A 57,671-nucleotide genomic window follows, 5' to 3' on the forward strand; every position below is an offset into this window, starting at 1 on the left:
CAGCTTGAACAGTAGTGATTTTCTCTGCTTCTTCATCAGGAATCTCAGTATCAAATTCCTCTTCTAGAGCCATAACTAGCTCAACAGTGTCTAGAGAATCTGCACCTAGATCTTCAACGAAAGAAGATTCATTTTTCACTTCTGCTTCGTCTACACCTAGCTGTTCAACGATGATTTTCTTTACGCGTTCTTCAATGTTGCTCATGTTTTCTTTTCCTTTACAGATTTCGCCTAATGCGATGATTCCGTAGTTTATTCGAACTAGTGAAAGTTGCAAGAGGGACCTTGCTGGTCAAACCACAAATTTGCCGATTTTAACCGAAATTCACACCATTATTGATATAAATCATGCACAAATGTTGCGCAGATTAAACCTAACTGTTACGAGAAGTCGGTATAAGCTTACATTATTCCCCCAACTTCACCAAACAATCGGTATTAAACCATGTACATCCCGCCATTGACATGCAATGTTTCACCGGTGATGTAACCCGCTTCAGATGACGCTAAAAATGCGACGGCTGATGCGATTTCCCGAGGATCGCCTAAACGACCAGTAGGAACTTGTGCTAGTGTAGCAGCACGTTGCTCATCATTCAGCGCTTTTGTCATATCCGTTTCAATAAAACCTGGCGCAACTGTGTTGACAGTCACACCGCGCGATGCAACCTCACGAGCCATTGACTTAGTAAAGCCAATAACACCCGCTTTTGCTGCCGCATAGTTTGTTTGCCCAGCATTGCCCATTGTACCAACTACCGAACCCACATTTATGATACGACCATGGCGTTTTTTCATCATGCCACGTAATACCGCTTTCGATAAGCGGAAAATTGAAGTGAGGTTGGTATCGAGAATATCCGTCCACTCTTCATCTTTCATTCGCATCAATAGATTATCACGGGTAATACCCGCATTATTCACTAAAATATCGATGCCACCAAACTGCTCAGTAATTGCTTTTAATACGGCTTCAATTGAACTGGTATCGGTGACATTTAAAGCAAACCCTTGACCATTATCACCTAAATATGCACTGATAGCTTCAGCGCCACTTTCACTGGTCGCCGTACCGATAACCGTCGCACCGCGAGCCACTAACGTTTCTGCAATCGCTTTGCCTATGCCACGACTTGCGCCCGTAACCAAAGCGACTTTACCCTCAAGACTCATAAATTCAGCCATGTTTTTTCCCTACTTTATTTTGCAGCATCCAATGATGCAAGATCATTCACGGCCGCTGCATCTAAGGTTTTTACAATGCGTTTTGTTAAACCAGTTAAGACTTTACCAGGACCAACTTCAAGCAGCTTATCAATTCCAGCATCACTCATTTTCTGTACAGCTTCAGTCCAACGTACTGGGCTATACAATTGGCGAACCAATGCATCTTTAATTTTTGCTGGATCCGTTTCTGCAATCACATCAACGTTATTGATCACTGGGATATTAGGTGTATTAAATTCAAGGCTAGCTAATGCCAGTGCCAGCTTCTCTGCCGCAGGTTTCATTAATGCACAATGAGAAGGTACAGAAACGGGCAGTGGCAGCGCTCGTTTAGCCCCCGCCTCTTTACATAACACACCCGCACGCTCTACCGCTTCTTTTTGACCTGCAATCACAACTTGACCCGGTGAGTTAAAGTTAACCGGAGAAACCACCTGACCTTGGGCAGCTTGCTGACAAGCATTCGCAATTGCTTCATCGTCTAAGCCGATAATCGCATACATAGCTCCTGTTCCAGCAGGGACGGCTTCCTGCATCAATTGACCGCGCAATTCAACCAGTTTAATCGCTTGTTGAAAATCAATAACGCCCGCGCAAACCAAAGCCGAATATTCACCAAGACTGTGCCCCGCAAGAAATTCTGGTTGCTCCAAATCCAACGACTGCCAAACTCGCCAAATAGCCACAGAAGCCGCCAATAGCGCCGGTTGAGTGCGAAAAGTTTGGTTGAGATCTTCCACTGGACCATTTTGGACCAGGGCCCACAAATCATATCCGAGTACTTCAGAAGCTTGGGCAAAGGTTTGTGTAACGACATCATACTGTTGTCCAAGTTCAGCAAGCATACCAACGGCTTGTGAACCTTGGCCGGGAAATACGATAGCAAACTTGCTCATATTTTATTCCTTAACCTTAATAATGAGTAAGGAGTCGTTAAAACTCCTTAAAACCAAATCAATCACTGAGTGAGGCTCAAAAACGTACTAACGCTGAACCCCAAGTAAAGCCACCACCAAATGCTTCAAGCAATAATAGGTGGCCTCGCTGAATTCGTCCGTCACGAACCGCTTCATCTAACGCGGTTGGAACCGTTGCCGCTGAAGTATTACCGTGGCGATCTAAGGTGATGACCACCTGATCAAGAGACATAGACAATTTTTTTGCTGTCGCTGAAATAATGCGATAATTGGCTTGATGTGGGACAAGCCAATCCAGCTGCGATTTATGCATGTTATTGGCTGCTAAGGTATCTTTAACCAACTTTGACAGTTGTGTAACCGCGACTTTGAAGACTTCATTACCCGCCATATACAACCATTTATCGGTATTACCACCACGTTCTGGCACTTCAAGGCTCAATAAATCACCAAATTCTCCATCGGCATTGATATGAGTCGATAAAATACCAGGCTCTTCACTGGCTCCAATCACAACCGCCCCAGCAGCATCACCGAATAAAATGATGGTTGAACGATCGGTCGGATCACACGTTTTTGATAATGCATCTGCACCAATCACAAGCACATGCTTGCACATACCCGATTTAATATGTTGATCGGCAACCGATAAACCATACATAAAACCAGAACATGCGGCCGCTAAATCGAATGCAGGACAACCTTTAATGCCAAGTTTAGCTTGAACCTGACAAGCAGAAGAAGGAAAGGTATGGCTGCCACTGGTTGTCGCAACAATAATGAGATCAATCTCATTTTTATCAATTCCCGCCATTTCTATGGCATTTTCGGCGGCATAAAAAGCCATATCTGCCACCGTTTCGTTCTCAGCAGCAATGCGGCGCTCACGAATACCCGTGCGAGTCACAATCCACTCATCACTGGTTTCTACCATTTTCTCTAGATCTGCGTTAGTACGCACCTGAGCTGGCAGGTAGCTGCCTGTTCCTAAAATTTTGCTATACATGAAGACTAATAATGCCTCTCGAGTAAAACCGCTTCCAAACGATCGCTGATGCGGCTAGGGACCTGTCGTTTCACCTCATGAACCGCTTCACCTATCGCGTTGACGACTGCGGATACATCAGCACTTCCGTGACTTTTGATCACGATGCCGCGCAATCCTAACAAACTTGCGCCGTTATACTGGTCGGGGTTCAAGGTTTTTAATTCATTAAATAGATCAGAAAATAATTTTCTTGCTATCCAACCCTTTATGGATGAGGCTAAAAATCGAGCCTTTAGCTTATCAATAAAGAGTTGTGCTGTTCCTTCACACGTTTTTAAGCAGACATTCCCCACAAATCCATCGCATACAACGACATCCGCCGCATCCATCAATAACTGATTCCCTTCAATATAGCCAATGAAATTCACAGCCTGTGTCTGCTTTAACATTTGTGCGCATTGTTTGACAAGATCATTACCTTTTATTTCCTCGACTCCGATATTTAAAATGCCAACCCGGGGAGGATGAGGCAAATGCTGCTCAGCTAGGGCTGCCCCCATGACGGCAAATTGAAAGAGAGAATCGGCATCACTAGAGACATTAGCCCCAAGATCTAATAACCATGTTTTTTTACCAGAAGCGGTGGGTAAAGCAGAAACAAGCGCTGGTCTATCGATACCCGGTAAAAGCTTAAGACGAAAACGAGATAACGCCATCAAAGCTCCTGTATTGCCACCACTAACACAAGCATCCGCATGACGTTGAGCCACTAAATCAATCGCTCGCCCCATCGAACTGTCTTGGTTATTACGTAATGCCAATGAGGGTTTCTCTGAGTTAGAGATAATTCGGTCACTATGCACCACACTCAAACGAGCGTTTGGTTCGTAACCGAGTAAAGATAAGTGTTGGCTGATCAGCATTCGATCACCAACGAGAATCACTTTTAGCTCTGGGAAATGCGACAGTGCCTGCACGGCGGCAGGCACTGTAACGCGAGGACCGAAATCCCCGCCCATTGCATCAAGTGCAACGGTTAAATTTTGCAAAGGTCAACCTTACTTGTTGATAACCTTTTTGCCACGGTAGTAACCGTCAGCAGTCACATTGTGACGTAGGTGAGTTTCACCTGAAGTCGCGTCTACAGAAAGAGCAGCTGTAGTTAGCGCATCATGTGAACGACGCATGCCACGCTTAGAACGTGTTTTACGGTTTTGTTGTACGGCCATGGACCCTACTCCTATGTTAATGCTTAAAGATTTACTTCTTTAAACTTTTTAAAACATCGAATGGATTCGGCTTGTCTTCCAACACTTCTTCTGGAAGTTCACCAAACACCAAATTGTCTGAATTAACGCGACAATCCGCTTCATCATGCATCGCAACTTGGGGTAAGTTTAAGATGAACTCGTCTTCAACTAACTGAATGAGGTCTACCTCACCGTACTCATTAAGATCTACCAAATCGTATTCGTCCGGGGCATCTTGTTCACTTTTCTCACTATAATAGGGAGTATAAGTAAACTCGACTTCGCACTCATGTGCGAATAACTCATTACAGCGTTGACACTCTAAATCAACTTCGATGTTAGCTTTACCAGAGATAACAACCAGTTGCTGTTCATCCATCCCAAATGACAATGAGATGTGAGCGTCGCGTTTTACGCCTGCGACTGACTCTTCTAAGCGCTTTAAAAGACTCTGTTGGATGATACCATCGTAATCAAGTCGTTTTTGAGCGGCTTTAGCCGGGTCAACCGTTCGCGGTATTTTTACCTTTTGCATAGGGCGCGAATATTATCTTCCAAAATAGTTTTAGTCAAAGGAAAAGGCAAAAAAGTTGCTTTTCCCACTCTTATTTATCGTTATTGTACGGCAATGCAATACCTTAATGGGTAGGACTCACCGCCTCACTCTTGAAACAAGTGTGCTCTGCTTGAGATAGTACGAGAAAATCCGATATGCTACCCACAAAGCCGCGACAATTGTAAATTAAAATGCAGAATTACCAACTAGTTTTAGCGTCAACCTCACCGTATCGTCAGCAATTGCTGGAAAAACTCGCTATCCCGTTTATCACCACACAACCCAATTGTGATGAAACCCCATTGAACAATGAGGAGCCAGAACAATTAGTTACTCGCTTAGCGACTAATAAAGCTCTCTCCTGTTCGCTTGACAAACCCAGCTTGGTGATAGGATCCGATCAAGTTTGCGTTATTGATGGAAAAATCGTGGGAAAACCCCACCATCGAGAACAGGCCATTGAGCAATTACTCAACCAGAGTGGACGAGCCATCACTTTTTATACTGGGCTTGCGCTATACAACTCACTCACCCGAAATACTCAGGTTATCGTCGACACCTATACTGTTCATTTTCGTAGGCTAACCCATGAAGTAGCTGCACGTTATGTCGATAAAGAGCAACCCTTTTACTGCGCTGGGAGTTTTAAATGTGAAGGGCTCGGTATCGCCCTCTTTGAACGACTAGAAGGGGATGACCCCAATACTTTAATCGGTTTACCCTTAATAAAATTGGTCACATTACTCGAAAACGAAGGTGTATCTGTTCTATAGCACAAAAATGCACCATTAGTTCGACTGACGCATTTTCTCCAATGCTTGTAACAAACGTTTCTCCAATGGTGCGTTAATCTCCATTTTTTCACCCGTAGCCGGGTGCAGAAATATAATGTTTGCCGCATGTAAAAACAGCCGATCAATGCCAAATTGAGCGGTATAAGCATCAAAGCGTCGATCACCATAACGATCATCCCACGCAATAGGGTGGCCAACATATTGAGTATGAACGCGAATCTGATGCGTTCGGCCAGTAATGGGGCTGGCTTGAATTAAGGTTGCTTGCGGAAACGCCTCAATCACTTTAAACCTTGTTTCTGAAGGTTTTCCGGCTGGATTAACCCGCACAATGCTGTTGACTTCATTTTTTAATAATGGTGCATTCACAACTTTGCATTGTGTCTTCCACTGCCCCATCACTAAAGCAAAGTAATACTTTTGGACAGTTTTCTCTCGAAACTGACTCTGTAACTGACGCAAAGCCGAACGTTTCTTGGCTACCAGCAAAATTCCCGAAGTATCTCTATCAATACGATGAACTAATTCCAAAAATCTAGCCTGTGGGCGTAACGCTCTCAATGCTTCAATGGCACCAAATTTTAAACCACTGCCGCCATGCACCGCGGTTCCCGAAGGCTTATTTAAAACCAGTAAATGTTCATCTTCATACAAAATACAAGTTTCCAATTCTGCCACGCGGTTTAACTTAGTGCTAGGTACTGGGTTTGCTTGTTCTTTGATCTCCATCGTTACAGGAGGAATACGAACTACATCCCCCGCCGTCAGTTTATATTCAGCTTTGATGCGCTTTTTGTTTACTCGCACCTCACCTTTGCGCAATAATCGATATATTACACTTTTGGGTATATTTTTTAATTGGTTACGCAAGAAATTATCGATGCGCTGACCAGCCATATCATCGTTTATATCGACAAATTGGACTTCAGTTCTGATTTCGTTCATGGGACGCATTTTAGCGGTAATTTGCGGAAAATCACGCTTTTCTTAACTCACTAAAATAACTTTGTTACCGTAAATTTAAAGTTAATTTGTCGAAAATAGCATCAAATATCAATAATACGCTGTCAATGCTGCATTATTTTACTGATAATCTTGCAGTTTCATTCCGGCTTTCTGACTCTTATACTGATGAAACTGTGACATTTTTGTACAGAATATTAAAAATTTAAGCGCTTTCTAATAATGCTGATTGCTGAGTTTACCAGTCACTGCTATAGTTCATTGCTGCAACGAACCAAAAGTTTGAGCGTAATGTTCTCGCTTTTTGTTTGCAGCAAATATAGTGAGTAGTCCCGCTAAACATCAATGTGCAGCACACGGCGTAAGACACCATTGATCAAAGCTTTCTTGTTGCCCTACTCCTCGTCTTTTCATGTTGAGTACTCTCCGCCAATATGCGGATCACAGGCAAACTGTGTGCTTGTGATGACTGAAGTGCCCTCAGAGCATCCCCTCCAGCCGGGAGGCTGTAACCAATAGCCATGGGATCTGGCACCGTGAAAACGAAAAAAGCAGCAAGAATAATAATCAAAATGAAGAAAATACAACGAGATTTTAAATGAAAAGAATGTTAATTAACGCAACTCAAAAAGAAGAGTTGCGTGTCGCCTTGGTTGATGGCCAGCGACTGTTTGATCTAGATATCGAAAGTCCTGGACATGAATCAAAGAAAGCAAATATCTACAAAGGACGCATTACCCGCATTGAACCCAGTCTAGAAGCCGCATTTGTTGACTACGGCGCGGAAAGACACGGATTCCTCCCTCTCAAAGAAATTGCCCGCGAATATTTTCCAGAAGGTTATAGCTATCAAGGCCGTCCTAGCATTAAAGAGGTGCTAAAAGAAGGTCAAGAAGTGATTGTCCAAGTGGAAAAAGAAGAGCGCGGCAGCAAAGGAGCTGCATTAACGACCTTTATTTCTCTTGCTGGTAGCTACTTAGTTCTAATGCCAAATAACCCTCGTGCCGGCGGAATTTCTCGTCGTATCGAAGGGGATGAACGCACGGAACTTAAAGCCGCCTTAAGTACACTTGTCTTACCACAAGGCATGGGCTTAATTGTCCGTACTGCAGGGGTTGGCAAAAGTGCCGAAGAGTTAGAATGGGATTTAAACGTTCTGTTAAACCACTGGAGTGCGATTAAGCAAGCTTCTGAGTCTAACCCAGCCCCTTTCCTTATTCACCAGGAAAGTAACGTTATTGTTCGCGCTATTCGTGACTATTTACGCCGTGATATTGGTGAAATTCTTATCGACAGCAACACCATCTATGAACGGGCATTAGAACATATTCGTTTGGTTCGTCCAGATTTCGTCAATCGGGTGAAAAAATACGAAGGGGAGGTGCCACTTTTCAGCCACTTCCAAATTGAAAGCCAAATCGAATCAGCGTTTCAACGTGAAGTTCGCTTACCTTCTGGTGGCTCTATTGTTATTGACCCAACAGAAGCGCTAACCTCGATTGATATCAACTCCGCCCGAGCAACCAAAGGCGGTGATATCGAAGAAACCGCGCTCAACACAAACCTTGAAGCCGCAGATGAAATTGCTCGCCAATTACGCCTGCGTGACCTAGGTGGCTTAGTGGTCATTGACTTTATCGACATGACCCCAGTACGCCATCAACGTGAAGTCGAGAATCGACTACGTGAGGCAGTGCGTCTTGATCGTGCGCGAGTGCAAATTGGCCGCATTTCTCGCTTTGGTCTATTGGAAATGTCTCGTCAGCGTCTGAGCCCATCATTAGCAGAAGCCAGCCACCATATTTGCCCTCGCTGTTCAGGGACAGGAGTCATTCGTGATAATGAATCACTGGCTCTATCTGTCTTGCGCTTAATTGAAGAAGAAGCCTTAAAAGATAATACCTCTCAAGTTCTCACCATTGTACCGGTGTCCATTGCCTCTTACCTTCTTAATGAGAAACGTCGTTCCGTCAACCATATTGAACGTAATCAAGAAGTAAGAATCACGATCGTTCCAAACTCTGATATGGAGACACCTCACTTTGAGGTCATCCGTGTCCGTGAAGGTGAAGAACAAGAAATGCTTTCTTACTTGGTTCCGAAAAAACTTGAACAGTTGAAAGAAGCCGAAGGCAAAGAGCCGGTTGATGTGGATGTTAAACCCAAACGTCTTGAGGAACCTGTATTGAAAGGGTTCGCGGCTCCTGCACAAACAGCACCAGCGCCGAAACCTAAAGCCGAACAGCCGACGATAACCGAGTCTGAACCATCAACTAAACCAGGATTGATGAACCGTCTCTTTGGCGCATTGTCCGGGCTATTTACTCGCCCTAGTGAAGAAACGAAACAAGACGAAGTTGCTCAGCCTGAACAAAATCGAGCTTCTCAACCACCTCGTCGAGAGCGCAACGATCGTCGTCGTAACAATCCTCGTGACAAAAACAATCGACGCAAGACGAATAACGAAGAAATCAATCCAACCAACAAAGCAGACAAAGATAGTGCGCCTCGCAAACAGCAGCAAGAACGTAAGCCAAAGCAAGAGCGCAGTGAGCAACCACGTCGTAATAAGCGTGATAACGCACAGTCTGCCAAGTTGCAAGAGCAAGGTCGCCAATTGGCTGAAGAAGCATTAAAAGATGCCGCAACTCAGCCAGAGATCTCTGTTGATGTTGAAGTAAAAGAGCCAAAACCTGCGGCTCTCAAAGAGCGCCGTCAACGCCGTAAGCTAGAAAAATCGATTAGAGTTGTGAAAGATCAACCCGTATCGACCGCAGATGCAGATAGCGATGTGGCTACGACCACTATCCATTCTCCGATGGTAGAGCCTGTTGAACAAGATCCAGCAATTGATACACTGGCTTCGGAAATTCTACCAACAGAGAATGGGAATGGTGAGAAAGAAGAGCAGAAGCAACGTCGTAACCGTCGTTCTCCTCGTCATCTTCGTGCCAGTGGTCAACGTCGCCGCCGTGGTCGTGATCGCCGCCCTAACCCATTCCGCTTACGTAAAGGTGGTGTTGCTTCACCTGAAATGGCCATGGGTAAAGTGATGCCACGTTATGATCTGGCTAAGCCTAATCGTGAACAAGACAAAGCTTCTCTCTTAGTAACAGAGGTCGCGCCTCAAAACCTAGTAGAAGAAACAACTATACTAGGTGGCTTCGCTTGTCCAGAGATGGCCATGGGCAAAGTTATCTTGCGTCGTGAATCAACCAGTACCGAATTGTCGGAGAGCCAAGAGGCACAACCCACATCATTGCTAGCAAACGATATTCAACCACAAGTAGAACCTATCGTTGTGGACAGTGAAACGGCTGAAACTATCGATGCACTCGCAACGGATAACCGTGTTGAGTCGGTAGCTCCAGCAGTATCTGTTGCAGAAACGCAGACCGTCATCGTGGCTGAAGACGTTGAAGAAGCGCCAGAAACGGATTTGCTTCCAGAAGAAGCACCTATCGTCATCAATGAGCCTAAGGTTGCTAAAACGGTTAAACGCAAAGCAGGTCATGCATTTGCGCCGATGGCGAAAGCGCCGGGAACTCAAGATCTCAAAGAGATTTCCGTTATCGCAGCGCCATTACGTAATGAACGTTACCAGCCTAAAGGGGCCGGTAGTCAGGCAGCAAAAAACCAAGCAAGCGCTGAGATGGCAAAGCCTCAAGCTTTCTAAGATAAAATAAAACCGCTCAAGGCTGCCTCAATAGGCAGCCTTTTTTTATAGTATTCAATAAACAGAAATAACAGGCTTAACCAAACAGATTTGGTAGAATGCCCACTCTTTACCTTCACTTGGACTTCATCGGCTCATGACATGGATTTTTCTTACTCTTTTTGCGGCTTTCATGCAATCTTGGCGTAATGCACTACAGAGTCGGTTATCCGAAGAAATAAAAACAGCAGGAGTCACTTTGGCTCGTTTTCTCTGGGCAGGTCCATTAGCCGCTGTCTATCTACTTAGTTTATATTTGATTGCTCCCACAGAAGGCCCAACCTTTACTATTACCTTTATCAGCTTGGTGAGCTCAGCAGCCGTCATGCAGATCCTTGCTACCGCTTTGATGGTAAAACTATTCAAATACAATAACTATGCAGTGGGGGCAGGCTTAGCCAAAAGTGAAGCCTTGGTTGCGGCTATTTTAGGCATGCTCTTTTTTGGTACTCAGTTGAGTTTATTCGGTTGGCTTGGCGTATTTCTAGGAGGAATAGGCGTCTTTCTGATGAGTACACGCGGCCACTTACGTCAGTTATCGTTAACAACCGTAATTTTGGGGATCAGTAGTGGTAGCGCCTTTGCCTTAACGTCATTGTGGGTTCGAGAAGCGAGTTTATCGCTCGGGCTCCCCTTCCCTTATAGTGCTGCTTGGGTATTGTTGTTTGTTATCAGCTTACAGACCCTTTTACTACTCGGCTATCTTGTTATGGTTGATAAAGATACCCTGATCCAATTATTCCATAAACCTAAGATAACCTTATTAACAAGCACCAGTAGTTGTATGGGCTCTATTGGTTGGTTTAGTGCGATGTCTTTGCAAGCCGTTCCTTATGTAAAAACATTAGGCCAAGTGGAAATCTTTTTTACCTTATTAATCTCCATTTTCTGGCTAAAACAAAAGGTTCGAATCAAAGATGGGATCGGTTTAGTATTCGTCGCGTTAGCCGCTATTATGGTGATGTGGACAGAATAATGCCGACCGGCATTATTCACCATCCATTTAAACAGTGCTATTTGAAGAGATGAATCGCTTTCTCTTTATTCTAAAAGGCATAACTTAAACTCAACGTACTGTATATCTCATCATGGCTTTTTCCTTTTGCCACTGTCGTGTTATTAATGTATTCCGTGTCAAAAACCAGCGCCAATTTCTCAGCTAATTTATTCGATAGCGTCCCTTTTAAACTAGTTGTGGTATTGCTGTCACCATAATCCACTCTTGCTGATACTCCAACCGATACACTTTGGCTTACCTTACTTTTTGTTTGCAAAAAAGCATTAGCAATCCATTCGTTATCACTTCGAGAGCCTTCAACACTCGTGGAAGGTTGACGAACCGAGTGGCGAAAGCCCGGGCCAAAACCCATGTCGACTTGGGTTGCTTTTGTATTGATCAGAGTCGCGCCAAGGCCACTGACTATCAAAGCTTGATGACGATACGTTGCATATTGATCATGTTCATATTTACTGTTACCAAACACGAATAAACGTGGGCTGACATCGTGCTTAACATCATAAATAAGCCGATACTTATTCGTTCCGTCTTCATCACTATCAGACTTATAAGAATAGAAAGTCGCCAGAGCCAACTGCTGATGCCACTGCTCTTGATCGTATTTCAGGCTTGCCCCAGAATTAATCGACAAGGTTGAAGTGTTATTTTTTGAATAAATAAAACCAAGCTTAGCATCCCCACTCCATGGGCTTTTTTCCTCTTCGAGATCAGCCAGAGCAAGGCTTGACGTAGATAAACTCATCAGTAAAAGGCTCATTTTACTCAATGGGATTCGCGGTCTCATTGTTATCCTTTATCGTTTTGATAAAGAGGGGACTATAACAAACCCACTCACACGCTAAGTAAACGTCACGTAAAAATCCAGTCTCTAAAAGCATCTGCCCATAAAAAAAGCCCTTCCATAAATAGAAGGGCTTTGTGTTTTATTGAGGGGCTTCGTGCTAGCGAAAACCTCTCATCAACTCAACTTACTTTTTCTTTGCTACTTTTTGGTCTTCTTTTTTCTTGATGACGGTCGTTCCTTCGAACGTTTCACCTTCAACAAATGGCTTACCGTAGTAAGCAGCTAGAAGCACATCTTTTAGCTCAGAAATCAGTGGGTAACGAGGGTTTGCACCTGTACATTGGTCATCGAATGCTTCAACCGACAATTCGTCAACTTTTGCAAGGAAATCCGCTTCGTTCACGCCAGCCGCTTGAATCGATAGTGGAATATCAAGATCTTTCTTCAACTCTTCCAACCACGTTAGCAAGCGTTCAATTTTCTGTGCAGTACGGTCACCGGCTTGGCTTAAACCTAAATGGTCGGCAACTTCAGCATAACGACGGCGTGCTTGTGGGCGGTCATATTGAGAAAATGCCGTTTGTTTCGTTGGGTTATCATTCGCATTGTAACGAACCACATTAGAGATTAACAATGCGTTAGCAAGGCCGTGTGGTAAGTGGAACTCTGCACCAATTTTGTGAGCCATAGAGTGACATACACCCAAGAAAGCGTTCGCAAAAGCGATACCAGCGATTGTCGCTGCGTTGTGTACTTTTTCACGAGCAATTGGGTCGGCTGCACCATTCTTATAGCTTGAAGGTAAGTACTCTTTCAGCATTTTAAGCGCTTGCAGTGCTTGACCATCAGAGTATTCGTTTGCAAGAACAGACACATAAGCTTCTAGAGCGTGAGTCACGGCATCGTAGCCACCAAACGCAGTAAGAGACTTAGGCATATTCATAACAAGGTTCGCGTCAACGATAGCCATGTTAGGCGTTAATTCATAATCGGCTAGTGGGTATTTCGCACCCGTGGCATCGTCAGTAACAACGGCAAATGGGGTGACTTCTGAACCAGTACCTGAGGTAGTTGTGATACATACCAATTCTGCTTTTTGACCCATTTTAGGGAACTTGTAAATACGTTTACGGATATCCATAAAGCGCATAGCAAGCTCTTCAAAATGCGTTTCTGGGTGCTCGTACATTACCCACATAATTTTCGCTGCATCCATTGGTGAACCACCACCAAGAGCAAGAATCACATCTGGCTGGAAGCTCTTCATCGCATCTGCACCTTTCTTAACAACAGAAAGTGTTGGATCCGCTTCTACATCAAAGAAAGTTTGCACTTCCATACCTTGTGCTTTTAACAAGCTAACCACATCGTCAGAATAACCGTTATTGAATAGGAAACGGTCTGTCACTAGGAATGCGCGTTTTTTACCTTCTAGATCGCCAAGGGCAATGGGAAGGCTACCACGACGGAAATAGATAGATTTAGGAAGTTTATGCCACAACATGTTTTCAGCTCGCTTAGCCACTGTTTTCTTGTTGATTAAGTGCTTAGGACCAACGTTTTCAGAGATAGAGTTACCACCCCAAGAACCACAGCCAAGCGTCAAAGAAGGAGCAACGTTAAAGTTGTAAAGGTCACCGATACCACCGTGAGTGGTTGGGATGTTTACAAGAATACGTGCTGTTTTTAGACGGTCACCAAAATAACGGATACGATCTGCATTCACGTCTTGGTTTGTATACAAACCAGAAGTGTGGCCAATACCGCCGATTTCTACCATTTTCACTGCTTGATCAACAGCATTTTCAAAAGAAGATGCACGGAACATACCCAGTGTTGGCGACAATTTTTCATGAGCGAATTCATCATCGTAAGAGACTTCACCGATACCTTCACCCACAAGAATCTTAGTATCTGCTGGAACTTTCACGCCCGCCATTTCAGCGATAGCAGTAGCTGGTTGACCAACAATTTTCGCGTTTAGCGCACCATCAATAAGTAAAACTTTACGAACTTTATCAGCATCGGCTTTGCTTAGAACGTGTGCTTTATGTGTAGCAAAACGTTCTTTTACTTCATCATACACTTCATCCATCACGATAACGGCTTGTTCAGATGCACAAACTACACCATTATCAAATGTTTTAGACATCAGTACAGAAGCCACCGCTCGTTTGATATCGGCTGTTTCATCAATCACAACAGGTACGTTACCAGCGCCTACACCAATTGCAGGTTTACCAGAAGAGTACGCTGCTTTCACCATACCAGGACCACCCGTTGCAAGGATAAGAGCAATCCCGTCATGCTTCATCAAAGCATTAGACAGTTCAACAGAAGGCTGATCAATCCAACCAATAATATCTTTAGGTGCACCAGCGGCTACTGCTGCATCCAGAACCAATTTCGCCGCCGCGTTGGTTGAGTTTTTTGCACGTGGGTGTGGTGAGAAGATGATACCGTTACGAGTCTTCAAAGAGATAAGAGACTTAAAGATAGCCGTAGAAGTCGGGTTTGTTGTAGGAACAATACCACAGATGATACCAACCGGTTCTGCAATCGTCATCGTACCTAAGTTGTCATCTTCTTCAAGAATGCCACAGGTTTTTTCATCTTTGTATTTGTTATAAATAAACTCAGACGCAAAGTGGTTCTTGATCACTTTATCTTCAATAATCCCCATGCCAGATTCTGCTACCGCTTGTTGCGCTAGAGGAATACGAGCTTGGTTAGCGGCCAATGATGCAGCGCGGAAAATTTTATCCACTTGCTCTTGAGAGAAAGTGGCAAATTCTGCTTGTGCCGCTTTCACGCGAGCAACGAGAGCATCAAGTTCAGCCAAATTAGTTACAGGCATAATGAATCTCCTAAAATAAAAAATGTTAAAAACTCTTTATTAAATCGTCAATTGGATGCTCTTTCCTGATCTTGATGACCAACTTACCAGCAGACTTAGTAAATAGCTTTCACGACTGAGTATAATATTTCACTGTATGAAAAAAATTGACTCAGATCAGTTATCAAAAAGTAATTACCACCCAAGGGGTAGAAGGTAGGAAAAACAGAACATAACCTATTGAATTAAAATAAAAACAGAACAAAAAATCTCATATCAAAAATATACTCTTTACAAATCAAAAAAATAAAAAAACTACAACAAACTGTAAAAAAGTTTCATTTTTAAACAACATAACCACTTGTAGCCAACATTTCATGTGCTACGTTGAGTATATAAGCTCCGACTCAACTCTCCACTCTCCATCTCAATTTTTAGCTAAACTGTGGCATTGTTAACAAAGTGATCACGCAATACTGCTCGACCTTCATAAAATGCAACAATTTATTTGTATTATGAGTAAAGCATTAGTTTTCTTAATCATGAACAAATCAATGCGATAGTTTTTTTCATTCGTACTTTTATGTGGATTAACATACATTACGCTGGCTTTATTTCACCCCAATGATCGCCAAGAGAATCTTTCATGCATCTTGAACTTGCCATTTTTCTTCAGTTTTTTTTAGGGCTGGTTGCGGCCGTTAACCCGGTTGGTATTATGCCGGTGTTTGTTTCACTCACCAGCCACATGACCGTGGAAGAAAAAAACAAAACCGCAGCCACCGCCAATATTGCTGTTGCCGTTATCTTGATCACAGCGCTGCTCGGCGGTCAGGTTCTGTTGGATATGTTTAGTATTTCCCTTGACTCCTTTAGAGTGGCTGGCGGTCTGTTATTGCTCAGTATTGCTTTTTCTATGATGAGTGGAAAACTCGGAGAGGATAAGCAGAACAAACAGGAAAAATCTGAGCATATTAGCCGAGAGCAAATTGGCATCGTTCCTATCGCTATGCCCTTAATGGCCGGCCCAGGCGCAATTAGTTCAACCATTGTTTACAGTGCTCGTTACCCTGGAATGTTGGATACTTTGGGGATTGCATTAACCATTGCGGTTTTCAGTATCAGCTCTTGGTTACTGTTTCGTTCAGCCCCTTATATTGTGCGCATTCTTGGACAAACAGGAATCAACGTGATCACCCGTATTATGGGACTAATCCTAGGAGCGCTCGGTATTGAATTTATTGCTAATGGATTACGTAGCCTATTCCCAGGCCTCGCTTAACCCGTTTGTCTGCATGGAAACTCGACTCAAAGAGAGAAAGCGCCTAATGGCGCTTTCTTCGTTATCACTTGATTGATCGATACTGACTAGCGTTTTTCTGCAAGAATAATACGCAATGTTCGCCGTAATGGCTCTGCCGCTCCCCACAAAAGTTGATCGCCAACGGTAAAGGCATTAAGGAAAGTCTCCCCCATCGCCATTTTACGTAAACGTCCCACAGGAATAGAAAGTGTCCCAGTCACTTTTGCTGGGCTCAGTTCACGTGCTGTGATGTCTCGCTCATTCGGAATCACTTTAACCCAGTCATTGTGCGAAGCGATGATCTCTTCGATTTCATCCAGCGGAACATTCTGTTTGAGCTTGATAGTGAGAGCTTGAGAATGGCAACGCATCGCTCCGATACGAACGCAGGTTCCATCAATAGGAATCGGAGAATTTTGGAAACCCAAAATCTTATTAGCTTCTACGCCCGCTTTCCACTCTTCTTTACTTTGACCATTTTCACGCTTCACATCAATCCAAGGGATCAGAGAGCCCGCTAGAGGAACACCAAAGTTATCGGTTGGGAAAGATGCTGAACGCATCGTTTCAGCCACTTTCTGATCGATATCTAAAATGGAACTTGATGGATTTGCAAGCTCTGAACTCACGGAATCATTGATAACACCCATTTGTGAAATCAGCTCACGCATGTTCTGTGCACCAGCGCCTGACGCGGCTTGATAAGTCATGGCACTAGTCCATTCCACTAGCCCCTTCTCGAATAACCCCCCTAACCCCATCAACATTAAACTAACGGTACAGTTCCCACCAACAAAAGTATTCGTGCCTTGATGAATACCCTGTTGAATTTGAGTAAAGTTAACGGGATCCAAAGTAATGATGGCTTCAGAGTCCATTCGTAACGTCGATGCTGCATCAATCCAGTAACCTTTCCATCCTGCTTGACGAAGAGCAGGAAATACTTTTTCAGTATACCCTCCACCTTGGCAAGTAATCACCGCATCGAGTTGCTTTAAACTGTCAATATCAAAAGCATCTTGTAACAACCCTGCATCTTTACCAAAGTTAGGCGCAGCAATGCCAATTTGTGATGTACTGTAAAATACCGGGTCGATAAGGTCGAAATCTTTTTCTTCAACCATTCGCTGCATCAGTACTGAACCAACCATGCCACGCCAACCGACTAAACCTACTCTCATTGGACTAACTCTCCGTGTGTTCAAACAAAAAATTGTGATCACCACCTATAAGGGGTTCGATCTAAAATCTCAAGATATTCTTACCTTTTATTGAGACTTTTCTTGATCCCTACTGTGCTTTATCACTGATTCAACTTCAACCCCTTAAAAAGATTTATCTTGTGATTTTTTAGCATTAGATAATTAAATTTTTACTTAAATATCGAACTTTTGTTACACACAAATATCACACTACACACTTTTTTATTTCATACCTTCACCTAAAACAAACATTTAAGTCTAAATAACAAGCACTATATCGACATAAATCACAACAACATGCTTTAAATTCGATATATAACATTATTTAATGTAAAGTCCTGCCGAACTGATAAAAGATGTCCCTCTCTACTACCTACTACAACCATCAAACAAGAGGTTCTAAAAATGACACAGGCCCCACCACGCTTACCCAGTTTGCTGCAAGTGATTGTTGCACTGGGTCTGTTTTTATTATTGGCTTTTTCGTTTACTGCTAAGTTTGATTTACCCATCCAGCTCGCTCTTTACATCGGCTGGTTTATTATCATGGTGCTCGGCATTCGCCTTGGTCACCAGTATAAAGAATTAGAGAAAGCTGCACTCAATGGCATTTCCAATGGATTAGGTGCAGTATTAATCCTTCTTGCGGTTGGTGCCCTCGTGGGTACTTGGATCGCCGGAGGGATCGTTCCAACCATCATTTATTATGGATTAAAGGCTATCCACCCTTCTATTTTCTTGCTTGCCACGATGATCATTTGTTCTTTGACCGCGTTAGCAACAGGAACTTCTTGGGGAGCCGCCGGAACAGCAGGGATTGCGATGATGGGAATAGGCCAAGGGCTCGGCGTTCCAGCGCCCGTAACCGCTGGTGCTGTTTTATCTGGATGCTACTTTGGCGACAAGATGTCTCCTCTGTCAGACTCCGTGATTCTCGCCTCATCCATGTCCAATGTTGAAGTAATGGAACACATTAAAGGTATGCTCCCAATTGCTTTGATCAGCTACGTTATTACTGGATTAATGTTTACCTTATTTGGTTTCCACTATGCTGGTAATGTAGACATGTCACAGGTCCAATCCGTTATCAATGCGATGGAAACTCAATTTTATATCACGCCATACTCTTTTATTCCGGTATTGATTGTCTTGGGGCTTCTGGCTATGCGTATGCCCTCTTTCCCAGTCATTAGCTTTGGATCATTGCTCGGCATCATTTGGGCTATCATGATTCAAGATGTTGAATTTCTTCCTGCATTTAACACCGCATGGGCTCCGTTCAGCATTTCATCTGGTGTGGATTTTATTGACTCCATCCTAAATCGTGGCGGTATGTCTTCTATGCTTGGATCGGTTGCTGTGATCATTTTTGGTCTAGGCTTCGGAGGTCTATTGGATAGAGTTGGCGTACTCGAAACCATCGCCAAGCTGTTTGAACGTCGAGTCACCAATAGTGGTTCACTGGCAACTAGCACCATAGGTACCGCATTTATGGGTAACGTATTTGGTTCAGCCATGTACGTATCATTGATTCTCACTCCCAAAATTTGTGCCAAAAACTATGACCGCTTAGGTTACCAACGTAAAAACTTGTCCCGAAATGCAGAATTTGGTGGCACGCTGACATCGGGAATGGTGCCATGGAGTGATAATGGCATATACATGGCAAGCATCTTAGGGGTTGCGACTCTCTCTTATGCGCCTTTCATGTGGCTCAGCTTTGTCTGTATCATTGTGACGATTTTCACCTCGTACATGGGATGGTTCGTTGACAAATGTGAACCCATTGCAGAAGCCAGTGCTGAAAATATGGGCGAAGAAACCGATTTACAACGTCAATCCGTTTAATCATCTTCACTAAAGTAAAAAAGGAGCGTTTATCGCTCCTTTTCCATTTTATGTGGATTTTACTGATTTTTTCTCGTTAACTGTTCACGCAAATTGGGGGGCGTTCCCTTAATAGTCAAAGTATCGGTTTCCGGGTCATAAAATACGCGCTCACCCATTAATAAACTATCAAAACTGATGTTAAGCCCACCACCAGCGCCTACATACTTAGTCAGTGTCCTTACGGTTGAACGATCTCCTGGGAAACTTTCTTCTAACTCATAACCATGTTGACGCGTAAACTCAAAAAAACTGGTTCCTTCTTGGCTAGGGGGTAACTCTCCAGAAAGCTCTTTGACCTGAACTTCATCACCGGATTTAATTTGATCATTACAGTAGTCATACACCTGCCGTTTGTAGCTAATGGCCTCTTCTTTTTCCAATTTTGCATCACTACAAAAATCTTCCACTGCTTGCATCAATACTAGATTCTGTTGCTTAGGATCCAGTCCAATATCCGCTTGTAAGAAATCTAGGAAAAAATCAGAGACTTTACGCCCCACCCGTCCTTTTATATAAGAAAGATAACGGTTGGAATCTTTGTCTGTTTCAAAACTGGAAAGATCAACCCTTGCTGCAATATCCATCTTACTGATATCTAAGTAATCCGTCGCGCTGATATCCAACCCCTCTGTCACTTTTAGGCTTTGGTTTAAGGGTAATAAACCAATAAACAAGAAATGGGTAGAAAGCGATTGATACTCCGCCAACACAAGAATGCCTTCATCAGCGAAGGGATATTTAATCAGTTCATTTTTTAGCCGCTGCGCACTCATCTGAGAAAACGTATAAAAATCTTCCTCACCTTTGCGCAGAGCTTGTAACCAACGTTGAACCTCACTGTCGGATTTAAACGAGCCAAACCCCTTCCCTGCTTTCGCATTAAAGACGCGATGTAACTCAGCGACCAAGTTTTCGGTTGAGGTATCATTATCAAGAGATTGAGTTCGGTAATTAACCATTAACTCATCGTTATCGTTTTTACATAATTGATGCAAAATGACATTGGAAAGGTGCAAACTCATAGTGAAATAATCGTCGTACTGGTTTCAGTTGTAAGGCATAGTAGGTTATCATAAGCCGCTTTTACTATCATCTATAGAGTCTTTATGCCAATTACATCGAAATACAGTGACGAAAAAGTTGAAACTATCCTGACCGAAATCGCTGCCATTCTTGATAAACATAGTGCGTCTCCAGAATTAACGCTGATGATCGCAGGTAATATCGCCACCAATGTTCTAAATCACAATGTGGCCAGTTCACAGCGTAAAGCGATTGCAGAGAAGTTTGCTCAGGCATTAACCTCTTCTTTACAGAACTAATTTCATTGACAACACCGGATAAATAGAAAAACCCATGGTAGATAGCGGAAACACATACGGCGAGCGAGTATCACGTTTAGTGAGCTGGGGACATTGGTTTGCTTTCTTTAATATTATTGCAGCCATGCTTATCGGTACACGGTACATTACTCAAACCCCATGGCCAGATACACTCTTAGGGCAATTTTATCTTGCATTTTCTTGGGTGGGCCATTTTGGCTTCTTAGTGTTTGCGCTCTACCTATTAATCCTTTTTCCACTCACGTTCCTCATTCCATCTCGGATGTTGTTCCGCTTTATTGCGGTTTGTTTTGCCACATTAGGTTTAACCGTTCTCTTAATTGATACGCAAACCTACCAGACCATCAACTTGCATTTGACCCCTGTGGTATGGGAACTACTGTTCAGCGATGAAAGTAGCATTAGCGCCGATCTACAGCACCTATTTGTCGTTCTACCTCTAATATTCTTACTGCAATTAGGCTTATCTGAATGGGTGTGGCGAAAGCAACGACGCCTATCTCATAAACGGGTTGGACGCCCTCTCGCGGCTGTTTTTTTCATTAGCTTTATCACCAGCCATGTGATCTATGTTTGGTCTGATGCCTATTTTTATGCCCCAGTCACCAGCCAAAAATCCAATTTCCCATTGTCCTACCCAATGACGGCCAAATCTTTTATGGAAAAACATGGCCTGTTGGATAGAGATAAGTATTTAAAACGTTTGGAAGAGAATCAAAATAGCGTCGATTTGGTCAATTATCCGTTAGAGAAAATCGAATTTGGCCGCAGAGCAAACCATTTAAATATTCTCATTGCCAGTGTCGATAGCCTACGTGCAGATGTTGTCACCGAGCACCTCATGCCAAATACTTACCAGTTTGCCAACAACGCGCTGACTTTTAGTCATCATTTTAGCTCCAGCAATGATATGTATGGCATGTTTGGCTTGTTCTATGGGCTACCCAGCAGCTACGCCAGCAGCATTAAGGTTCAAGGCACACTACCCATCTTAATTGATGCACTAAAAAATCAGAAATACCAATTTGGTTTATTCAGTAGTGATAATTTTTCTGACCCTCTTTTTCAAGAAACGGTCTTTCGCGGTCTACCGCTCATCCAAACGCCATTTGAAGCAGAAACAAGTCACGATAGGCAAACTATCCAACGCTGGGGACAGTGGGTTCAAGAACAAAATTCCCCTTGGTTAAGCTTTATCGAACTTACGACCGTTAGCCGATTTAATTCCATGACGATCAGCGATCAAAAATCGACCGCGACCGACAGACTACGCAATAGCTATTACGAATCGGTCACTCAAGCCGATCATGAATTAGCGCAGCTCTATGCTCAGCTAGAATCTTTACAATTATTGGATAATACCATTGTTGTCATCACATCGAACCACGGCACAGAATTCAATGAAACCAAAACGAACAGTTGGGGAGCGAACAGTAATTACAGTCGTTACCAACTACAGGTTCCAATGATTGTTTATTGGCCAGGAAAAATGCCCGCAACATTTACACACCGTTCCAGCCATTTAGACTTTTCTGTAACGCTATTGCAGGATCTACTGGGTGTCTCTTCTAACCCTAACGATTTCAGTAGCGGAAAAAATTTATTTAATGAAAACAAACGACGCTGGATACTTGCTGGTGATTCACGCGAGTTAGCCCTTATTACCGAGCAACAAACCACAGTGATAGATAAGTTTGGCAACTTCAAACTGTATGATGAAAACTACCAGCGATTAACCGATGAGAATCCGACGCTGCCAATTTTGATGCAAGGTTTAACCGAATTGCAGCGTTTTTATTCAAAAGACAATTAAATCATGACTTTAAGCATTTTTCGGCTTGACGGTCACAATAAAAATAAGTACATTACGCCCATCGGACTGTAGCGCAGCTTGGTAGCGCACCGTCATGGGGTGTCGGGGGTCGGAGGTTCAAATCCTCTCAGTCCGACCATACACCTAAAAAAGAGAGCTTCGGCTCTCTTTTTTTTGTCAGAAAGATAAAATAGACACTCTTCAACCGTCAAATCATCCCCCCACCCTAAACACAAAGATAGTGATATGGAGAGGGAAGAAGACTTAGGCCCTATTGGGATGATTCAAAATGTGATCTTCCCAATCGATCACATCGATTTCATAGACGACTTTATTACGGACACTTTCACCAGCGGCATGCATCGCTGCTTTAGAACCAGTAATTAATGGATGCCATTCAGGAAGCGGCTTACTGTCAGCTAGTAATCGATAGGCACAGGTTTCTGGTAACCAGTTAAATTCATCAATCTTATCTCTAGTAAGCTTGAGGCACTCTTCCCCAGATTCAAAGCGATTTGGGTAATCTTTACACGCACACGTTTTACTATTCAACCAACTACAAGCCACATTTGTGTAATAAACGTCATCGCTATCTTCATCCATTAGCTTATGCAAGCAGCACTTACCACAACCATCACACAGTGACTCCCACTCTGCTTCCGTCATCTGTTCTAATGATTTGCTTTGCCAAAAGGGAATACTCATAGCACCTTACTTTTATCAACGTATTAGGGTCAGGTGTTATACCCCTCCCTTTTGGAAACTTCAAGTGATGAGCGGGAATTTCACTGTGCATCGCGGTGAGATCTGTTAGGATCACCGGCCTTATTATGACTGTCTTGATAAAGGTGAAAAAATGGACTGTCGACTGGGTTGTGGCGCTTGCTGTATTGCACCGAGTATTTCATCTCCTATTCCGGGGATGCCACACGGTAAACCTGCTGGGGTTCGCTGCATTCAACTGAATGACGAAGATTTATGCCAACTGTTTGGAAAACCAGAACGCCCAGCGGTTTGCCACCAATTCAAAGCTTGTGCAAGTGTCTGCGGAGAAAACCAACAACAAGCATTACAAAACTTAACGTTCTTGGAACATTGCACGCAGAATATACCGCCACACCAATAAAATTTGCTATCTAGATCCATATTTTTCATTCCTCTGACTTTTCCACGCTAGCAAAGCAGTAGATTTCCAGCGCTTGGGTTATACCCATGAATTTTATAAGGTTAGGAATCATGAATAAATATTATGCAGAAGCGTTTGGTACCTTTTGGTTGGTACTCGGTGGTTGTGGTAGTGCTGTGCTAGCCGCAGGTTTTCCTGAAGTGGGAATTGGTCTACTTGGTGTTGCTCTGGCTTTTGGTTTAACCGTCCTGACAATGGCTTTTGCCATTGGTCATATCTCTGGCTGCCATTTAAACCCTGCTGTGACTATTGGCCTATGGGTGGGGGGGCGATTCTCAGCGAAAGAGGTTATCCCTTACCTTCTTTCTCAAGTCTTTGGTGGCGTGATTGCGGGCGCAGTACTGTATGTGATCGCAACAGGTCAAATGGGTTTTGATGTCGCAGCCTCTGGTTTTGCCGCCAATGGTTTTGGTGAACACTCACCAGGTGGTTATTCAATGACCGCTGCACTGGTTTCTGAAGTGGTTATGACCATGATGTTTTTGATCGTTATCATGGGGGCTACGGATTCTCGCGCACCACAAGGCTTTGCCCCTATTGCTATTGGTTTATGCCTAACCCTGATCCACTTGATCTCGATTCCTGTCACCAATACATCAGTCAACCCAGCTCGTAGTACAGCTGTGGCACTTTTTGTAGGGGATTGGGCCACATCACAACTTTGGCTATTCTGGGTTGCACCGATTGTTGGTGCTGCTCTAGGTGCATTAATCTACAAGCAATTATTAGGTCGCCAATCCGCATAATGGATTGATGAAATGATAACCTCAAGGCTCCATCATTACGATGGGCCTTGAGAGAAAAGAATTAAAAACCGGAATGGAGCTTTTGTCGCCCCAGTAATGAATGAGATAGCGTAGTACCATCCACCAACTCTAACTCGCCCCCCACAGGCACACCATGTGCAATACGGCTGACCGATATTTGGTGTTCATGGCATAACTCAGCAATGTAATGCGCGGTGGCTTCCCCTTCGACCGTCGGATTTGTTGCCAGAATCACCTCGCTGATCCCCCCTTTCTGCAAACGAAAATCCAACACATCCAGACCAATATCACTAGGGCCAATCCCATCAAGTGGGGAAAGGTGACCCATTAACACAAAATAGCGGCCTGAATATTGTCCCGTTGCTTCTAAAGCGGCGATATCGGCAGGGCTTTCCACCACACAAAGTTGGCCATTTTCTTGTCGTTTCGCATTACGGCAAATATGACAGACGTCTTCCTCGGTAAAGGTTCGACACTCGCTGCAGTGGCCAATCTCAACCATCGCTTGGCTGAGGACATCAGCAAGCTGTAAGCCACCTTTTCTATCTCGCTGTAACAAATGAAAGGCCATACGCTGTGCTGACTTGGGGCCAACCCCAGGCAGACAACGTAAGGCCTCCATCAAATGCTCCAGCATATGACTGCTACGCATTATTCATACTCAGGTTTAAAATGGCATTTTCATACCCGGAGGAAGCTGCATTCCACCGGTAATGGCTGACATTTTTTCTTTCTGAGTCTCTTCAATTCGGCGAGAGGCATCATTAAAAGCGGCTGCAATCAGATCTTCCAGCATCTCTTTATCGTCTTCCATCAAGCTTTCATCAATTTCGACACGACGTACACTATGGCTTCCCGTTACGGTAACTTTAACCAAGCCAGCACCCGATTCACCGGTGATCTCCATATTCGCTACTTCTTCTTGTAGCTTTTGCATACGTTCTTGCATTTGTTGGGCTTGCTTCATTAAGTTGCCCATACCGCCTTTACCAAACATAGTTATCTCTCTGGTTTTTCTTCAATCGTTTGAAATAAATGGGGGCAAAATTAATCAATCTCAACCCCACTCGTTAAATAGGTCGAACGCTTTGTTTATCAAATTCAGCATTGAAACGACGCTCGATAAATTGCACGTTCGGATCTTGTATCAGGCTCTCTATCGCAAAAGCGAGTTTTTGTTGATACAAACGTTCTCTTAGCTCTAGTGGCGTTTCCCCCTCTTCCCCAATGGTCACGGTTAACTGACACGCTTCCCCCAATTGCTCATTAATGGCTTGTAACAGCTCACTTTGTGCTTTATCAGTATTGAGATGAGCGTGGGAAGATCGCAAAGTTAATACGATAGATGAACCCTGCTTTTGGTATGTGGAATTTAAAGCCAACTGCTCAACTAATTTTGCCGTTTCTAACCGCTGTATCAACGCAGCCCATTCATTGAGTTGAACAGATTCTGCAATCAATTTTTCCGCCATCTCAGGTGTTTTTTCATGCTCTAGCGCTTGCTTTATTTGGGTGGGCGTTAGGTCATTGTTTATCGAGGAGGCAGGCTCTATGTCGAGTGAAGGACGCCATTGATACATTTGTTCATCAGGCTGCGCTTGTTCAGTCGGTTGAAGGCTCGGCGACATCGGCATCGTTGTCGATTGGCTACGTTGAGCCAGTCGTTCTAATACTGATGGTGGTTTTGCTGATGCCGCACTAGGCTTTTTTGGCGTACTCCCTTTCGGGGTAAGCCCTTGGCGCTGAGAGCGCAGTTGGTGCCGCAACCCCACAACCGGGGAAGTAGAACTCGGTATTGAGCTCGAGACGACAGGCTCAGATTCTTGTGCCACATTATCTTCGGCTAAAGGCTTAGACGGAGATGCTTGAGTCGATGGGGCTTTGGGTTCTGATGGTACTTGAGGCTCTGACGAAACAGAAGGCACCATGTTCGTCACTGGCGATGAGGCCATGGCATCCGTGGCATGTTGAGATGCCAGTGAATTCACAACCGAAACGCGTGAAGGTCGAAAAGCCATCATTCGTAATACAATCATCTCAATACCAATTCGTGCTGTCGGCGCGAGCGGAAGATCATCCCGCCCTTTCAACACGATTTGATAATAGAGTTGAACATCCTGTGGGGCTAATGACTGTGAAAGCCCTCTGATTTTCTCTGCATCTGGCTGTAACTTATCAACACTAGATGGTAAGGCTTGGTACATCGCAATCCGGTGTAACTGCGTTGCACATTGTTGCAGTAAACCATCCCAATCCACCCCATTATGAGCAAGAGACTCAATACAACTCATGGCCAGTTGAGGTTGTTTACTGCTAATTGCCTGCAATAAAGTTAATGCTTGGTCAGTATCTAGCGTACCCAACATATGGGCCACCATGTCATACTGAATATAACCATTGCCAAGAGCAATGGCTTGATCAGTCAAACTTAATGCATCACGCATACTGCCATCGGCTGCATGAGCAATAAGTGACAGCGCTTTAGGGTCTCGCTCAACCTGTTCAGCTTGAAGAATATGCTCAAGTTGCTGTTGAATATTTTCAACCGTGATCGGTTTTAAGTGAAATTGTAAACAACGGGATAAAATCGTGACGGGCAACTTCTGTGGATCGGTCGTTGCTAGTATGAATTTCACATACTCTGGCGGCTCTTCCAGCGTTTTGAGTAACGCATTGAAACTGTGGCGAGACAGCATATGAACTTCATCAATAAGATAAACCTTAAAACGGCCTCGAGCGGGTTTATATTGAACATTATCTAGTAAGTCACGGGTATCTTCCACTTTCGTTCGAGAAGCGGCATCAATTTCCAATAGATCAACAAATCGACCTTGATCAATTTCTTTACACGTCGAGCATTGCCCACACGGTGTTGACGTAATTCCCGTTTCGCAGTTCAGCCCTTTAGCAAACAAACGTCCAATGGTCGTTTTACCGACACCTCGCGTACCACTAAACAAGTAAGCGTGATGAAGTCGATTTTGCGTTAAAGCATTTTCTAGAGCAGTTAATACATGCGCTTGGCCGACAACTTCTTTAAATTTAGTGGGACGCCATTTTCGCGCTAAGGCTAGATAACTCATGAAACCTTCCGTTTTGGCTATTTAGTGGCCTTCAAATTCACAAAGACTGAAAACATGTAAACCTAAACGTTCAAGACGCTTATCACCACCAATTTCGGGCAAATTAATCACAAAGGCAGCATGTTCAACCTCACCACCAAGGTTACGAATCAGCTTGGTCGTAGCTTCAATGGTGCCACCTGTCGCTAGTAGATCATCTACAACCAATACTTTATCCCCGGGCTTGATGGCATCCACATGGATTTCCAAAGTATCCGTCCCATATTCAAGTTCATAAGACTGAGCGATCGTCTCTCTCGGCAATTTGCCTGGCTTACGCACAGGAACAAACCCCACACCTAACTCTAATGCCAGCGGTGCACCAAATAAAAAGCCACGGGCTTCTGTTCCAACGACCTTGTCAAATCCCATCGGCTGATACTTTTCAACCAATAGTTGAATGGTCGCGTGATAGGCTTTGGCATCTTCCAATAAGCTGGTGACATCTCGAAATAAAATGCCTGGTTTTGGATAGTCTTGGATACTCTTGATGCTTGATTTAATAAAAGAGAGAGTTTCGGTTGTCATAGCTCAATTAACTTCGATTGGCTCACCATAGCTTAGGCTACTGGTAAGAATTAGCGTTCTATGCACGTTCATGTGTATGCATACTAAAAAACAAAGGCCCACTCGAAGAGCGGGCACACTTCCCCATAATGCTAGTGATTTTCTGGTTGATTAGCAACTAACTCATACGTGGGTAAGCGCACAAACCAAGCAATCAAGACCACAAGGCCGATAAAGAGCAGAATTTTTAACCACAAATGGGGCACAATGGCGATAGAAAAAGCGAAGCTAATAAGAATGAATACACAACCACGCCGTTTTACTTGCTTAGAAACGGCTCTATGTTGTTGCCAATTGATTAAGATTGGACCAAATAAGCGGTGATGATGTAACCAATGATAAAACTTAGGGCTACTACGAAAAAAGCAAGCGCTGGATAAAAGAATAAAAGGAGTGGTTGGAAGAAGTGGTAAAACAATACCCAATACGCCGAGACAAAGACTCAGCCCACCAACAATATTAAGTATCAGATGCCGAATATTGATGATGGACCTCGCTTATACTTAAACTAAAATCCTGAATATCCGTTAACAACACGAATCCACGTTAATAACGCAGGTAGGGTTGGGATCAGGAGAGCGGCGATAAAACCTAAAAAATAAAACACATTATAGGGTTCTTTAAATACTTTGTCTGCCATTGATATCCGTCTCTTTTGCTCGGTCTCTATAAGGATTACTGTTGTGATTAAGTAACGCATTTGTTAAAAACCACATCTAGTGCAATATACCTTAAACGAACAAAGACAAACACAGACAAAACATAAGGTTATTACCTTCTCGAACCCAGTACTTGGCGTTCTGTTACTAGCTTTGAATGCCTTGATAAATATCGAGGGTAAAACTACTGCTTCCCAAACAACTTACTGAAATTTGGCAACCCCGATGAATGGGCAAATCCTTAGTAATAAAGTTCTTCAGGCAGTTTTCTCCTAACTTCATGCCAGAACCAATCGTGTGCATGGTATAACCATTTGACCACTGGCACGCTAGACCGGCAGGTAATAGTGATACCGCTCCCTCTGTTAAGTCAGCTAAACCAAATAAAGCGGACATCGAAGTCCCCCCTTCAGAACATTCAATACCTCGTTCAAAAATACTGGCCAGATCTTTTAAATCTGCACTAAAACTGCGTAAATTACGGAGATAGTCATTAAATAAGGCTCGAACTAATAATGTGCTGGCGACCCCTAATTCTTCATCACTGGATGAATCAATAATATAAAAGATGAGTTGCCCGTTCATCAGCCATGCATAATCGAACACCAATGGCATCACATCGGTTGACTGTAGTAATCGATAACTGCATTTCCAAATCCCTTGTGCTGTATCATTTTCGGGTAATAATGCTTGTAAGAGTTCTTTGGCTGTATTCGGGTTTTCTCGCAGGTATTCTAAATGCCAATGGAGCTCTTGTTCTTCTGGCACTTCACCTCCACCCTCAACTCGAAACCATTGACTGGCAAAGTCCCGTTGGTCACACAAATGATGGGTTGCATCTTCCAAAGTACTTTTGATAGCACAGCGCAAATATTCATGGTTACCAATGGGCTTGGGTAAAAAATCTTTAATTCCATAGCGAAGTGCTTTGGCTATCTCTGCCATTTCATCTGTTGCAGAAACAACAATCAGTGGTAATGATGGGTACTCAAGGCTGACTTCTTCAACAAACTCAATACCGTTTAAGACTGGCATCGACAAATCACACAGAACCAGATCCGGCTCATTACTGCGTAATTTTCTCAAACCATCAAGGCCATCTTCCGCTTCAACCACTTTATATCCCTGAGCAGAAAGATAACCACTGGTTACCCGTCTAAAAATGGGATCATCATCCACCAGCATAATCAACGTATCCTGTTCCGGTGGTTTTTCTGATCGCTTATTCTCTCTCATATAGTTTTTATACATAGCGCCGACCCTACTATGTGGTTACTTGCCCTGTTCAAATGCATTCCGACAGCCGGTAACCCGTAATGTTATTTTTAATGATACTGAACAGTAATTACCTCAATATTGCCGCACTTTATTCTGTATATTGATAACAAGCTAGCGATATAAGAAGGTCTTTTACCTTACTTACAAAATAGTCATGAAATAAGATTTATACAAATATTCCTCTTTGTACCATCGTTGCATACTATATGTATGGAATATCACGAATCGTCCAACAAGTTGATATGACGCAACCTTTATATGAAGATATCCGTATAAATTACTTAAATTCTCAAGATAATGTGGCAGGAATAATGAAATTAGATGATCTTAATCTCTTTCGACTGGTTGTCGAACATGGTAGCTACACCGCCACATCTCGTAAAACGATGATTCCTGTTGCTACCATTACTCGACGTATTCAGGCATTAGAAGATTCTTTAAATCTTCGGTTATTAAACCGTCACGCTCGTAAATTATCTTTGACCGAAGCGGGTGAACGTTTTTTTCGAGATTGCTCACCACTACTTGAACGTCTCGCCGCAATGGCTGAAGAAATCACTGACGAATGTCGGGGCGCCTCCGGTACGATTCGACTCTCATCGCCTTCTAACTTAACCAAACGGATGATGATGCCCATGTTTAATGAATTCATGCATCAATATCCAGAAATCAGCCTTGATCTCACCACCAGTAACCACGCCGACCAATTAGACCCCACAGAATGGGATGTCATTTTTCGAGTTGGCCCTCAACGAGACTCAAGCTTAATTGCCAGAAAAATTGGTGAAGTCAAAGATATTTTAGTTGCTAGCCCTCACTATCTAGCAAAACAGCCAGAACCCGTCCATGCCGAAGACCTCTCCCATCACTCTTTATTAAAAGGTGAACCTTTACTCAAATGGCAATTGGTTAATAGCCAAGGGGAACACGTCATTAATAATGACCATGGACGCTTTCAATCCAATGCGCTGAATGTCATTCGCAGTGCTTGCTCTGATGGGCTAGGAATAACGTTAATGCCCGATGTTATGCTGAAAGAATTTCTTGCTGATGGTAGCTTAGTGCGCATTCTACCCGATTGGAGTGCAAACCCTCGTGATATCTATATGCTATATAACCATAAAGATCATTTACCAGAAAAAGTGCGTTTATTTATCGATTTTGTGATTGCTTACCATATCCACTAATCTTGTTTTGTATCCAAATAAAAAGAGAGCAAATGCAATACTTGCTCTCTTTGTGCCTTTTTTTGTTAATAAAAAGATAAATTAGTAAAAGGTTTCGTCTAAACCTGCCCGAGTCACTAGCCCATCACAAGGGGCAAAATGATCGCCATACTTTTGTGCATGTTGGTTCATCATTTCCACCAGCGTTTTTAACCCGAGTTGGTCCATATAACGGAATGGTCCTCCGAGAAACGGGGGAAAGCCTATGCCAAAAATAGCACCGATATCACCATCTCTGGCGGAATGGATAATACCATCATCGAGGCATCGAACCGCTTCATTTAACATAGGCAGGACACAACGAAGCGCAATCTCTTTATCACTCCACTTCGATTCAGGAGTCAGCTTCAAGAGTTTGTAGACCGACTTATCCACTTGCTTCTTTTTACCCCCTTTGTAAGAGTAAAAGCCTTTTCCTGTTTTTCGCCCTTTTCGATTATCATTCAGTAACGCTTCAAAAACCTCTGGTCCTTGAAAACGCGGCCCAAGCTCATTGACCAATATTGGCATGATTTTCGATCCAACATCGATCCCAACTTCATCTAATAAGGTAATGGGGCCAACCGGAAAACCAAAGTTGAGCAGTGCGGCATCAATTTTCTCTATCGGCTCACCTGCCAACAACACTTTTGCTGCCTCATTCATATACGGCGCAAGAATACGGTTTACATAAAATCCAGCACAGTCTTTAACAACAATCGGCGTTTTCCCTTGTTGCTTGGCTAAAGCAACAACCGTCGCAATCGTATCAGCGGAAGTGGTTGAATGAGGGATCACTTCGACCAAAGGCATTTTTTCAACGGGACTAAAATAATGCAGGCCGACAATATTCTCAGGCCGTGCTGCTTTTTCCGCAATTTTTTTGATAGGCAATGAGGAAGTATTGGTTGCGAAAATCGTATCAGGCTGAGCGTGTTGCTCTACCTCCGCCACCATTTGCTGTTTGAGAGGCAGATCTTCAAACACCGCTTCAATCACAACATCCAAATGTTGAAAGCCCGTAAAATCTGTCCCACCTGATAGTTTCATCATCTGACTCTGTAATTGAGACTTACTGATAATTCTCCGTTTACGCTGCTTATCAAACAGTTTGTAGTTATAGCTTAAGGCATTAAGAATACCGTCATTAGAAACATCTTTAATTCTTACTGGCAATTTTGCTTTAGCCACACTGACATGACTGATCCCAGCGCCCATTAAGCCCCCACCCAACACGCTGACACGTTGGATATCACGAGGCTTCGCATCACTGCCGTACTCTTTTTTCATCTCCGTAGTAGCAAAAAAGATCGACCGCAATGCTTTCGATTCTGGAGTCATGACCAGCTCACCAAAACGAGTGGCTTCTTTGGCTAACCCCGCTTTAAAGCCTTTATCCAACCCGGTTTCAATGACCTCTAAAATGGCATCGGCAGCCGGATAGTTTCCTCGTGTTTTTTGTGCTGTCTTCTTACGGGCTTGATCAAATATCACTTTACGACCGAACCCTGTGTTAGCCATCAATTTTTCTTTTACTGATAACGTCACTTTGCCACGCTTCTTACCTTTATCCGTGATAAAACGCTGTGCAACATCCAACAAAACACTTTCAGGAACACAAGCATCCACCACGCCAAGCTTCTTCGCTTTGTTGGCTCTTAGCTGTTTCCCCGTTAGAATCAAATCCAACGCGGGCAGTAGACCAATCAAACGAGGCAAACGCTGAGTGCCTCCTGAACCGGGCAGCAACCCTAACATCACTTCAGGTAAACCAAGCCGTGTTTTATCATCATCGCTACACACTCGATAATCACAAGCTAAGGCGAGCTCAAGTCCACCGCCAAGGCAAGGGCCATGAATCGCGGCCACGACAGGAAAAGGGAAGGCTTCTAATTGCTGAAACATTTGTTGACCCTGAGTCGCCAACGATTGCGCTTCTGAAGCAGATCGACAAGCATCTAACATGCGAACGTCGGCTCCTGCAATAAAGTTATCAGGTTTTAACGAATAGATAATCAACCCTTTTAACTGTTTTTTTTGTTCATCTAGCTGTTTAAATACGTCTTGCATCTCCTGCGCAAATGCCGCTTGCAAGGTATTCATCTTTTCTCCAGGCACATCGATAGCCAACCATGCGATATGCTGATCATCTATTTTTAAACGAAATGCTTTTGCCTCGCTCATTACTCGACCTCCAAAATCATAGCTGCCCCGAGTCCACCAGCAGCGCAAGCCGTATTCAGTGCTAACCCTCCCCCACGACGCTGTAATTCACGCAGTGTTTGGGTAATCATTCTTGCTCCTGTCGCAGCAAAAGGGTGCCCATAGGCAATCGAACCGCCCAGTACATTAAACTTATCAATGTCAACCTCACCAATCGCTTTGGCCCGGCCTAAATACTGCTGAGCAAATTGATCGCTCGCAAACATCTTTAAATTCGCTAATGTTTGTGCAGCAAAAGCTTCATGCATATCAATCAAGGTGAGATCGCTCAACTCAATACCTGCACGCTCTAGAGCGAGTGGCGTCGCATAAGAAGGCCCCATCAACATATCTTTTTCGACACCAATAGCAGAAAAGGCATAAGAACGGATATAGCCCATCACGGGAAACCCCAGATCTTTGGCTCGGCCTTCGCGCATTAAAATAATGGCAGCCGCACCATCGGTTAATGGGGTACTGTTGGCCGCAGTTACCGTACCATATTGACGGTCAAAGGCCGGACGTAACTTGGCATACCCTTCAACGGTAGAATCAAAGCGGACATTATTATCTTTATCGATCCATGCCTTATAAGGTTCTGGAAAAGCCGTTATCACTTCTTCGCGGATCTTTCCTTCATTCCAAGCTTTTGCAGCAAGAATATGAGAACGGTGGGCGAGTGCATCTTGATCTGAGCGAGAAATCCCGTGGGATTTAGCCATTTGCTCCGCCGTTTGCCCCATTGAAAGACCGGTTGAATATTCTGCAACCGCTGGAGGAACAGGCATGAGATCTTTAAAAGAGAGAGCAGTTAGAATTGAAAATTTTTGCCTTAAGCTTTTCGCTTTACTTAAAGCCAGTAAACTGGCGGCCAGCTTTTTAGACACACCAATAGGCAAAACAGAGGAGGAATCGGCCCCACCAGCGATACCAATATCAATCGTCCCCGCCATAATACTTTCGGCTACATTTACCGCCGATTGAAAACTGGTTGCACAAGCTCGTGTCACACTGTAAGCATCCGTGTGAATATTCATACCCGTTCCCAATACGATCTCCCGTGCAATATTGGGCGCTTCTGGCATCTGTACCACTTGTCCAAAAACCACTTGTTCTATTAAGCGGGGATCGATATCCGTTCGAGTGAGCAGCTCACTCACCACCATCTTGCCTAACTCTACTGCGGGGATTTGAGAAAATGCCGTACTTTGGCGTGCAAATGGTGTTCTTAACCCTGCAACAATGGCGACACGTTCACCAGAACGCGTTTTCACTTCCTGCTTGCCCATTATTTCTCCTTAGAATAAGAGGTCTGACCTGACAAGCATTGTAATCAAATTGTTACACCAATCAAACAAGTGTTTAAATAAACGTGATTTCGGCAGCGAAAGAAAGCAAAAAAAAACCACACAGAACTGTGTGGTTGGAATGTATATAAAGCAATTAACTTACGCCAATTGAAATAATCAGTTTCCTGATTAGGAGAAAGTAAAGTCAGCCTTCAAAAGGAAGTGTCATCTTGCTCAACATGTCAGCCACAAGGACCAACGAGATGACAAGGGGTACTATAACGTCTTGAGGGTAGGATATTTTGAATTAGATCAATTTTATGCCCGTTTCCCCTCTCTTGTGGAACTAAAAATTGATTCAGGACAAACTCTGATGACTTTATAAACGCCATGAAATTTCCAACAAAAAAATGAACCTTTTTAAATCTTCCCGTCTCTCTTTACGATCCCATCGCCTTGACCCACTATAACCACCTTTTTAACCGATTCCCCCACCCCCACCATAGAGCTAAAACTCTACAATTAACGATTTATTTACAATTTAATGCCAATTGGGTAGCATTTGTGAAACTTTAATCTCTCATTATCCAATGGTCGGATTTCTATCTCTTATACTAGCGTCTAGTATCAGCCACCAAATGAGTAAATACTCAACACAACGCCCACTAGAGGCGATATAACAAAGGAAAAGTCTAATGAATAAGACGCGTCTGTTTAAACAGTCACTTTTAGCAGTGACAATCTCCCTTGCTACCCAGCAAGCTATCGCGGCGGGTTTTCAGCTCAACGCACAATCAGCCACAGGCCTAGGCCGCGCCTTTGCTGGCGATGCCGTTATCGCCGATAATGCTTCCGTCATGTCTCGCAACCCAGCAGCAATGGCCCTCTTTGATAAAACATCTTTATCGCTAGGGTTTGAGACAATTACGACCATGATCGATGTAAAAGATGCAACTTATACTAGCCTCGCAACAGGTTCAGCCAATGCTAACTATGATGATGCAGGTGGAACATCAGTTGCTCCCAACTTTCATTTAATTGTCCCACTTAGTGGAAAATTTGCATGGGGAGTAAATGCTTATTCGAACTTTGGTACCCGCACCGACTTTGGTAATTCCTACGCTGGAGGTGAATACGGAGGAGAAACTGAAATTCTCAGCGCGAATTTGGGTATTTCTGGCTCTTACCGTCTCAATGAACAATGGAGTATAGGGGCTGGCCTCGATCTTATTTATGGTCAAGGAACACTAAAACGCTCTATGAGCGCAGGTTTAGGTGGAACTGAAGTCGTCAATATCAATAAAGCAGATGGCTTTGGGGTCGGTTTCAATGTCGGTACGGTTTTTGAGTTAAATGACAATAACCGATTCGGGTTATCTTATCGTTATACTCCAGAAATCACAGCGAAAGATGGTGATAAAGAAGTCAAACTTCCATTGCCTGACATGGCTGAATTCTCAGGATACCACCGCTTAGAAAACAGCCCCTTTGCCATTCACTACAGCGTCCAATACATAGGATGGAGTGATTTTGATAAGTTGAAATTTAAGAATCAAACTATCACTGAAAAAGCATACGAATGGCAAGATGGCTGGCACTATTCAATTGGTGGAACCTACTACCTGAACCGTGATTGGACGTTACGTGCAGGCTATATGTATGATACCAGTGCACAAGATAAGATCACCTCGATATCTGTTCCTGACTCTGATCGTCAATGGTTCTCTGCGGGTTTTACCTATCAAATTGATGAAAAATCCAATGTTGATTTCGGCTTTACTTACTTAATGGGTAAAGATGTCAAAGTGAATGAGAGCACACAACACCCGCTGAATTCTGCGGTAGAACTTTCTTCCATTTCAGGTACAACTAGAGCTGATGCTATCCTAATGGGCTTACAATATAGCCGCACTTTCTAATTAATTACTCTTGTCTACTCCATGATAAAGGGCTGAACTTTCAGCCCTTTTGTTATTTCCTGCCCTTTCCTTATATCATTTCAAGCGAACACTTGTACTGTTTTAGCCCAGTTACACCCTACATATGTACGCTGAAACTAAACCACTGAGTAAAAACAAACAGATAAAAACACTTAATAAATTAATTTTTTAGCAAATAAGTCTAAAAAAAAGCTTATTATTATTTTTCATTGCTATCACACTTCTCTAGCCTTTAGACTTTTCGCCCATTGACTAGATAATTTCAGCGAACATAACAATGAAAACAAATCGTACTTTTCTCTCCACGGCCATCGCTTGTAGCTTTATGACACTTTCCTCAGCCTCCTTTGCAGCGGGTTTTCAATTGGCAGAATATTCAGCAACGGGCTTAGGCCGAGCGTACGCAGGAGAAGCCGCGATGGCTGATAATGCGAGTGCCCAATGGCGCAACCCAGCTATGCTAACTTATCTTTCAGGTACACAAGTCTCTGCGGGAGCAATTTATGTTAACCCCAATGTCGATGTAGAGGGTACCGTCAATTTTAACAACGCCCTCTCTCACGCTAATGCTTCTGACTATGCCAATGATGCGGTTGTCCCAAATTTTTATTTCTCTTATCAGTTGAATGAGCGCGTGTTCTTAGGCTTAGCACTAGGGACCAACTATGGCATGGAAACCGATTTATCAGGCTTTGCAGCCAGTCATTTTGGTGATGAAGCGATGATCAAAACAATGGAAGCCAACCTAAACTTGGGCTATCAATTAACTGAAACCGTCAGCGTTGGTGGTGGTGTTCGATACGTTATGGGGGAAGGGCATTTTGGTGCTAGTGTACCTGAGACAAACGCATTATCCCTTCCCCAAGGTTCAACCTTAAAGTATATGGAAGGCGATGACACCAGTTGGGGCTGGCAAATCGGAGCTGCTTGGCAGATTCATCCACAACACCGAGTTGCCTTTAGCTATAAATCAGAAGTGGTGATGGATTTTGAAGGCCATGCGGAAGGTATAACTTATGGTAACTATAAGCCCGGACAGCTTGCCGTCACATTACCCGCCACCGCAGAGCTAGCGAGCTTTCATCAGCTTACCGAACAGTGGGCGATTCACAGCAGCATTAACTGGACAGATTGGAGCAGCTTTGATCAACTCACGGCTGAGTTTAATGATGGTTCCAGTGATTTAATCAAGTCGGAAAACTGGAAAGACAGCTATCGTTTTGCACTGGGCACAAGCTATACGTGGGATCAAGACCTCACGCTACGCGCTGGGGTTGCTTATGATTTATCGGCAGTCAGTACCCGTTTTCGTACCGCAACCATTCCAGAAACGGATCGGACTTGGTTAAGTATCGGTGCCGGTTATCAGGCAACAAAACAGCTCACGCTTGATGCAGGCTTTACTTATATCTTTGCGAAAAAAGCCTCTCTATATGAGCCTAGGGAAACATCCGACGATACAGCTGCATCACTTGCAGGCACATACACGGGTAAAGTCAGTGGTAATGTCTGGCTAGTGGGGGTTCAAGCCAGTTACCGTTTCTAGCTAAGTTCACCAGCCTGTATCAGAAACAAAGAAAAAGACTGAGGGGAAAACCTCAGTCTTTGGGTGCAAGCAAAGGTGTATCAATCAGTGGTTTATTTAACCGTAGTCGGTTATTACGTTCACTGCCAATATTTTAGCGCCACTGTTGTATCATGCGACGCAATCGTTATTTTGATGAAATTAACACTTCTCTCAATTTCTCCACCCTCTCATCATTTCAAGCTTTCAACTACGGCTATCAAACCCTTAGGTTTACTTGGTGTTTCATACCGTGAAGTTAAGCTACTATGAAGCCCATCCATAGCAAAGGAAAGAGATCAACCATGTCCAATGACGACATTAAACAGCAACGACATCAAGCACGTCAGCAAAAAGTGAAAGAACAGGTCGATGCCCGTATTGCGCAAGCACAAGAAGAAAAAGGACTATTGCTGATTATTACTGGTAATGGCAAAGGAAAATCCACTTCTGGTTTTGGAACCATTGCCCGTGCCGTTGGGCACGGAAAAAAATGCGCCGTTGCACAATTTATCAAAGGTACATGGGAGAACGGTGAACGAAACCTCTTAGAAAAACTCGGGGTAGAATTTCAAGTCATGGCCACTGGGTTTACCTGGGATACACAAAATAAGCAAGCCGATACCCAAGCCGCGCAACAAGTATGGCAAGAGTGCCGACGAATGCTTAAAGATACCACATTGGATGTCGTCTTGTTTGATGAACTGACTTATATGGTCAGCTACGGTTATATTGACTTAGATGACGTTATCGAAGCTCTCAATACGCGTCCCGCGATGCAGTCGGTGATCATTACCGGTCGAGGAGCCCATCGTACCTTAATTGAGATGGCGGATACGGTTTCAGAAGTAAAAAACGTTAAGCACGCCTTCGATGCTGGAATAAAAGCATTACAAGGTGTTGATTGGTAAGATTCAGAGCGAGCGGCAACAGCAAGCTCGTCGTTAGCTGGTCATCATTCTCTTATAAAGACAGGCAAAAATGGGATAGTAGCGAGTGCTATCAACCTGTCAAATCGGATAGCATCATGATTTGACAGGTTGAAGGCCGAATTATCCCATTTAGCGCTTAAATAAACCTTTAATCAAACTATCTACCGCTTGCTTGGTTTCTTCGTCTTGGATTTTATCACCCAATTTTTCTATCCCTCGGTCGATCTCTTTTTGCGCTTTTTGTTTCAATACATCATCAAACACCAAGCGGAATTTAGGGTCAGCCCATTGACCAGAAATATTAATGGGCACCGTCACATCACGCAGCTCATCAATATCTTTCCCACCTTGACCTTTTAGTGTTCCAACAATCGATGTCCGCACAAGAAAATCAACGGTTTCTTGTAAGTAATTCGCCTTACCTTCTCCGTGAATACGCAGTAGTGGAGATTGCATGGTTAAATTGGAGGTGGAAACTTCCCCTTTGTTCAGTTTCAGCGTCGCACTCATAGCGCTGAAATCGGTTTTCTTCACCGCATCCGATTCATCTAAGCTTTGGCCCTTGATCTTGGCATAGTTAGTCCGAATCAACTGAGCAACGTTAATCCCGTTGACAGCACCATCAGCAAATTTAATCGCAACAGTACCTACGAGATTTTGCTGAATCCCCGTCGGAGTTAGGCTCTTTCCTTGAATATCAGCTTCAATGTTACCCGTCCCTTCTAGCATGTCATTGTTCAGCACATCGACTAATAAAGGCTGTACTTTTACTCCTGTTATCGTTTTTTTCACATGATAAGTGGCGGGGGTTTGACGAGCGTCAATCTGGGCACTGGTTTGCACTTTACCCTGATAAAGTTCAGCCGTCAGAGAACTGAGGTCAATCACACCACGATTCACAGAGAAACGAGTCTGTACATTCTGCAGTTTGGCATTGGCGGCTTTTAATTGGTCGATCGTAACTTGCCCAGCCATATCCACCCCTTTCAAGGCTGATAAATCAGGTTCAACCTCTTGTGCTGACGCTGATGACGTTGTTTGCAAACTCTGAGTCGGTTGAGCATCACCAACCGGATCCGTTTGTGATTGGCCTAGCCCCAAAAATTCATCAAGGTCGATATGTTGACTGTGTAACGTAAAGCGAACTTGTGGAATATCGGTTAGCTTCACACTCGCCTTTCCCGACAATTCCAGTGCGTTAGCGGCCAGTTTTTCTAGAACCAGATTGAGTGAGTTTTTCGCTATATCAAAAGAGAAAGAAGCATTCATTGCCACTTTCATTGGCGACTGAGGTAAGGCTTCGCCTTGCAAATGGGCAAGCAGATCTAATTCATCAATAGAGATGGTTGAAATCGCAGAATCAACCACTAAGGCTGTTTTTCCTGTCACATCCAATTGCAAATCCGCCGCTTTTCCTTGCATAGAGAAAGCCAGCGAGTTGGCCTTATCAAATTCAAAAGTCGCCAGTTCCAGTTTCATTGCCTCTATCTGAGTGGCAGCATCATTAAAATGTGCATTCAAGGCAATATTACGCAGAGCATACTGTTTGAAATCTTCTGATAGTTTAATTTCTGCTTTACCCGTAGCCCCAAATTGCTGCGAGTTATTGCTACCTTGTGCAGAGAAATCGACCTTGGTCCATCTATTTGCGGCAAACTCAGACACCGTTAGTTGAACATCATAGAGTTTGAGATGCGTTGCCGCTTGATTGTCTTGAATATCCAACCGAGCATTCTTAACCGTGACACCTGCTAAGTTAATTTCCCAAGCATTTTCAGTCACTGTCGGTTCGATTTCTTTCTCCACTGGGGTATCTTTAGCCGGTACTGATTTCGTCTCTTCAGTAGTGGATAGCTGAGTTAAGCTATCTATGTTTGAACGGCCATCTTTCAATGTTTCCAGATAAATTTCAGCACCGTCTAACAAAACATTACCAATATGTAACTGATTACTAAGGAGAGGTATAACCGAGATATCAATGCCAACACGCTCTACTTTAAACAAATTCGCTTGGCTAAAACCTGCAGGATTTTTCAGTTCTGTTCTTCCTAACTCTAAACCCATTGATGGGAAGAACGTCCAACGGATATCCCCATCAATCACCAGTTCAAGCCCCGTGTGTTTTTTAGCTTGTTCCACAATCAGTGGTTTAAATTGATTAGGATTAACAAAAATAACTAGCGCAGCGATGGCACCTACAACCAGAACCAGCAGCGCAGCAATGAAGAGGGACAGTTTTTTCATCTGCTTTTCCTTGCTTGACGAGATAAAGAAAGTGGCACTTAAAGTGCCACTGATACAACCAAATATAAAGTCAACTATCGGTTAATTTTACGATTTTAGCAACTTAGCGATATGAGCTTTCAACACATCAATCGCAATGCGGTTTTTCCCACCACGCGGAACGATAATATCGGCATACTGCTTTGAGGGTTCAATAAATTGTAAAAACATCGGACGAACGGTTTTCTGATACTGCTTTAGTACAGAATCCATGGTTCGCCCGCGCTCTTCAACATCACGTTTTACACGGCGTAGTAAGCATATATCTAGCGGGGTATCCATAAAAATGGAGGCGTGCATTAAATCACGTAAACGAGGATCAGTCAGCAGTAGAATCCCTTCAAGAATAATGACTTTTTTCGGGGTCAAAAGCGTGGTATTCGCGGTGCGGGTATGTTCACTGTAGCTGTATTCTGGAACTTCTACCGCTTCACCTCGCACTAAAGCTTGTAGATGTTCACATAATAGATCGTGATCTAAAGCATTCGGGTGGTCGTAATTGGTTTTGACACGTTCGTCCATACTCAGATGGCTTTGGTCTTTGTAATAGCAATCTTCCGTGATCACACCGATTTGATGGTCGCCTACTTTTGCGCGAAGTTCATTATAAATGGTACTCGCTATAAGGCTTTTCCCAGAAGCAGAAGCGCCAGCAATACCGACGATGACGCATTGATTATTATCAGACATGGTTCAGTGTACCCGATACGTGTATGTGAGGAATGAAGATAAACCGCCTGATTATAGGGAGTTCACTCTATAGATACCAGTTCGTAAAGAGGTAAAATATCAGTAATTTCTCGGCTTGAATAAAATGACAACAACGCAAACGATTACCTAGCGATAACTGAAAGTTTTGTAAGGGATAAAATGAAGCGGTGCATTCAAACACCGCTAACATAAACGACTTAATCAACCAAGGTTAAGTCAATCATCTCGGGCTTTGCTTTACCTTGCCAATATAAGCTGGCACAAATGCGCTCAGCGAGATCATAAAAGATCTCGCTATGTTCACTCTCTGGGCGAGCCATAACCGTTGGCGTACCTGAGTCGATATCTTCTCGCATGTGAATATGCAAAGGGATCTGTACCAATAAAGCTAAGCCATATTCTCCCGCTAATGTTTGTGCTCCACCCACGCCGAAGATCGCTTCTTTTTCTCCACAATGGCGACAAATGTGGTAACTCATATTTTCCACTAAGCCAACCACAGGCACTGCCACTTTCTCAAACATAGCCGCACCTTTACGAGCATCAGCTAGGGCTAGATCTTGGGGGGTTGTCACAATCACCGCCCCTGTCACTGGAATTTGCTGAGAGAGCGTCAATTGAATGTCTCCCGTACCCGGCGGCATATCGATCACCAGATAATCCAGATCTGGCCATTCGGTTTCATTCAACAGTTGGGATAACGCTTTCGACGCCATTGGGCCTCGCCAAATGGCCGCATCCGCTTTATCAACTAAATAACCGATAGAATGGGTATAAATGCCATGCGCTTTTACTGGCTGCATCCACTTGTTATCTCTCACTTCAGGCTTAGCACTTAGCATACCAAACATCATAGGAACAGAAGGTCCATAAATATCCGCATCGAGCAAACCAACCTTCGCCCCACTGCCTGCAATTGCAAGTGCTAGGTTTGCTGCCGTGGTGGATTTGCCTACCCCCCCTTTGCCAGAGGTGACGGCAATAATATTCTTAACCCCTTTCACACTATTGGTCACTGGGGTCACTAAAGCCTTAGGAACCACAGAAATATGGTACTCAAAAGGCGCAACCTCTTGCGCAATTTGCTGTTGATCAATCCAATGTTGTAACTGAGTAATGAGTGCTTTAGCGGCAAAAGGGATCGCTATTTCAAACGTCCCCGTTGGACTCACTTTGACGACGTTCGGAGAATGCGCCCAATCTTCAATCAGGTTGGAATGAGAAAACTGAGTCAGCCAAGAGCAAAAATCGTGTTTGGACGTAAATGTGAGCATAAGCCCTCCTTTTTTGCTCATGCTACCACTCTCTTTCATGACACTGAACCCTAAAAAAGTTAAGGCCTTATCACGACTCTTGCCTTGGCGTTGGTAGCGTCATCAGGTAGTATTAACCATTACTTTCAATACCTATCAAATATAGCGAATAATTAAGTATGGCAACTGAACCAAGAAATGTTTCTCCAAGGAAACTGCTGGTAACTTGTGCCCTTCCGTACGCTAACGGTTCAATCCACTTAGGCCATATGCTTGAGCATATCCAAGCGGATATTTGGGTGCGTTACCAACGCCTACGCGGCAATATTGTAAACTTCATCTGTGCAGACGACGCTCATGGCACGCCAATTATGCTTAAAGCACAGCAGATGGGTATCACACCGGAAGAGATGATCGCCGCAGTCAGCGAAGAGCATCAAAAAGATTTCGCTGGATTTGATATCAGTTTTGATAACTATCACAGCACACACAGTGAAGAAAACCGTGAGCTTGCCTCTCATATTTATCTACAACTGAAAAAAAATGGCTTTATCTCTAGCCGTACTATTTCTCAACTCTATGATCCCGAAAAAGAAATGTTCCTACCGGATCGTTTTGTGAAAGGTACCTGTCCAAAGTGTAAGTCAGAAGATCAATACGGCGATAACTGTGATGCTTGTGGCGAAACCTACAGTCCAACCGAGCTAATTAACCCTCGCTCCGCTGTTTCTGGTGCCACCCCCATTATGAAAGATTCGGAGCACTTCTTCTTCGATCTTCCTCAGTTTGAAAACATGCTCAAAGAGTGGACACGTTCTGGTTCCCTGCAAACAGAAACCGCGAATAAAATGCAAGAATGGTTTGAATCAGGCCTTCAACAATGGGACATTTCCCGTGATGCACCTTATTTCGGATTTGAAATCCCAGGTGAGCAGAATAAATTCTTCTATGTTTGGTTAGATGCCCCTATCGGCTACATGGGGTCATTTAAAAACCTCTGTAACAAACGTTCGGATCTCGATTTTGATGAGTATTGGAATAAAGAGAGCCAAACGGAGCTGTATCACTTTATCGGTAAAGACATTGTTTACTTCCACAGCCTATTTTGGCCCGCCATGCTAGATGGCAGTGGGTTCCGTAAACCAACCAATGTTTTTGTACACGGTTATGTTACGGTCAATGGCGCGAAGATGTCTAAATCGAAAGGGACCTTTGTTAAAGCAAGTACTTACCTCAAACACATTGAACCTGAGTGTCTACGTTACTATTACGCCGCAAAACTCAACAACCGAATTGATGATCTGGATTTGAATCTGGAAGACTTTACACAACGCGTTAATGCCGATGTGGTGAATAAAATTGTTAACTTAGCCTCTCGTAATGCGGGCTTTATCGCCAAACGTTTTGAAGGCAAATTATCCGACCATTTTGCCGAGCCTGAGCTCTACCGTGAGTTCACAGCTGCCGCGGAACGCATTGGCGAATTGTATGAAAACCGTGAATTTGGCCGTGCTATTCGTGAAATTACCGCACTAGCGGATAAAGCCAACCAATATGTGGATGAAAAAGCCCCTTGGGTGGTGGCAAAACAAGAAGGGCAAGATCAAGCACTGCAAGAGATCTGTACTGTTGGTATTAACCTATTCCGCGTACTGATGACCTATCTAAAACCTGTGATGCCGTCACTCGCTGAACGCTCTGAAGCTTTCTTAAACCAAACCTTGACTTGGGATGGCATGGCTCACCCTTTGACTAATCATCCAATTACTGCATTTAAAACCTTGTTTAATCGTATTGATCCTCAGCATATTGAAGCCATGATTGAGGAATCAAAACAAGAAGCTGCTGCTGAAAAAGCCGCCACAGAAGCCGCGGCGCCAAAAACACAGCAAACGGAATTAAGCAAAGATCCCATCGCTGCAGAAATTGAATTTGATGATTTTGCTAAAGTCGATTTACGCATTGCGAAAATTATTGCTTGCGAAGCCGTTCCGAAAGCCGATAAGTTGCTTAAGTTCCAATTAGATATTGGCGGCGAAACTCGCCAAGTTTTCTCTGGAATTAAAGCCGCTTATCACCCCGAAGATCTGGTCGGTAAATATACCGTTGTAGTGGCTAACCTTAAGCCTCGGAAGATGAAGTTTGGGATGTCCGAAGGGATGATTCTTGCTGCTGGCCCTGGTGGCAGTGAGCTGTGGATTTTAGAGCCGCATGAAGGGGCTCAACCGGGCATGCGTGTGATGTAATCCACACAAAGCACGTTAATTCTATTTCGTTAGCCCCTATGACTCACCAGTATTAGGGGCTTTTTTGTATCCCCTATCACTTTTTTCGGGCACTACGCACCAATACGGTGCGAGTTTTTCTAGGGGAAGATTTTAAGCTATTGATTTAAAAAACATAAGATATTGGCATCAAGCGTGCTACTCCTTTAGTGGTAACCAACATAATCAAGGAGTGGCTTATGTTTGTTTTTATCTCAATGTTTATCTCTGTCTCTGTTTTGTATTTGATATTTCTCTTTGCAAAACAAAAAGAGTCCGCTTTACAAAGAAAGTACTCTTTATTAGTTGATTTACGTCAGTTACTGTACTTATGCCGTCAGCATCGCCAAGCCACACACCATAGCTTGATGTTTGGTCAACAACGTGCAGCCGAATTACAGCACTTACAACAGCAGATAGAAGAAAAGTCAGAGCATCTTATTGCTACCGCTCACTTTGACAATAAGCCGATGTATCGAATGTTACAGATAAAGTTAAAGGCACTGACGAATGAATGGTCAACATGGAGCGTGGCTCGCAATCAAATGTTGCATGGTAAAGCTATCCGCCACTGCCTATTCTTACTTGATGAAGTGATGCTAGCATGGCTGGTCGAATCCAACCGCGAAGATTTGAGCGATGAGTACCATATGAACTGGCAACATGTACTCGATAGCATGGATGCCTTGACTCAACTTCGGATCTGTATTGAAGAAATGCACACCGAAGAGGGTCGGTCTCGACTAAAACACTATTGTGATGCTGTACGCCGTAAACTCAATCAACTGGCGTTGATAAGCCCGCTCTCTATCGCATCCCCCACTTGCAGCGAAGCCATGCGTCGCTTGGCAGAGTTTCACGATAGTCGGACTTTTGACATGGAACCAGAAGCCTTTTATCAGCTGACTTCGGAAATTTCGCTCAGTATTGCCGATGTGTATGACCAAATGTTGGCCGATCTAACCGAAAGCTTGTACTTACCTCTGCCGAAACTGGTTTTGGCTTAAGGTTCTAAAAATGTGAATAAAGCACCGCGAATGCGGTGCTTTACTTCTTTATTTGAGCATCTTACGAGCGGCTTCTACCACTACTTTAATTGAACGTGCTTCCGTTTCTTTCAATGTAGCATGATCAGGGATTTCTTTTTGTGTCCGATTAATAATCACGCCAGCAACACAACCCGCTTTGAGCCCAGAACTGGCACACATCGTCAATAGCGTTGCTGATTCCATTTCAAAGTTAAGCACCCCCATTTCTTGCCACTCTTTCATCGAACCTTGGAAGCGGCGCACGACACGTCCAGTAAAGGTATCATAACGCTCTTGACCCGGATAAAACGTATCACTTGATGCCGTAACCCCCATATGAACAACGGCTCCGCTTTCTTCTACCGCTTGTTTCATTGCTAAAGCTACATCAAAATCAGGAACCGCAGGAAATTCCATCGGTGCGAAATGCAAACTTGCGCCATCTAGTCGAACCGATCCTGTGGTCACTATCATATCCCCGACATTGATATGAGGTTGAATGGCCCCCGTAGTACCAACGCGTAAGAATGAACGAACGCCTAACTGCGCCAACTCTTCAACCGCAATCGATGTTGAAGGACCACCGATTCCGGTTGAACACACCACCACAGAATGGCCATCTAACTCAGCACGATAGAGTGTGTATTCACGGTGACTCGCTAAAAAAACCGGATTATCCATCAATTCAGCAATTTTTTGCACGCGAGCAGGATCACCAGGAATGATCGCTAAAGTGGCTCCATTCAAATCGGCCTGAGTAACACCTAAGTGGAATACAGCTTGAGACATAAGTAACTCCTTTATCGTGGCTTATTCAGCACATCATTAGTATTGGGTACCATGCTACTCTAGCCCAGCCCCCAACGACAATAAGTGATTCAAATCACAACAACGAAAGTAACAAATTTAAATTTTTCAAAAGAAATCGATTTGCATCACACATATTTGCCATACTGATGCAATTAAGAACCATATTTTGCCAAGCCTATCTTACGTACTCATGAAAATATCGAGTACGTAAGATTATTCAGTGATGATTCTTGGATTCAGACTAAGGTTTAAAACGCAATAAGCGTAAAGCATTAAGCGTCACCAGTGCCGTTGCACCACTATCAGCGAGTACTGCAACCCAAAGTCCAGTGATACCCAGTAAGCTGGTCACAAGAAAAATGCCTTTTAGTCCTAAAGCTAGCGTCACGTTTTGGCGAATGTTATTCAAAGTTGCCCGTGAAAGCTGGATCATACCCGATAACTCCAAAAGGCGGTTATGGGTGAGTGCGGCGTCTGCCGTTTCTAGTGCGACATCTGTCCCACCCCCCATGGCAATGCCAATACTCGCTTGTTTCATTGCGGGCGCATCATTTATCCCATCTCCCACCATCGCAACAGCTCGTTGCTGAGATAATTGTTCAATAAAGGTTACTTTATCTTGGGGTAATAACCCAGCTTGATAATCCATGGATAACGTCTGAGCCATTGCGGCGGCGCTGCGAGCGTTGTCCCCTGTCAGCATAATACTATCTATACCCAGTTTTTTAAGCTGTGTAATCGCTACTTGCGCATCTTCTCGTAGTGTATCTTGCCAAGCAATAATACCGATGGCCTCCTTACCTTTAAGAGCGATAGCCAGCGTCTTTCCCTCGCTCTCTAAGCTCTCTATCTTAGCTTGAAGTGAATAGTCCAATACCCCTTCGATTTTACTTGGTGACAATAAAGAGTATGGCTGCCCTTCAACCACACCTGTCATACCTCGGCCCACCAAAGCTTTCTTATCGGTGGCCTCGGAAATCGAATATCCTCGACGTTGTACATCCTCAACCAATGATGTGGCGAGTGGATGGGTTGAACCTTGTTCAATCGCTGCGAGCGCACTTAACCATTCGAAATCAGAAGCGGTCAGATCGATGATGTCTGTCACATGTGGCTTACCTTCCGTCAGCGTGCCTGTTTTATCAAATGCCATGACTTCAACACGCCCCAACTGTTCTAACGCGGCTCCACCTTTAATCAACACACCTCGCCGAGCACCGGCGGCTAAACCAGAAGTAATGGCCGCAGGCGTTGAGATAACCAGCGCACAAGGACAGGCAATCAGTAGTAAGGCAAGGCCTCGGTATGTCCACATTTCCCAAGGTTGAGCAAACAATAGAGGAGGAAGAATCACCACCAGCAGTGCAACCCCCATCATCAGCGGAGTATACCAACGACTAAATTTATCGAGAAAGCGTTCCAGTGGGGCTTTTCGTGATTCCGCCTCTTCAATCAGATGTAAGATACGATCAATCGCGTTCTCACCGACTTTCGACGTAATCGTCATCTGGATCACGCGATCCACCACTAGCGATCCAGCAAACAAAACCTCACCTTGTTGGCGCTCAATAGGAATCGACTCTCCAGTCAATGCGCTTTCATCAAAACTAGCTACGGGTTCAAGCAAAATACCATCGGCAGGTAAACGCCCCCCTGGGGCAACTTCAACCTTATCACCGGGTTGTAACTGCTGTGCCGAAACTAAGATTCTCAGACCTTGTTCATCGATTTTGGTTGCCCTCTCTGGCACCAACGCCATTAATGCTTGTACCCCAGAGCGAGCACGAGAAGCAGCAATCCCTTCAAGCCGTTCACCAATCAAAAAGAGTAGTAGCACCATGGCAGCTTCAGCCGTTTCACCTAAATATAAGGCCCCTAATGCTGCTACTGTCATCAAGGTTTCAATGGCAAAAGGCGTACCCGATTTGGCCAATTGCCCTGCTTTACGTGCAATCGGGAACAGACCGAATAAACAGGTTAGGGTAAAGATCCACATCGCCCACTCCGATGACCACTGAGAGACTATGGCCCCCACACCCATTGCAGCACTGATGATCACGATGCGAAGATTGTCAGATTGTAGCAGCCAAGGTTCGGGATTTTGCTCTTCATCTGATGAGCGATTATGCGGTGATTGGATAACAAATCCGGCATTCATTACTGCCTGTTCCACAGCAACCGCTGTTTCAACTTGATTAAAATTCACTACTAATTTTTGAGTGGCAAACAACACTTTGGCATCGACAATATCACTGACCTTCTGTAATGCAGTTTCTATTTTTCTAGCACAAGAAGGGCAATCCATCCCCGAGATCTGCCAGCTTTGCTGGTACTGAGCATTCGAGATAATGGGCTCTTCCTCTTCAGGAGGAGAACCATCACCACAACCGGCCTCATGACAATGGCAACGCTCTGCATCGGAGACATTGGCAATAGGCACCGATGCCGTATTAGAGGTTGAGGAACAACACGAGACTAGATGGGAATGAGATGACTGAGCAGAACAACAACCTTGATGCTTTACACACATAGAAAACACTCCTTAATTAAGTATGTATAAAGCTTACACCTTGGAGTTACCTCCAAGGTCAAGGAATAAATCAAGCGACCACTATTACAAAGCCGATAAACCAACGAATCAGCCCCATAAACCCATAACCGGTTGATGGGACAAGAGTTATATCAGCCAGTTAATTACACCGGATGCTTAAAACAAGCCGTGAGATTTTTCGCTATGGCGAGCAATACATCACGTCGCGTAATAATGCCCACTAACCGACCTTGTTCAACAACTGGGTAGACTTTGGGTTTGCCGACTTTCATCATGTCGGCCAGCTCAATAATCGACATATCGGGAGAAACAAAAAGCACTTCCTTATGCATGCAGTCACTGACGATATGTGAATCTTGGCAAAAATAGCTGACTTTAACCAGTTTATCGAGGAGATCTTGTTCAGACAAAAAACCGATCACTCGTTTATGTTCATCAATCACCGGCCCTCCTAAATGATGGGAATGCATTACGCGATCAAGCGCGGCACTCAGAGGCATCTCAGGCGTGAAGGTGACCGCTTGAACGGTCATGTAATCTCTTACTTTCAATGAATCCATTACTGTCTCCTTGCGTTATTAACGACGCCGATACAGTAAGTGTTGACTAATTTCTTGATTTTACTAAATAGAAATCGCTTTTTTTTGTCTTATTAGAAGAAAAGAAAAAGCTGAGATGAAACCAGCACAAGCCTTGTGCTGGTCAAGAGAAGGTTACCAGCGCTGAGCGGCTTGGTGATCGGAGTCTCGGGACTCTACCCAACGAGTGCTTTCCGTAGTGCGCTCTTTTTTCCAAAAAGGCGCTCGGGTCTTTAACGTATCCATAATAAATTCACAAGCTTCAAAACTGGCATTTCGGTGAGCACTGGTGACCCCAACAAACACAATTTGCTCACCAGCATCCATATCCCCAATTCGATGAATAACCCGAACCTTTTGTAAAGGCCAGCGGCTTTGTGCCTCATCACAAATAGTCAATAGCGCTTTTTCCGTCATACCGGGGTAGTGCTCTAAATGTAGGCCAACCACATCATCACCTAGGTTCATGTCTCGCACTTTTCCCACAAACGTCACAATCGCACCGGCACCACTGCCTTGTGCTAACGCTGTATATTCATCCGCTACAGAAAAATCATGATGCTGAACCGATACTCTTGAATCCATAAAGATTACCCCCCAGTCACTGGCGGGAAAAAAGCCACTTCATCCCCCGCTTGTAACGGATGTGCCATCGAGACAATCGATTGGTTAACCGCAGCGAGCAATTTATCAGCCTGTAAAGCGAGTGACCACTTACCCTCTTGTTGAGATAAATGTTGGCGAAGCATTTCTACCGTTTCAAAGCAAGCTTCAAGTTCGATGTGATCACAGCCTAATAATTCTCGAGTTTGTGCAAAAAAAAGTACTTTAATCATTGTTCCGCCTTAAAGTGTCCTGATTTTCCGCCGACTTTTTCTAGTAAACGAACCTGTTCAATCACCATGTCTTTTTGTACCGCTTTACACATGTCATAAATGGTTAATGCGGCAACAGAAGCTGCGGTTAACGCTTCCATTTCGACTCCGGTTTTACCCGCCAATTTACACACAGATTCGATACGGACTCGACTCTCATGTTCTAATGCTTCAAGATTCACTTCCACTTTTGATAGCAACAAGGGGTGGCAAAGAGGGATCAGATCCCAGGTTTTTTTTGCCGCTTGAATTCCCGCAATTCTCGCCGTCGCAAACACATCACCTTTGTGATGCTGCCCTGAAACTATCAATTTCAATGTTTCTGGAGTCATACGTACGTAAGCTTCCGCTCTCGCTTCTCTCACCGTATCAAGCTTGGCAGACACATCAACCATGTTTGCTTCACCGCTGGCATTAATATGGCTAAATTGGTTCATTATGCTCCCTTTATACACTCAGATGTGGCATAAAATTACAAGGGCGATGGCTAGCGTCCAGCTGCTGTTTAATGATTTTCGTCCACCCTGTTCGACATGCTCCCGTTGAGCCCGGCATAGCAAAAACCACCGTATGGTTAGCAAAACCGGCCACAGCGCGAGATTGAATGGTTGAGGTGCCAATCTCTTCATATGACACCATACGAAATAGCTCACCAAACCCTTCCACTTCTTTATCAAAAAGGGGCTTTAATGCTTCGGGGGTACTGTCGCGGGAAGTAAAGCCAGTTCCCCCCGTGATCAGTACAACCTGAACTTGCTCATCAGCAATCCATTGCGAAACAATGGCACGAATCTTATACCTATCGTCGATCACAATCTGTTTATCCGCCAGTGTGTGCCCCGCTTCTATGAGCTGATCCGCCAAATAACGACCGGAGGTGTCATTGTCTTCCGTACGGGTGTCGGATACCGTTAATACGGCAATATTAGCGGGTTGAAATTTACTTTCTGCGTGCCCCATTGTTTCTCACCTTAATAATTAATTCTGACTAATAAACCACCACAATGTGCAGCTATCCACCAATAGAAGCAAGATGTGGTGTCATTCCCGTATTGCCATCATGCAAGAAGTGGCTCTCGGACTTATTCTGTAATTGCGTTTGAATGCGTTCAATCAACGCGGCTTGTTGTTCATCTTCTTGCAGTAAATCACGCAATTGAATGCCTTGTTCACCAAAAAGACACAGATGCAATTTTCCTAATGCTGAGATACGTAACCGATTACAGCTGTGACAAAAGTTTTTCTCGTACGGCATAATGAGCCCAATCTCACCCTGATAATCGGCATGAACATAAACTTGGGCTGGCCCATCATTATGAGCTCGCGCCTTGAGTACCCAGCCATCAGCCATCAATTGATTACGTAGTGCAATACCAGACACATGGTGCTGAGTAAACAGTGAGTCCATCTCTCCGGTTTGCATCAACTCAATGAAACGTAATTGTATCGGACGATGCTGAATCCAAGCGAGAAACTGTGGTAGCGCCTGTGCGTTTAAATCTTTCATCAGCACCACATTGACTTTGACTTGTTCAAAGCCCACTTCAAATGCACGATCAATCCCTTGCATCACCTGATAAAAGCGATTCTCACCCGTAATTTGCTGAAACATTCGAGGATCAAGGCTATCTACACTGACATTAATATGCGTAAGCCCGGCCTGTTTCCACTGCCCGACATCCTTTGCCATTCGATAACCATTGGTTGTAGTGGCAATTTTTTCAATGCCTTTTTCATTCGCCACCGTGTGTATGATTTCAGTAAAATCTTTACGTAGGCTAGGTTCACCTCCTGTAATTCTGACTTTAGAGGTACCACAGTGGGCAAACGCACGGACAATACGTTGGATTTCGGACAAGGTTAAAAACGAGGAATTCTTTTTCCCTGCTGGCTGATAGCCTTCAGGTAAGCAGTAGGTACATTTAAAATTACAGACATCTGTAATAGACAAACGCAAATAATAAAACTTGCGTTGAAATCGATCTTCAAATTGTTGCGCCACGGAACACCTTTCCAAATACGGGAGGCATGACCATTTCCAATCATGCCCTTGTGACACGAAGTCACTGGCTTATGTCGCTTATCACTATAGACTTAGCGACACTAAGCTCGGAGTTATGGCAACTAAAGAGGTCACTCAGGCCCACTCAATTGCAGCTAGTCGTTAAAATACTTAATATTTATGTGTGATTCCAGTACAAGCACGAAAAAAACTAACTCATTCCTCAAATTACCTCAAAATGAGTACCATCTGTACGGACATTACTCTAAATTGTAGGCCATCACTGAGCATAAGAAGAAATTTATGAGCCTCTATGAACATAAAAAAGTGGTCGCTATTGGTGGTGGCCACGGATTAGGCCGAATGTTAGCGGCATTAAAAGTGTTTGGTGCCAATGCCACAGGGATTGTTACCACAACCGATAATGGTGGCTCAACAGGGCGTATTCGCCACTGTCAAGGTGGCATTGCGTGGGGTGATACGCGTAACTGTATCAATCAGTTGATCACCGAACCCTCTATCAGTTCAATGATGTTTGAATACCGATTTAAAGGTGCAGGTGAGCTGAATGGGCACAATCTAGGAAACTTGATGCTCACCGCGCTTGACCATTTGTCTGTCAGGCCGCTTGATGCCATCAACCTTATCCGCAATATGCTAAAAGTTGATGTCAATATCGTTCCGATGTCTGAGCACCCTTCTGATTTAACCGCTCTATCAACCGGAGGGAAATGGGTAACAGGGGAAACCAATGTTGATGAAATGAAGCAAGACTTGTTAAGACTTGACCTTGACCCAGAAGTACCAGCAACTCGAGAAGGTGTCCATGCCATTGATCAGGCCGATGCCATTATTCTCGGTCCAGGTAGTTTCTTAACCAGTGTTATGCCGCCCTTGCTGTTACCTGAGGTGGGGCAGGCAATTGCCAATAATGTTCGTGCTAAACTGATTTTTGTCGAAAACCTTTCACCAGAATATGGTCCAGCGGGGCGGATGAGCTTAGAACAAAAGCTAGAGTGGTGTGAACGCGCCTGTCAAGCTCGTCAAATTGATGTCATTATCGGCGCAGAACCTCATCCTGATTTAGCCGACAAATGGAACTGTGTCACTCGAGACTTAGCTTCTCCCAACCGTGATTGGCGACATGATCGTGTTAAACTTCGTCAAGCCATTGAAGAGCAATTAATTAATTGATTAATCGATAATAGTGCTTCGCCGTATGGTTGAGTTCATCAATCATACTGGCCACTTCCGTCGCTTCATCCATCGCTTCTCCTTGCTTAAACAAACTATCGAGCATTTGGGCTTTCGCATATAATCGATCTGCGCCAAAACTGGCGGCACTACTCTTTAATGCATGGCTAATCTCAGCCAAGTAATCAAGGTGGCTATCCACCGATTCACTGGTTAAATTTTTCTGGTACGCTTCCAACTCACCGAGAAAAATCTCGATCAACATCGGGATGTTTTCTGCACCAATTTCTTGTGATAGGTGATCAATTTTGTATTGGTTCATCCACTCCATAACCAATCATTGCTCCTTCTCTTGTTCTTTCTCATTCCATGCTTGTAACTTGCGATAGATGGTTGAAGGGCTAACGTCTAAATAGCTGGCTGCTCGTGGGATGTTGCCATCACACGCTTCGATGGCTTTTTCTATGGCCTGCTTTTCTGTCATCCATAACGGAAAGATGTCATGCACAGAAAGCCCAGTATCCACTGGCTGAGGAGCAACCGAACGCTCTTGAATTCGAGGTAAATTTAAAGGCGGCGGCAGCATAGGCAAAGTAATCTCCTGCCCATTATTAAGCACCACCACATTGCGTAACACATTCTGCAATTGGCGCACATTTCCCGGCCACTCATAATGTTTAAAACGCTCTATCACTTCTGGCGAAAGACGAACAAATTCTTTTCCTTCTTCTTTAGACATATGTCCCAGCAGCGAGTAAGCAATTTCAATCACATCTTCTCCCCGCTCTCTTAATGGCGGTAAATGGAGAGGAATCACATACAACCGGTAGTACAAATCTTCACGAAACCGCCCTGCTTGTACTTCTTTCCATGGGTCGCGGTTAGTCGCACAGACAAAGCGAACATCCACACTGTGCATTTTTGATGAACCCACTTTTTGAAAGGTTCCGGTTTGAATAAAGCGCAACAATTTGGTTTGTAAATCCAAATCCATTTCGCACAATTCATCTAAAAACAGAGTCCCCCCATCGGCTAGCTCAGCAGCCCCTTGCCTATCCACGGCCGCGCCTGTAAAGGCTCCTTTCACATGACCGAACAATTCACTTTCAATCAAATCTTTGGGAATCGCCGCGCAGTTGATCGCAATAAAAGGTTTCTCGCCTCGTTTACTGGCCGCATGAATGGCTTCTGCACATACTTCTTTTCCTGTGCCACTTTCCCCTGTAATAAATATGCTCGCTTTACTGCTGGCAGCAGAATCAATCGTTCGATAAACCGCTTGCATCGTCTGACTACTACCAATAAAGCCTTGATAGTTAGAATTGGTTGAATGACTGGGGTTATTTTTTAATTTGGAGGCTTTGCGTATCGCATTATTCACGGTAACTCGCAGACGATCCGCTTCACAAGGTTTAATTAAAAAATCCTGTGCACCATACCGCATGGCTTCGACGGCGGTATCAATAGAACCGTGAGCCGTCATAAAAATGATAGGAACGTCCGCTGAACGTTCTTTAACCGCATGCAAGACATCCATACCCGTCATATCTGGCAGACGTAAATCCAATAAGATTAAGTCGGGTTTTCGTCGATTAAGGCTTTCAATCGCAGCGCGTCCTGTTCCAACAATGGTAATATCAATCTCTAATGGAGTGAGATAAGAACGATACAACGCCGCAACCGAAGCGGTATCCTCCACCATAAGTAGATGTTTAGATTTAAATTGATTGTCAGTAAGTTGCATAGCCTAGCCATTTATTATTTGCATTTTGATTAATAATTGCATTGGGAGTCGCATTTTGCAAATGCCTTGTCGCTATTCTGTCAGAAATGAGACTATGAATCCATCAGAAAGCACTGATAAATAGCTAGCCCCCCATTTTATGTTCGGCATGAAACCTGCATTAGTTGGCATGACCCTAACGGGTCACCTAGCCAACTGACGTTGTTAGTGAATATTATATTCATACTATATCAGCCAATAGAGTCCTTTCTATTGGCTATTTTTTTACCTTTAAAACGAAAAAGCCCCTCAGCTATTAACAATAAATTGCTGCCGTAGCGTTTCTATCTGATCGCGCTTCGCTGCTGCTTGTTCAAATTCAAGCTCTTGCGCATGTTTGTACATTTGCGTCTCTAATTTTAGGATCTCTTTTTCTAGCTGTTGAGGGGTTAAATTTGCATACCCTGCCCCCTCTTCGGCAACTTTAGATAACGGCACAATTCGGCTCGCTTTCTGTTTCCGTGCTTTGGTGGCATCCCCCAATTCCATAATATCATTGATATTGCGTTTTAAAGCCTGCGGTTGAATACCCATTTTTTCATTATAAGCATGCTGTTTTTCTCTGCGCCGCTCTGTTTCATCCATCGCTTTTTGCATGGATTTTGTCACCGTATCAGCATAGAGAATCGCTTTGCCTTCTAAATGACGAGCGGCACGACCAATGGTTTGAATTAACGATCGTTCTGAACGCAAAAAGCCTTCTTTATCTGCATCTAAAATCGCAACCAAAGAGACTTCCGGCATATCTAACCCTTCACGTAATAAGTTGATTCCCACCAGCACATCAAAAACGCCTAATCTTAAGTCTCGAATAATCTCAACACGCTCAACGGTATCAATATCTGAGTGTAAATAACGCACCTTAACGCCATGCTCATGTAGATACTCAGTGAGATCCTCTGCCATTCGCTTCGTTAAGGTGGTCACCAAAACGCGTTCATCTTTCACGGAGCGTAAACGAATTTCAGATAACAAATCATCCACTTGAGTTGCAACTGGGCGCACTTCCAATTCAGGGTCAAGTAACCC

At 43.9% G+C, this 57,671-nt stretch carries 52 protein-coding genes, 1 tRNA gene and 1 riboswitch (2 of these 54 running past the window's edge); of the genes, 17 read left to right on the top strand and 36 right to left on the bottom strand.

Annotation, left to right across the window (positions count from 1 at the left end):
• From acpP to yceD, 7 genes are all read right to left on the bottom strand, one after another.
• A protein-coding gene (gene acpP / locus B5D54_RS02600) for an acyl carrier protein (RefSeq protein ID WP_000065130.1) crosses the window boundary here: on the bottom strand, positions 1-205 show its 5' portion. The gene continues 32 nt to the left of window position 1, outside the view; only the first 205 of its 237 coding nucleotides appear in the window; its start codon is at positions 203-205; its stop codon lies off the left edge, out of view.
• Between the two features lie 233 nt (positions 206-438).
• Entirely contained in the window at positions 439-1,173 is a 735-nt protein-coding gene (fabG, locus tag B5D54_RS02605) for a 3-oxoacyl-ACP reductase FabG (protein WP_078924988.1), read from the bottom strand.
• A gap of 26 nt (positions 1,174-1,199) precedes the next feature.
• Positions 1,200-2,123: an ACP S-malonyltransferase gene (gene fabD, locus B5D54_RS02610; RefSeq protein ID WP_078924929.1), complete on the bottom strand. Its 924-nt coding sequence runs from the start codon at positions 2,121-2,123 to the stop codon at positions 1,200-1,202.
• A gap of 76 nt (positions 2,124-2,199) precedes the next feature.
• Positions 2,200-3,150, bottom strand: coding sequence for a beta-ketoacyl-ACP synthase III (locus B5D54_RS02615; RefSeq protein ID WP_078924930.1), 951 nt, complete (start codon positions 3,148-3,150; stop codon positions 2,200-2,202).
• Positions 3,151-3,155: 5 nt separating this feature from the next.
• Positions 3,156-4,181, bottom strand: coding sequence for a phosphate acyltransferase PlsX (plsX, locus tag B5D54_RS02620; protein ID WP_078924931.1), 1,026 nt, complete (start codon positions 4,179-4,181; stop codon positions 3,156-3,158).
• Positions 4,182-4,190: 9 nt separating this feature from the next.
• A complete protein-coding gene (gene rpmF / locus B5D54_RS02625; protein WP_021019534.1) occupies positions 4,191-4,361 on the bottom strand; it encodes a 50S ribosomal protein L32 in 171 nt (56 codons plus the stop codon).
• 31 nt (positions 4,362-4,392) lie between these two features.
• Positions 4,393-4,917, bottom strand: a complete 525-nt coding sequence (gene yceD / locus B5D54_RS02630; RefSeq protein WP_078924932.1) for a 23S rRNA accumulation protein YceD — start codon at positions 4,915-4,917, stop codon at positions 4,393-4,395.
• Between the two features lie 212 nt (positions 4,918-5,129).
• On the opposite strand from yceD, the gene B5D54_RS02635 reads away from it, so the two are divergent.
• The gene (locus tag B5D54_RS02635; RefSeq protein ID WP_078924933.1) at positions 5,130-5,711 is read left to right on the top strand and encodes a Maf family protein; all 582 of its coding nucleotides are present in this window, start codon (positions 5,130-5,132) and stop codon (positions 5,709-5,711) included.
• Between the two features lie 15 nt (positions 5,712-5,726).
• Here B5D54_RS02635 and rluC read toward each other — a convergent pair whose 3' ends face one another.
• Positions 5,727-6,677, bottom strand: a complete 951-nt coding sequence (gene rluC, locus B5D54_RS02640; protein ID WP_078924934.1) for a 23S rRNA pseudouridine(955/2504/2580) synthase RluC — start codon at positions 6,675-6,677, stop codon at positions 5,727-5,729.
• Positions 6,678-7,293: 616 nt separating this feature from the next.
• Between rluC and rne the strand changes: the two genes are divergently transcribed.
• Positions 7,294-10,371 carry a ribonuclease E gene (rne, locus tag B5D54_RS02645; RefSeq protein ID WP_115173978.1) on the top strand — a complete coding sequence of 1,026 codons (3,078 nt, stop codon included), beginning with the start codon at positions 7,294-7,296 and terminating at the stop codon, positions 10,369-10,371.
• Between the two features lie 136 nt (positions 10,372-10,507).
• Positions 10,508-11,386 carry a DMT family transporter gene (locus tag B5D54_RS02650; protein ID WP_078924936.1) on the top strand — a complete coding sequence of 293 codons (879 nt, stop codon included), beginning with the start codon at positions 10,508-10,510 and terminating at the stop codon, positions 11,384-11,386.
• A 70-nt stretch (positions 11,387-11,456) separates the two neighbouring features.
• Here B5D54_RS02650 and B5D54_RS02655 read toward each other — a convergent pair whose 3' ends face one another.
• Both B5D54_RS02655 and adhE read right to left on the bottom strand, forming a co-directional pair.
• Positions 11,457-12,212, bottom strand: a complete 756-nt coding sequence (locus B5D54_RS02655; protein WP_078924937.1) for a DUF481 domain-containing protein — start codon at positions 12,210-12,212, stop codon at positions 11,457-11,459.
• A gap of 184 nt (positions 12,213-12,396) precedes the next feature.
• Positions 12,397-15,069, bottom strand: coding sequence for a bifunctional acetaldehyde-CoA/alcohol dehydrogenase (adhE, locus tag B5D54_RS02660; RefSeq protein WP_078924938.1), 2,673 nt, complete (start codon positions 15,067-15,069; stop codon positions 12,397-12,399).
• Between the two features lie 625 nt (positions 15,070-15,694).
• Here adhE and B5D54_RS02665 point away from each other — a divergent pair.
• Positions 15,695-16,330 (top strand): YchE family NAAT transporter, encoded by a 636-nt coding sequence (locus B5D54_RS02665; RefSeq protein WP_078924939.1) that lies wholly within the window; start codon positions 15,695-15,697, stop codon positions 16,328-16,330.
• A gap of 86 nt (positions 16,331-16,416) precedes the next feature.
• Here B5D54_RS02665 and asd read toward each other — a convergent pair whose 3' ends face one another.
• Positions 16,417-17,532 carry an aspartate-semialdehyde dehydrogenase gene (gene asd, locus B5D54_RS02670; RefSeq protein ID WP_078924940.1) on the bottom strand — a complete coding sequence of 372 codons (1,116 nt, stop codon included), beginning with the start codon at positions 17,530-17,532 and terminating at the stop codon, positions 16,417-16,419.
• A gap of 426 nt (positions 17,533-17,958) precedes the next feature.
• Between asd and nhaC the strand changes: the two genes are divergently transcribed.
• A complete protein-coding gene (gene nhaC / locus B5D54_RS02675) occupies positions 17,959-19,401 on the top strand; it encodes a Na+/H+ antiporter NhaC (protein WP_078924941.1) in 1,443 nt (480 codons plus the stop codon).
• Positions 19,402-19,460: 59 nt separating this feature from the next.
• Here the strand turns inward: nhaC and yejK are convergent, their stop codons facing one another.
• The gene (gene yejK / locus B5D54_RS02680; protein WP_078924942.1) at positions 19,461-20,465 is read right to left on the bottom strand and encodes a nucleoid-associated protein YejK; all 1,005 of its coding nucleotides are present in this window, start codon (positions 20,463-20,465) and stop codon (positions 19,461-19,463) included.
• Positions 20,466-20,549: 84 nt separating this feature from the next.
• Between yejK and B5D54_RS02685 the strand changes: the two genes are divergently transcribed.
• The 3 genes from B5D54_RS02685 (at position 20,550) to B5D54_RS02695 (ending at position 22,738) form a co-directional block, all read left to right on the top strand.
• A complete protein-coding gene (locus B5D54_RS02685; protein WP_078924943.1) occupies positions 20,550-20,765 on the top strand; it encodes a YejL family protein in 216 nt (71 codons plus the stop codon).
• 34 nt (positions 20,766-20,799) lie between these two features.
• Complete coding sequence (locus B5D54_RS02690) at positions 20,800-22,599, top strand: DUF3413 domain-containing protein (protein WP_078924944.1); 1,800 nt, start codon at positions 20,800-20,802, stop codon at positions 22,597-22,599.
• 62 nt (positions 22,600-22,661) lie between these two features.
• Positions 22,662-22,738 (top strand) — tRNA-Pro (locus B5D54_RS02695).
• Positions 22,739-22,863: 125 nt separating this feature from the next.
• On the opposite strand, the gene B5D54_RS02700 is transcribed toward B5D54_RS02695, so the two are convergent.
• Positions 22,864-23,304, bottom strand: a complete 441-nt coding sequence (locus B5D54_RS02700) for a YcgN family cysteine cluster protein (protein ID WP_078924945.1) — start codon at positions 23,302-23,304, stop codon at positions 22,864-22,866.
• Positions 23,305-23,455: 151 nt separating this feature from the next.
• Here B5D54_RS02700 and B5D54_RS02705 point away from each other — a divergent pair, with 151 nt between their 5' ends.
• A complete protein-coding gene (locus tag B5D54_RS02705; protein ID WP_078924946.1) occupies positions 23,456-23,725 on the top strand; it encodes a YkgJ family cysteine cluster protein in 270 nt (89 codons plus the stop codon).
• A 110-nt stretch (positions 23,726-23,835) separates the two neighbouring features.
• Positions 23,836-24,531, top strand: a complete 696-nt coding sequence (aqpZ, locus tag B5D54_RS02710) for an aquaporin Z (protein ID WP_078924947.1) — start codon at positions 23,836-23,838, stop codon at positions 24,529-24,531.
• A 61-nt stretch (positions 24,532-24,592) separates the two neighbouring features.
• Here the strand turns inward: aqpZ and recR are convergent, their stop codons facing one another.
• The 7 genes from recR to B5D54_RS02740 form a co-directional block, all read right to left on the bottom strand.
• The gene (recR, locus tag B5D54_RS02715) at positions 24,593-25,204 is read right to left on the bottom strand and encodes a recombination mediator RecR (protein WP_078924948.1); all 612 of its coding nucleotides are present in this window, start codon (positions 25,202-25,204) and stop codon (positions 24,593-24,595) included.
• A 15-nt stretch (positions 25,205-25,219) separates the two neighbouring features.
• On the bottom strand, positions 25,220-25,549 hold the full coding sequence (locus B5D54_RS02720; RefSeq protein ID WP_078924949.1) for a YbaB/EbfC family nucleoid-associated protein: 330 nt from the start codon (positions 25,547-25,549) through the stop codon (positions 25,220-25,222).
• 73 nt (positions 25,550-25,622) lie between these two features.
• Complete coding sequence (gene dnaX, locus B5D54_RS02725; RefSeq protein WP_078924950.1) at positions 25,623-27,635, bottom strand: DNA polymerase III subunit gamma/tau; 2,013 nt, start codon at positions 27,633-27,635, stop codon at positions 25,623-25,625.
• A gap of 21 nt (positions 27,636-27,656) precedes the next feature.
• The gene (gene apt, locus B5D54_RS02730; protein ID WP_078924951.1) at positions 27,657-28,202 is read right to left on the bottom strand and encodes an adenine phosphoribosyltransferase; all 546 of its coding nucleotides are present in this window, start codon (positions 28,200-28,202) and stop codon (positions 27,657-27,659) included.
• A 131-nt stretch (positions 28,203-28,333) separates the two neighbouring features.
• On the bottom strand, positions 28,334-28,699 hold the full coding sequence (locus B5D54_RS02735; protein WP_078924952.1) for a YbaN family protein: 366 nt from the start codon (positions 28,697-28,699) through the stop codon (positions 28,334-28,336).
• 50 nt (positions 28,700-28,749) lie between these two features.
• Complete coding sequence (locus tag B5D54_RS17420) at positions 28,750-28,881, bottom strand: hypothetical protein (protein WP_115173977.1); 132 nt, start codon at positions 28,879-28,881, stop codon at positions 28,750-28,752.
• A 166-nt stretch (positions 28,882-29,047) separates the two neighbouring features.
• Positions 29,048-30,151, bottom strand: a complete 1,104-nt coding sequence (locus tag B5D54_RS02740) for a response regulator (protein ID WP_078924953.1) — start codon at positions 30,149-30,151, stop codon at positions 29,048-29,050.
• A gap of 338 nt (positions 30,152-30,489) precedes the next feature.
• Here B5D54_RS02740 and B5D54_RS02745 point away from each other — a divergent pair, with 338 nt between their 5' ends.
• Positions 30,490-31,365, top strand: coding sequence for a LysR family transcriptional regulator (locus B5D54_RS02745; protein WP_078924989.1), 876 nt, complete (start codon positions 30,490-30,492; stop codon positions 31,363-31,365).
• An 81-nt stretch (positions 31,366-31,446) separates the two neighbouring features.
• Here the strand turns inward: B5D54_RS02745 and fadJ are convergent, their stop codons facing one another.
• Both fadJ and fadI read right to left on the bottom strand, forming a co-directional pair.
• Positions 31,447-33,567 (bottom strand): fatty acid oxidation complex subunit alpha FadJ, encoded by a 2,121-nt coding sequence (gene fadJ / locus B5D54_RS02750; RefSeq protein ID WP_078924954.1) that lies wholly within the window; start codon positions 33,565-33,567, stop codon positions 31,447-31,449.
• Entirely contained in the window at positions 33,567-34,874 is a 1,308-nt protein-coding gene (gene fadI, locus B5D54_RS02755; protein WP_078924955.1) for an acetyl-CoA C-acyltransferase FadI, read from the bottom strand. The genes fadJ and fadI overlap by 1 nt, the downstream gene beginning before the upstream one ends.
• A gap of 695 nt (positions 34,875-35,569) precedes the next feature.
• On the opposite strand from fadI, the gene B5D54_RS02765 reads away from it, so the two are divergent.
• The 3 genes from B5D54_RS02765 (at position 35,570) to cobO (ending at position 39,289) form a co-directional block, all read left to right on the top strand.
• A complete protein-coding gene (locus B5D54_RS02765; RefSeq protein WP_078924956.1) occupies positions 35,570-36,793 on the top strand; it encodes an outer membrane protein transport protein in 1,224 nt (407 codons plus the stop codon).
• Positions 36,794-37,091: 298 nt separating this feature from the next.
• Positions 37,092-38,360 carry an outer membrane protein transport protein gene (locus B5D54_RS02770; RefSeq protein ID WP_078924957.1) on the top strand — a complete coding sequence of 423 codons (1,269 nt, stop codon included), beginning with the start codon at positions 37,092-37,094 and terminating at the stop codon, positions 38,358-38,360.
• 323 nt (positions 38,361-38,683) lie between these two features.
• On the top strand, positions 38,684-39,289 hold the full coding sequence (gene cobO, locus B5D54_RS02775) for a cob(I)yrinic acid a,c-diamide adenosyltransferase (protein WP_078924958.1): 606 nt from the start codon (positions 38,684-38,686) through the stop codon (positions 39,287-39,289).
• A gap of 150 nt (positions 39,290-39,439) precedes the next feature.
• Here cobO and B5D54_RS02780 read toward each other — a convergent pair whose 3' ends face one another.
• The 3 genes from B5D54_RS02780 to apbC form a co-directional block, all read right to left on the bottom strand.
• Positions 39,440-41,554, bottom strand: coding sequence for an AsmA family protein (locus B5D54_RS02780; RefSeq protein ID WP_078924959.1), 2,115 nt, complete (start codon positions 41,552-41,554; stop codon positions 39,440-39,442).
• Positions 41,555-41,641: 87 nt separating this feature from the next.
• Positions 41,642-42,283, bottom strand: coding sequence for a uridine kinase (gene udk / locus B5D54_RS02785; RefSeq protein WP_078924960.1), 642 nt, complete (start codon positions 42,281-42,283; stop codon positions 41,642-41,644).
• Positions 42,284-42,501: 218 nt separating this feature from the next.
• Complete coding sequence (gene apbC / locus B5D54_RS02790; RefSeq protein ID WP_078924961.1) at positions 42,502-43,578, bottom strand: iron-sulfur cluster carrier protein ApbC; 1,077 nt, start codon at positions 43,576-43,578, stop codon at positions 42,502-42,504.
• Positions 43,579-43,736: 158 nt separating this feature from the next.
• Here apbC and metG point away from each other — a divergent pair, with 158 nt between their 5' ends.
• Positions 43,737-45,803 carry a methionine--tRNA ligase gene (metG, locus tag B5D54_RS02795; RefSeq protein ID WP_078924962.1) on the top strand — a complete coding sequence of 689 codons (2,067 nt, stop codon included), beginning with the start codon at positions 43,737-43,739 and terminating at the stop codon, positions 45,801-45,803.
• 218 nt (positions 45,804-46,021) lie between these two features.
• Complete coding sequence (locus tag B5D54_RS02800) at positions 46,022-46,828, top strand: hypothetical protein (protein ID WP_078924963.1); 807 nt, start codon at positions 46,022-46,024, stop codon at positions 46,826-46,828.
• Between the two features lie 48 nt (positions 46,829-46,876).
• Here the strand turns inward: B5D54_RS02800 and udp are convergent, their stop codons facing one another.
• From udp to moaA, 8 genes are all read right to left on the bottom strand, one after another.
• Positions 46,877-47,638 carry a uridine phosphorylase gene (gene udp, locus B5D54_RS02805; protein ID WP_078924964.1) on the bottom strand — a complete coding sequence of 254 codons (762 nt, stop codon included), beginning with the start codon at positions 47,636-47,638 and terminating at the stop codon, positions 46,877-46,879.
• A 262-nt stretch (positions 47,639-47,900) separates the two neighbouring features.
• Entirely contained in the window at positions 47,901-50,189 is a 2,289-nt protein-coding gene (locus B5D54_RS02810; RefSeq protein WP_078924965.1) for a zinc/cadmium/mercury/lead-transporting ATPase, read from the bottom strand.
• Between the two features lie 164 nt (positions 50,190-50,353).
• Positions 50,354-50,770: a CBS domain-containing protein gene (locus B5D54_RS02815; protein ID WP_078924966.1), complete on the bottom strand. Its 417-nt coding sequence runs from the start codon at positions 50,768-50,770 to the stop codon at positions 50,354-50,356.
• 153 nt (positions 50,771-50,923) lie between these two features.
• The gene (gene moaE, locus B5D54_RS02820) at positions 50,924-51,373 is read right to left on the bottom strand and encodes a molybdopterin synthase catalytic subunit MoaE (RefSeq protein ID WP_078924967.1); all 450 of its coding nucleotides are present in this window, start codon (positions 51,371-51,373) and stop codon (positions 50,924-50,926) included.
• 5 nt (positions 51,374-51,378) lie between these two features.
• Positions 51,379-51,624, bottom strand: coding sequence for a molybdopterin synthase sulfur carrier subunit (gene moaD, locus B5D54_RS02825; protein WP_078924968.1), 246 nt, complete (start codon positions 51,622-51,624; stop codon positions 51,379-51,381).
• On the bottom strand, positions 51,621-52,100 hold the full coding sequence (gene moaC, locus B5D54_RS02830) for a cyclic pyranopterin monophosphate synthase MoaC (protein ID WP_078924969.1): 480 nt from the start codon (positions 52,098-52,100) through the stop codon (positions 51,621-51,623). Before moaC ends, moaD begins: the two co-directional genes overlap by 4 nt.
• A 10-nt stretch (positions 52,101-52,110) precedes the next feature.
• Complete coding sequence (gene moaB / locus B5D54_RS02835; RefSeq protein WP_078924970.1) at positions 52,111-52,623, bottom strand: molybdenum cofactor biosynthesis protein B; 513 nt, start codon at positions 52,621-52,623, stop codon at positions 52,111-52,113.
• Between the two features lie 52 nt (positions 52,624-52,675).
• The gene (gene moaA, locus B5D54_RS02840) at positions 52,676-53,665 is read right to left on the bottom strand and encodes a GTP 3',8-cyclase MoaA (RefSeq protein WP_078924990.1); all 990 of its coding nucleotides are present in this window, start codon (positions 53,663-53,665) and stop codon (positions 52,676-52,678) included.
• Positions 53,654-53,790: riboswitch (molybdenum cofactor riboswitch) on the bottom strand. Its footprint overlaps the gene before it by 12 nt.
• 178 nt (positions 53,791-53,968) lie before the next feature.
• Here moaA and B5D54_RS02845 point away from each other — a divergent pair.
• A complete protein-coding gene (locus B5D54_RS02845; RefSeq protein WP_078924971.1) occupies positions 53,969-54,859 on the top strand; it encodes a YvcK family protein in 891 nt (296 codons plus the stop codon).
• Here B5D54_RS02845 and luxU read toward each other — a convergent pair.
• The 3 genes from luxU to uvrB all read right to left on the bottom strand — a co-directional run.
• A complete protein-coding gene (luxU, locus tag B5D54_RS02850; RefSeq protein WP_078924991.1) occupies positions 54,852-55,190 on the bottom strand; it encodes a quorum-sensing phosphorelay protein LuxU in 339 nt (112 codons plus the stop codon). The genes B5D54_RS02845 and luxU overlap by 8 nt on opposite strands.
• Positions 55,191-55,196: 6 nt before the next feature.
• On the bottom strand, positions 55,197-56,603 hold the full coding sequence (gene luxO / locus B5D54_RS02855) for a quorum-sensing sigma-54 dependent transcriptional regulator LuxO (protein ID WP_078924972.1): 1,407 nt from the start codon (positions 56,601-56,603) through the stop codon (positions 55,197-55,199).
• A gap of 288 nt (positions 56,604-56,891) precedes the next feature.
• Positions 56,892-57,671 carry the 3' portion of an excinuclease ABC subunit UvrB gene (gene uvrB, locus B5D54_RS02860; protein WP_078924973.1) on the bottom strand. 1,251 nt of this gene lie beyond the right edge of the window, so the window shows 780 of its 2,031 coding nt (coding positions 1,252-2,031); its start codon lies beyond the right edge, outside the window — the gene reads right to left on this strand; the stop codon is at positions 56,892-56,894.

This window comes from Vibrio cincinnatiensis DSM 19608 (assembly GCF_900167345.1).
Lineage (GTDB): Bacteria > Pseudomonadota > Gammaproteobacteria > Enterobacterales > Vibrionaceae > Vibrio > Vibrio cincinnatiensis.

Bases quoted from the DNA above. Each gene is read 5' to 3' on its own strand.
- B5D54_RS02720 (WP_078924949.1), bottom strand. From the start codon at position 25,549: ATGTTTGGTAAAGGCGGTATGGGCAACTTAATGAAGCAAGCCCAACAA.
- rpmF (WP_021019534.1), bottom strand. From the start codon at position 4,361: ATGGCCGTACAACAAAACCGTAAAACACGTTCTAAGCGTGGCATGCGT.
- udp (WP_078924964.1), bottom strand. From the start codon at position 47,638: ATGTCTCAAGCTGTATTCCACTTAGGTGTTACTCAGGCCGATTTGAAT.
- fadI (WP_078924955.1), bottom strand. From the start codon at position 34,874: ATGGGCAAGCAGGAAGTGAAAACGCGTTCTGGTGAACGTGTCGCCATT.
- moaB (WP_078924970.1), bottom strand. From the start codon at position 52,623: ATGGGGCACGCAGAAAGTAAATTTCAACCCGCTAATATTGCCGTATTA.
- B5D54_RS02810 (WP_078924965.1), bottom strand. From the start codon at position 50,189: ATGTGTGTAAAGCATCAAGGTTGTTGTTCTGCTCAGTCATCTCATTCC.
- B5D54_RS02740 (WP_078924953.1), bottom strand. From the start codon at position 30,151: ATGTATAAAAACTATATGAGAGAGAATAAGCGATCAGAAAAACCACCG.
- nhaC (WP_078924941.1), top strand. From the start codon at position 17,959: ATGACACAGGCCCCACCACGCTTACCCAGTTTGCTGCAAGTGATTGTT.
- rne (WP_115173978.1), top strand. From the start codon at position 7,294: ATGAAAAGAATGTTAATTAACGCAACTCAAAAAGAAGAGTTGCGTGTC.
- asd (WP_078924940.1), bottom strand. From the start codon at position 17,532: ATGAGAGTAGGTTTAGTCGGTTGGCGTGGCATGGTTGGTTCAGTACTG.
- yejK (WP_078924942.1), bottom strand. From the start codon at position 20,465: ATGAGTTTGCACCTTTCCAATGTCATTTTGCATCAATTATGTAAAAAC.
- aqpZ (WP_078924947.1), top strand. From the start codon at position 23,836: ATGAATAAATATTATGCAGAAGCGTTTGGTACCTTTTGGTTGGTACTC.
- B5D54_RS02655 (WP_078924937.1), bottom strand. From the start codon at position 12,212: ATGAGACCGCGAATCCCATTGAGTAAAATGAGCCTTTTACTGATGAGT.
- fabD (WP_078924929.1), bottom strand. From the start codon at position 2,123: ATGAGCAAGTTTGCTATCGTATTTCCCGGCCAAGGTTCACAAGCCGTT.
- cobO (WP_078924958.1), top strand. From the start codon at position 38,684: ATGTCCAATGACGACATTAAACAGCAACGACATCAAGCACGTCAGCAA.
- B5D54_RS02700 (WP_078924945.1), bottom strand. From the start codon at position 23,304: ATGAGTATTCCCTTTTGGCAAAGCAAATCATTAGAACAGATGACGGAA.
- B5D54_RS02665 (WP_078924939.1), top strand. From the start codon at position 15,695: ATGCATCTTGAACTTGCCATTTTTCTTCAGTTTTTTTTAGGGCTGGTT.
- apbC (WP_078924961.1), bottom strand. From the start codon at position 43,578: ATGCTCACATTTACGTCCAAACACGATTTTTGCTCTTGGCTGACTCAG.
- B5D54_RS17420 (WP_115173977.1), bottom strand. From the start codon at position 28,881: ATGGCAGACAAAGTATTTAAAGAACCCTATAATGTGTTTTATTTTTTA.
- recR (WP_078924948.1), bottom strand. From the start codon at position 25,204: ATGCGTAGCAGTCATATGCTGGAGCATTTGATGGAGGCCTTACGTTGT.
- B5D54_RS02770 (WP_078924957.1), top strand. From the start codon at position 37,092: ATGAAAACAAATCGTACTTTTCTCTCCACGGCCATCGCTTGTAGCTTT.
- metG (WP_078924962.1), top strand. From the start codon at position 43,737: ATGGCAACTGAACCAAGAAATGTTTCTCCAAGGAAACTGCTGGTAACT.
- B5D54_RS02690 (WP_078924944.1), top strand. From the start codon at position 20,800: ATGGTAGATAGCGGAAACACATACGGCGAGCGAGTATCACGTTTAGTG.
- B5D54_RS02705 (WP_078924946.1), top strand. From the start codon at position 23,456: ATGGACTGTCGACTGGGTTGTGGCGCTTGCTGTATTGCACCGAGTATT.
- adhE (WP_078924938.1), bottom strand. From the start codon at position 15,069: ATGCCTGTAACTAATTTGGCTGAACTTGATGCTCTCGTTGCTCGCGTG.
- B5D54_RS02685 (WP_078924943.1), top strand. From the start codon at position 20,550: ATGCCAATTACATCGAAATACAGTGACGAAAAAGTTGAAACTATCCTG.
- B5D54_RS02845 (WP_078924971.1), top strand. From the start codon at position 53,969: ATGAGCCTCTATGAACATAAAAAAGTGGTCGCTATTGGTGGTGGCCAC.
- fabG (WP_078924988.1), bottom strand. From the start codon at position 1,173: ATGAGTCTTGAGGGTAAAGTCGCTTTGGTTACGGGCGCAAGTCGTGGC.
- B5D54_RS02635 (WP_078924933.1), top strand. From the start codon at position 5,130: ATGCAGAATTACCAACTAGTTTTAGCGTCAACCTCACCGTATCGTCAG.
- moaE (WP_078924967.1), bottom strand. From the start codon at position 51,373: ATGGATTCAAGAGTATCGGTTCAGCATCATGATTTTTCTGTAGCGGAT.
- B5D54_RS02615 (WP_078924930.1), bottom strand. From the start codon at position 3,150: ATGTATAGCAAAATTTTAGGAACAGGCAGCTACCTGCCAGCTCAGGTG.
- B5D54_RS02650 (WP_078924936.1), top strand. From the start codon at position 10,508: ATGACATGGATTTTTCTTACTCTTTTTGCGGCTTTCATGCAATCTTGG.
- B5D54_RS02780 (WP_078924959.1), bottom strand. From the start codon at position 41,554: ATGAAAAAACTGTCCCTCTTCATTGCTGCGCTGCTGGTTCTGGTTGTA.
- yceD (WP_078924932.1), bottom strand. From the start codon at position 4,917: ATGCAAAAGGTAAAAATACCGCGAACGGTTGACCCGGCTAAAGCCGCT.
- B5D54_RS02815 (WP_078924966.1), bottom strand. From the start codon at position 50,770: ATGGATTCATTGAAAGTAAGAGATTACATGACCGTTCAAGCGGTCACC.
- B5D54_RS02745 (WP_078924989.1), top strand. From the start codon at position 30,490: ATGAAATTAGATGATCTTAATCTCTTTCGACTGGTTGTCGAACATGGT.
- B5D54_RS02800 (WP_078924963.1), top strand. From the start codon at position 46,022: ATGTTTGTTTTTATCTCAATGTTTATCTCTGTCTCTGTTTTGTATTTG.
- luxU (WP_078924991.1), bottom strand. From the start codon at position 55,190: ATGGAGTGGATGAACCAATACAAAATTGATCACCTATCACAAGAAATT.
- udk (WP_078924960.1), bottom strand. From the start codon at position 42,283: ATGTCTGATAATAATCAATGCGTCATCGTCGGTATTGCTGGCGCTTCT.
- B5D54_RS02765 (WP_078924956.1), top strand. From the start codon at position 35,570: ATGAATAAGACGCGTCTGTTTAAACAGTCACTTTTAGCAGTGACAATC.
- luxO (WP_078924972.1), bottom strand. From the start codon at position 56,603: ATGCAACTTACTGACAATCAATTTAAATCTAAACATCTACTTATGGTG.
- rluC (WP_078924934.1), bottom strand. From the start codon at position 6,677: ATGAACGAAATCAGAACTGAAGTCCAATTTGTCGATATAAACGATGAT.
- fadJ (WP_078924954.1), bottom strand. From the start codon at position 33,567: ATGAGCGAGGCAAAAGCATTTCGTTTAAAAATAGATGATCAGCATATC.
- apt (WP_078924951.1), bottom strand. From the start codon at position 28,202: ATGACAACCGAAACTCTCTCTTTTATTAAATCAAGCATCAAGAGTATC.
- dnaX (WP_078924950.1), bottom strand. From the start codon at position 27,635: ATGAGTTATCTAGCCTTAGCGCGAAAATGGCGTCCCACTAAATTTAAA.
- moaD (WP_078924968.1), bottom strand. From the start codon at position 51,624: ATGATTAAAGTACTTTTTTTTGCACAAACTCGAGAATTATTAGGCTGT.
- moaC (WP_078924969.1), bottom strand. From the start codon at position 52,100: ATGAACCAATTTAGCCATATTAATGCCAGCGGTGAAGCAAACATGGTT.